A 56373-nucleotide genomic window follows, 5' to 3' on the forward strand; every position below is an offset into this window, starting at 1 on the left:
CGAGGTCGGCATCCAGGGGCACGTCATACGGGAAGGACTCGCCCGGGATGTTGTCGCCACCGGCCGCGTACAGGCCTTGCGGATCACGCTCGGCGCAGACAGTCGGCGAAGCCTGGACGTAGACCGTCAGCAGACGATCCTTGCCGATCAGGTCTTCGGCCTGCTTGCGACCTTCTGCACTCGGCGCGACGAACGCCGCCAGAGTCAGCAGGCCCGCTTCGTTGAACTGACGCGCAACGTGCGCGGCACGCCGCCAGTTTTCGTTACGACCGGCGCGGTCCTGCGGCAGGCCCTTGTTCAGGTCATGACGCAGGTTCTGGCCATCCAGCACGAACACCGCACGGCCCATGTCGAACAGCTTGCGCTCGACCGCGTAGGCCAGCGTGCTCTTGCCCGCGCCCGACAGGCCGCTGAACAGCACGGTCGCCGGTTGCTGGCCGAAGCGCTGGGCACGCTCCTCAGTCGCTACATGGGCCAGTTTGCCGTGGTGCGAGGTGGCGCCATGGTTGAGCGGTTGCGCAACGATCATGCCGGCGCCGACGGTGCCGTTGGTCAAGCGATCGATGACAATGAAGGCGCCGGTGGTGCGGTTGCTGTCATAACCGTCGAGAGCGATCGGCGCGTCGAGAGCGATTTTCACCTTGCCGATTTCGTTCAGTTGCAACGCGCTCGCCGAACCTTCTTCGAGGGTGTTGACGTCGACCTTGTGGACGATGCTCGCAATCGAGCCCGGCACGTAGCTGGTGGCGCGCTTGATGTCGTATTTCTTGCCCGGCAGCATCGGCTCTTCAGCCATCCACACCAGCATCGCTTCGAAGCTGTCGGTGACCGGCGGCACGTTGTCGGCATGCACCAGCAGGTCGCCACGGGAGATGTCGATTTCGTCTTCCATGGTCAGCGTTACCGCTTGACCCGGACCGGCGTGCTCCAGTTCACCTTCGAAGGTGACGATGGATTTCACCCGGCTGCTCTTGCCCGACGGCAGCACCACGACTTCGTCGCCCTTGTGCACGATGCCGCTGGCCAGGGTGCCGGCGAAACCACGGAAGTTCAGGTTCGGACGGTTGACGTACTGCACCGGGAAACGCAGATCGGTGAAGTTGCGATCGCCCGCCACTTCCACGGTCTCGAGGATTTCCATCAGCGACTGGCCGGTGTACCACGGCGAACGCTCGGACTTGTTCACCACGTTGTCGCCTTTAAGGGCAGACATCGGCACGAAATGCAGGCTGGTCGGCTGCAGCTTCAGGCCTTCGGCGAACTTCAGGTAATCGGCCTTGATCGACTCGAACACATCCTGATCGAAGCCCTTGAGATCCATCTTGTTGATCGCGACGACGATGTGCTTGATGCCCAGCAACGAGGCGATGAAGCTGTGGCGACGGGTCTGGGTCTGCACGCCGTAACGGGCGTCGACCAGAATGATCGCCAGGTCACAGGTGGATGCACCGGTGGCCATGTTGCGGGTGTACTGCTCATGGCCGGGCGTGTCGGCGATGATGAATTTGCGTTTGGCGGTGGAGAAATAGCGGTAGGCGACATCGATGGTGATGCCCTGCTCACGCTCGGCCTGCAGGCCGTCGACCAGCAACGCCAGGTCGATGTCTTCACCGGTGGTGCCGACTTTCTTCGAATCGCGGGTGATGGCTTCCAGGTGATCTTCGTAGATCATCTTCGAGTCATGCAGCAGGCGCCCGATCAGGGTGCTCTTGCCGTCATCGACGTTACCGCAGGTCAAAAAGCGCAGCAGCTCTTTACGTTCGTGCTGGCCCAGGTAGGCGAGGATGTCCTCGCTGATCAAATCAGACTGGTGCGACATGACAACCCCTTAGAAATAACCCTGACGTTTTTTATCTTCCATCGAGCCTGCGCCATCGTGGTCGATGACCCGGCCCTGGCGCTCGGAAGTTCGCGTCAGGAGCATTTCCTGAATGATGTCCGTCAGGCTTTCGGCCTCGGACTCCACCGCGCCCGTCAACGGGTAGCAGCCAAGGGTACGGAAACGCACTTTCTTTTTGACGATGCGCGCCTTTTCTTCGTCGCTCAGGTGCTCGAGGATGCGCTCGTCATCGATCATGATCAGCGTGCCGTTCTTCTCGATCACGTCACGTTCGGCGGCGAAGTACAGCGGTACGATCGGGATACCTTCGAGGTAGATGTACTGCCAGATGTCCAGCTCGGTCCAGTTCGACAGCGGGAAGACGCGGATCGACTCGCCCTTGTTGACCTTGCCGTTGTAGACGTTCCACAGCTCCGGACGCTGGTTCTTCGGGTCCCAGCGGTGCTTGCTGTCGCGGAACGAGTACACGCGCTCCTTGGCGCGGGATTTCTCTTCATCGCGACGGGCACCGCCGAACGCGGCGTCGAAACCATGCTTGTCGAGTGCCTGCTTCAGGCCCTCGGTCTTCATGATGTCGGTGTGTTTGGCGCTGCCGTGGGTGAACGGGTTGATGTTCTGCGCCACGCCATCCGGGTTGATGTGGGTGATCAGGTCCAGGCCCAGATCCTCGACCATCTTGTCGCGGAACTTGTACATCTCCTGGAATTTCCACCGGGTGTCGACGTGCATCACCGGAAACGGCAGTTTGCCCGGGAAGAACGCCTTGCGTGCCAGGTGCAGCATCACGGCGGAGTCTTTACCGATGGAGTACAGCATCACCGGGTTGTCGAACTCGGCGGCCACCTCACGGATGATGTGGATGCTTTCCGCCTCCAGCTGTTTCAGATGCGTCAGTTTGTCGACCATGGCTACTCACGAAAGCTTTCTTATGAACGGCCAGCGGGCCGTGTTCGAGCGGGGAATCCTAGCACAGCGGCCTGCTTCTAATCAGGACGCAGGCTAGATCGAAAGGGTATATGAATATGCCCGCCTGTTTGGGGTGCGCGGGATCGAACCTGCGTCCTTCCGCCTCGCAATTGAAGGCGTTTTTCAGATCGGATTCGGGCAATCGATGAAGATGTGTTCGAGAGCAAAGCGCTTCGCCAGGTAGTCGCCCAGCGCCTGCACGCCATACCGCTCGGTGGCGTGGTGACCGGCGGCGATGAAGCTGATGTCGTTTTCCCGGGCGCTGTGGAAAGTCTGCTCGGAGGCCTCGCCGCTGAGGAACAAATCGACCCCCGCCGCGACCGCCTGATCGATATAGCCCTGGCCGCCGCCCGTACACCAGCCGACGCGCCGGATCATCGCGCTGCCTTCGACCAGCAACGGCTCGCGCCCCATGACCTCCTGCACACGGCGGGCAAAATCCCGGGCGGTCACCGGCTCGGCCAGGGAGCCGACCAGACCGACGATTTTCAGGTTGTCCGGATCCAGCGGGCCTTCGACAGTGATATCCAGCTGACGGGCGAGCTGCACGTTGTTGCCGACATCCCCATGCAGATCCAGCGGCAGGTGATAGGCCAGCAGGCTGATGTCGTGCTTGAGCAGGGTTTTCAACCGGCGCTGCTTCATGCCGGTGATGCACGGATTCTCGCCCTTCCAGAAATAGCCGTGATGCACCAGCACCAGATCGGCCTCGGCTTCGACGGCGGCATCGAGCAACGCCTGGCTGGCGGTGACGCCGCTGACGATGCGCATCACTTGCGGCCGGCCTTCGACCTGCAAGCCGTTGGGGCAATAATCGGCAATTTTTGCACTGCCGAGGTAACGGTCGGCTTCTTCGACCAGGGTACTGAGGGCAACGGCCATGAAAGACTCCTGAAAATCCCGTTCAGAGGCGCGCGCGGCCTCGTATAATGCGCGACATTATGGGCGGTCTGCCCCCGCCTGCAACTTTTCCAGGACGTGCTTAATGCTCAAGGCGCTGCGTTTTTTCGGCTGGCCGCTGTTGGCCGGTGTGCTTATCGCTCTGTTGATTATTCAGCGTTACCCGCAGTGGGTCGGGCTGCCAAGCCTCGACGTCAATCTGCAACAGGCCCCGCAGACCACCAGCGTGCAGCAGGGGCCGGTGTCCTATGCGGACGCGGTGACCATCGCTGCACCGTCGGTGGTCAACCTCTACACCACCAAGGTCGTCGCCAAACCGGCCCATCCGCTGTTCGAGGACCCACAGTTCCGGCGCTTCTTCGGTGACAACTCGCCGAAGCAGAAACGCATGGAATCGAGCCTCGGCTCCGGTGTGATCATGAGCCCGGAAGGCTATATCCTGACCAACAACCACGTGACCAGTGGCGCGGACCAGATCGTCGTGGCGCTCAAGGACGGTCGGGAAACCCTGGCCCGGGTGATCGGCAGCGACCCGGAAACCGACCTCGCTGTCCTGAAGATCGACCTGAAAAGCCTGCCGGCGATCACCGTCGGACGCTCCGACAACATCCGTATCGGCGACGTCGCGCTGGCCATCGGCAACCCGTTCGGCGTCGGCCAGACGGTGACCATGGGCATCATCAGTGCCACCGGGCGCAACCAGTTGGGCCTGAACAACTATGAAGACTTCATCCAGACCGATGCCGCGATCAACCCCGGTAACTCCGGCGGCGCGCTGGTCGATGCCAACGGCAACCTCACCGGGATCAACACCGCGATCTTCTCCAAGTCCGGCGGCTCCCAGGGCATCGGTTTTGCGATCCCGGTGAAACTGGCAATGGAAGTGATGAAGTCGATCATCGAACACGGCCAGGTGATTCGCGGCTGGCTCGGCATCGAAGTGCAGCCATTGACTCAGGAACTGGCGGAATCGTTCGGTCTGTCCGGACGTCCGGGGATCGTGGTGGCGGGGATTTTCCGCGACGGCCCGGCGCAAAAGGCCGGCCTGCAATTGGGTGACGTGATTCTGAGCATCGATGGCGAGCCGGCCGGTGACGGTCGTCGCTCGATGAACCAGGTGGCGCGGATCAAACCGACTGACAAAGTGACGATCCAGGTCATGCGCAACGGCAAGGAGTTGAAACTCACCGCCGAAATCGGTCTGCGCCCACCGCCGGCGCCGGTGCAGGAAAAAGAAGAGTAAGACTTCGTTTCGCGCGGGGCGCGCGAATAGAAGACATTCTCAACAGGCATGTTATATTGTTTCAATTGAAGAATTGGAACAACATAACATGTCGTCTCGGAAAAACGTCTCGCGACTCCGCTTGACCCTCGGCCTGCCTCTTGGATTGCTGGGTGATCCTGTCTTTGCCGAAGAGCCCCTGCCCCTGGAACTCGACGCCATCAGCGTCACTTCCGACTACGAATCGCCCACCGGGCCGGTCACTGGTTATCGCGCAACCCGTTCGAGCAGCGCGACCAAAACCGACGCGGCAATTCGTGATATACCGCAGGCCATCAGCGTGGTGCCGGCCGGCGTACTCAAGGATCTGGGCAGCAACAGCGTCGAGCGGGCACTGGATTTTGCCGGTGGCGTATCAAAGCAAAACAACTTCGGCGGCCTGACGCTTTACGAATACAGCGTGCGCGGCTTCACAACTTCCGAGTTCTACAAGGACGGCTTCAGCGCCAACCGTGGCTATCCGAGCACCCCGGACACGGCCAATATCGAGCGCATCGAAGTACTCAAGGGCCCGGCCGCCAGCCTGTACGGCCGTGGCGACCCGGGCGGCACGGTGAACATCGTCACCAAGAAACCGCAGCCCCACGCCTTCACCACCTTGCAGACCAGCGCCGGCAGTTGGGATCGCTATCGCACCGCGCTGGACGTCAACGCCCCGCTCGACGAACAGGGTGATGTCCTCTCGCGAATCAATCTGGCCATCGAAGACAATCACAGCTTCCGCGATCACGTCAGCAGCAAGCGGGTCTTCGCCGCCCCCTCGCTCAGTTGGCAGTTGAACCCGGACACGAGCCTGCTGGTGGAAAGCGAATTCGTCCGTCATAGCTCGACCTTCGACCGTGGCATCGTCGCGCCGGACAATAAATGGAGCGGCGTCTCGCGCTCGACGTTCCTCGGCGAACCCGATGACGGCGACATCGACAATCACAACAACATGCTCCAGGCCGCCCTCGAACATCATCTGAATGACGGCTGGAAACTGCGCCTGGCCAGCCACTACAAGGAAGGCAAACTCTGGGGCTACGCCTCGGAAAGTCGCCCGCTGAACGCCGACGGTCACAGCGTCAATCGACGCTATCGCGAGCGCGACAGCAACTGGCACGACAGCATCACTCAACTGGAATTACACGGCCTGTTCGACCTCGGCAGCTGGCAGCACGAATTGCTGGTCGGCACCGAGTACGAAAACTTCCGCAAGAACGAACGCGTCACCACCATTGCCGGTGGCCGCTATGCCATCGACATCTACAACCCGATCTACGGCCAGCCCAAACCTGACGGCGCACGCTCGGGCAGCGACTTTTTCGAACACGTCGAGAGCCACGCGCTGAACCTGCAGGACCAGATCATCTTCACCGACAAGCTGCGCGGGATGATTGGTGCGCGCTTCGAGCATTTCGACCAACGCATCGACGATCACTCCCGAGCCGCCAGCAGCCGCCAGAGTCACGACGCGCTGACTCAACGCGCCGGGCTGCTCTACCAACTGACACCGCAAACCGGGGTGTTCGCCAATGCCTCGAGCTCGTTCAAACCGAACAACGGCCTCGACGCCAGCGGTAAAGCGTTCAAGCCGGAAGAGGGCATCGGCTATGAGATCGGAATCAAGAACGAACTGTTCGACGAGCGCCTGAGCAGCACCCTCGCCTTCTTTCATATCGAAAAGGAAAACGTCCTTGCCCTCGATCCCCGTACTGATACCAGCCGGGCCATGGGCAAGGCGCGCAGCCAGGGTTTCGACCTGCAAGTCAGCGGTCAGGTGACCGACGCCGTGCGCGTCATCGGCGCCTTGGCTTACATCGACGCCGAAGTCACCAAGGGTGACGCCGTCGTTCCTGCCGGCAGCCGCATTCTCGGCGTCGCCCGGCGCAGCGGCAGTCTGTTGGGAGTCTATGAGTTTCAGGACGGCCTGCTGCGCGGCTCGGATGTCGGCGCTGCCTTCACCTATGTCGGCGACCGCTCGGGTGAGGCTGGCAGCGACTTCGAACTGCCGGCTTATCACACCGTCGACCTGCTGGCCCATTACAAGGCCAGCGACAACGTCACTGTCGGCCTGAACCTGAACAACCTGTTCGACGAAAAATATTACGAGCGCTCCTACAGCAACTACTGGGTCAATCCCGGCGAGCCGCGCACCTTCACTGTCAGCCTGACACTCAATCTGTAAAAGGACGTCACCATGCACTACAGCAAATCCCTTCTGCTCGTCGCAGCCCTGTTCGCCACTCAAGCCTCGGCCCATGGTCTATGGACTGAGCAGCGGCGCGGCAATATCGAAGTGGTCTACGGTCACGGCGCCGAGGACAACGCCTTCAAGGCGCAGAAAATCAGTGGCGCCTGGGCCTACGACGCAGCGGGAAAGATGATCCCGGTCAGCGTCGAACGTCTCGTGGATCACGCACGCCTGCAACCGCTGAAGTCACCTGCGATCATGGCCGTCGCGCTGGACAACGGCATGTGGTCGCAAACCGCTGACAAGAAATGGGTCAATGAAGGACGGAGCAAAGTCCCGGGCGCCATCGAGGCCACCCATACCTTCAAATACAGCCTGGCGATTTATCAGGCTGGAGCAAAGTTGCCCAAACTTGAGCAGATCAAACTGTTGATTCTGCCGGAAGTCGATCCGCTGACGGTCGGGCCGGGGAAATCACTGCCGGTACGCGTGCTGCTCGATGGCAAACCTGCAGCGGGAGTGAAGTTGATCGGCGATTATCGCAGCGCCCCGAACACCTTGAGTACCGAGACCGATAAGGATGGCCGCGCGCAGGTGTTGGTGCGCAACGAAGGTTTGAATGTGATTGCCGCGCAGGTGCAAGTGCCGGTCAAAGACAGCGCTGATGTCGACAGTCGGGGATTGTTCAGTTCGCTGACGTTCCTTGGCGAACCACATCACGAATGATCGACGCTGGCACCCAATAGCCAATTGACTGAAGCCCGGCGGTGCAAGCAAGCGAAACGGTATTGATACCTGTCAGTTCTGTCAGTCGTTGAAAACTTGTGCCGCCCATAACCTGATCCTGGTCGTTGAAATACCATTTCACTGATGAAGGGATCGCTAAATGAACATTTCGGAAAAAATTCAACAGACGGAACTGCCATCCGGCCCGAACCCGGAACAAGGCACTGACTTCGATTTAGGCAAGATCGAGATGGTATGGGGAAACCTGACTCTCCAATCACCCATCGTAAATTTCAATCAAGGCATGATCAGCGCGAATTACTTACGTGAGATCAGCGGCAACACAGGTGGGACCGACAACGACGTTGTCGTCATAAGCCTGCCCACGGGCGCGTCACATAACTTCCAGGAGTCTTATGTTCGCAACGACCCGAAATATCACTTCCCGTGGGCAATGAATTACGAGGGCAAGATGTATACGCCGGAAAGTGGCGCGATGACTGGAAAGTTCTCCGTCGGCTATCGCACGCTCGAGGCCACCATTCACTTCATTTTCAATGACCAGACAACAGCCAATATAAAATTCAAGGCGACCAAGAGAAACTGAGCGAAGTCGTGACCGCAGTGTTGGCTGACACAGTTCCCGCCTCGCAAGACAGGAACTGCGTTCATCACTGCGTTACAGCGAGCCCAACCCTTCGATCAACGCCTGATTCTGCTCCGGCGTGCCGATCGAGATCCGCAGGAACTGCGCAATCCGCTCCTGCTTGAAGTGCCGCACGATCACGCCCTGCTCGCGCAGTTTGGCCGCCAGCCCTGCCGCGTCATGTTGCGGGTGGCGGGCAAAGATGAAGTTCGCCGCCGACGGCAGCACCTCAAAGCCCTTGGCCTGCAACTGCGCGGTCACCCATTCGCGGCTCTCGATCACCAGACGGCAAGTCTTGTCGAAATACTCGCGATCCTCGAACGCTGCGGCCGCGCCGACATTCGCCAGACGATCCAGCGGATAGGAGTTGAAGCTGTTCTTGATCCGCTCCAGCGCTTCGATCAGATCGGGATGGCCCACCGCCAGCCCCACCCGCAGGCCGGCCAGCGAGCGCGACTTGGACAGGGTCTGGGTGACCAGCAGGTTCGGATAACGATCCACCAGGCTGATCGCCGTTTCACCGCCGAAGTCGATGTAGGCCTCATCCACCACCACAACCGATTCCGGGTTGGCCTTGAGAATTTGCTCGATCGCGTCCACCGCCAGCAGGCAACCGGTCGGCGCGTTCGGGTTGGGGAAAATGATCCCGCCGTTCGCTTTGGCGTAGTCCGCCGGATCGATCCGGAACTGTGCATCCAGCGGCACCGCATCGAACTGGATGCCGTACAGCCCGGCGTAAACCGGATAGAAGCTGTAGCTGATATCCGGGAACAGCAGCGGCTTGTCGTGTTGCAGCAGACCGTGGAAAACGTGGGCCAGCACCTCGTCGGAGCCGTTACCCAGGAACACCTGATTGCTTTGCACGCCGTAGTAGCTGGCCACCGCGTTTTTCAACAGGTCGCTGTTCGGATCCGGGTACAGGCGCAGGTTGTCGTTGAGCTCGGTCTGCATCGCCGCCAGGGCTTTTGGCGACGGACCATATGGGTTTTCGTTGGTGTTGAGCTTGACCAGTCGGGCCAGCTTCGGCTGTTCGCCCGGCACATACGGCACCAGATCCTTGACGAACGGACTCCAGAATTTACTCATCTTCACTCACCTTTCTTTTCGTCGAGGATGCGGTATTCGGCGCTGCGTGCGTGCGCGCTCAGGGATTCGCCACGGGCCAGTACCGACGCGGTCTTGCCCAGCTCCGAAGCACCGGCCTCGGAACAGAAGATGATCGACGAACGTTTCTGGAAGTCATACACACCCAGCGGCGAGGAGAAACGCGCGGTGCCGGAGGTCGGCAGTACGTGGTTCGGCCCGGCGCAGTAGTCGCCCAGTGCTTCGGAGGTGTGGCGGCCCATGAAAATCGCACCGGCGTGGCGGATCTGCGGCAGCCAGGCCTGTGGGTCGGCGACCGACAACTCAAGGTGTTCCGGGGCGATGCGGTTGGCGACTTCGATGGCCTGAGCCATGTCCCGCACCTGAATCAGCGCGCCACGGCCATTGATCGACGTTTCGATGATGGTCGCGCGGTCCATGGTCGGCAGCAGTTTGTCGATGCTCGCAGCGACCTTGTCGAGGAATCCGGCGTCCGGGCTGACCAGGATCGCTTGGGCATCTTCATCGTGCTCGGCCTGGGAGAACAGGTCCATGGCAATCCAGTCCGGATCGGTCTGGCCATCACACACCACGAGGATTTCCGACGGACCGGCAATCATGTCGATGCCGACCTGGCCGAACACATGACGCTTGGCCGTCGCCACATAGATGTTGCCCGGGCCGACCACCTTGTCCACCTGCGGCACGCTTTCGGTGCCGTAAGCCAGTGCCGCCACGGCTTGTGCGCCACCGATGGTGAAGACCCGGTCGACACCGGCGATGCAGGCGGCGGCCAGCACCAGTTCGTTGACTTCGCCTCGTGGCGTCGGCACCACCATGACCACTTCGGTCACGCCGGCCACCTTGGCCGGAATCGCGTTCATCAACACCGACGACGGGTATGACGCCTTGCCACCCGGCACATACAGGCCGGCGCGATCCAGCGGCGTGACCTTCTGACCGAGCACGGTGCCGTCAGCCTCGGTGTAGCTCCAGGAGTCCTGTTTCTGTTTTTCGTGATAGCTGCGCACCCGCGCTGCAGCCTTTTCCAGCGCTTCGCGCTGAGCCTCGGTGATGCGGGTCAGGGCCAGTTCCAGACGCTCGCGCGGCAGGATCAGATCGGCCATCGAGGCGACTTCGAGGCCGTCGAACTTCTGGGTGAACTCGACCAGCGCCGCGTCACCGCGCTCGCGCACAGCCTTGATGATGTCCAGCACCCGCTGATTGACCGAGTCGTCAGACACACTTTCCCAGCTCAGCAGATGATCCAGATGATGCGCGAAATCCGGGTCAGCAGCGTTGAGTCGGCGAATTGCAGTCGGTGCGGTCATAGCGAGAGCCTCATAGGAATGGCAAAAACTCAGGCGCCCTAACTTAGCAGTCGTTCCGCTTGGGCACCTGAGATTCTGGCTATGAGGCGGATAGACGGGCGCGACCTTGAGGTCGCGCAGGTACATCAGCCGCGGTGTCGCGATTCCACTGCCTTGCGCAGGGTATCGATCAACGCCTGGATACGGGCGTGTTGCATCTTCATCGAAGCCTTGTTGACCACCAGACGCGAGCTGATCGTGGCGATCAGTTCCTGGGGTTCCAGGCCATTGGCACGCAGGGTGTTGCCGGTGTCGACCACGTCGATGATCTTGTCGGCCAGGCCGATCAGCGGCGCCAGCTCCATCGAGCCGTAGAGCTTGATGATGTCGACCTGACGGCCCTGCTCGGCGTAGTAACGCTTGGCGACATTGACGAATTTGGTGGCGACGCGCAGGCGACCCTTGGGCTCGACAGCGCCGACCTTGCCGGCGGTCATCAGCTTGCACTGGGCAATCTGCAGGTCCAGCGGCTCATACAAGCCCTGGCCGCTGTATTCCATCAGCACGTCTTTACCGGCAACGCCGAGGTCGGCCGCGCCATGCTCGACATAGGTCGGCACGTCGGTGGCGCGCACGATCAGCAGGCGTACGTCTTCCTGGGTCGTGGGGATGATCAGCTTGCGGCTCTTGTCCGGATTCTCGGTCGGCACGATGCCCGCTTCGGCGAGAAGCGGCAGGGTGTCGTCAAGGATGCGGCCCTTGGACAGTGCAATGGTCAACATGGGTAACGTCAGTCCTTATCAAGGTACTCATGTCCGGTCGCAAATGGCGCCGGACACACATCGAGGGTTGCCCGATAAAAGACAACCCTCGACTCGAAACGAATTCAGCGGGCGCCTCCCTGCGCCCATACCGCAGCGACTAGCCCGGAACGCGACGGATCTTGGCGCCCAGCATCTGCAGTTTTTCTTCGATGCACTCGTAACCACGGTCGATGTGGTAGATGCGGTCGATCAGGGTATCGCCTTCGGCCACCAGGGCCGAGATCACCAGGCTGGCCGACGCACGCAGGTCGGTCGCCATGACTGGCGCGCCCTTGAGCACGTCGGTGCCGGTGACGATGGCGGTGTTGCCTTCGACCTGGATCTTGGCGCCCATGCGGTGCAGTTCGTAAACGTGCATGAAGCGGTTTTCGAAGATCGTCTCGATCACGGCGCCGGTGCCTTCGGCAACGGCGTTGAGCGAGATGAACTGCGCCTGCATGTCGGTCGGGAACGCCGGATACGGGGCGGTGCGGATGTTGACGGCTTTCGCGCGCTTGCCGTGCATGTTCAGCTCGATCCAGTCCTCACCGGTGGTGATTTCTGCGCCGGCTTCACGGAGTTTTTCCAGAACGGCTTCAAGGATGGTCGGATCGGTGTCCTTGACCTTGACGCGACCGCCGGTGACCGCAGCGGCCACCAGGTAGGTGCCGGTTTCGATACGGTCAGGCATGACTTTGAAGAACGTCGAATCCAGACGCTCGACGCCATCGATGGTGATGGTGTCGGTGCCGGCACCGGATACCTTCGCGCCCATGGCGTTGAGGAAGTTCGCCAGGTCGACGACTTCAGGCTCGCGGGCGGCGTTCTGCAGCACGCTGCGGCCCTTGGCCAGAGCGGCGGCCATCATGATGTTCTCGGTGCCGGTCACGCTGACGGTGTCAAAGAAGAAATGCGCACCGCGCAGGCCGCCTTCCGGCGCCTTGGCCTTGATGTAGCCGCCTTCGACGTCGATGACCGCGCCCATGGCTTCCAGGCCACGGATGTGCAGGTCCACCGGACGCGAACCGATGGCGCAACCGCCAGGCAGCGCGACTTCGGCTTCACCGAAGCGAGCGACCATCGGGCCGAGTACCAGGATCGACGCACGCATGGTTTTCACCAGTTCGTACGGAGCGACCAGGGTCTTGATGGTGCGCGGATCGATTTCGACGCTGAGCTTCTCGTCGATCACAGGCTCGATGCCCATGCGACCGAACAGCTCGATCATGGTGGTGATGTCGTGCAGGTGCGGCAGGTTGCCAACGGTCACCGGGCCATCACACAGCAGGGTGGCGGCCAGGATCGGCAGGGCGGAGTTCTTCGCCCCGGAGATGCGGATCTCGCCATCAAGACGAGCGCCACCGGTAATAATCAATTTATCCATAAGAATCTCGACGCCCTAGGGCTCAGGTGCGCTCGGCCCAGGCCGCGCTGCTGAAAAATTTCATCGTGACCGCGTGGATGCTGCCATCGGCGATCCATGGGTTCAAATGGGCATAGATGCTCTGCTGACGCTTGACCGGGCTTAACGCCGCCAGTTCATCGCTAATCACGTTCAGCTGGAAGTTGCAGCCTTCGCCTTCCACTTCCACCAGCGTTCCTGGCAGCTTCCCTTCAAGGAAGCTCTTCACTTCTACGGCCTGCATGCTCAACCTCAATCGGCGCCCTGTGCGCGCGGGTCGGACATCATACAAAAAAGCCCCGCGCCTGCGAACCCCGCTTGGCAGGACTCTGACGGGGGGCTTTCCTGTCGATGCGGGTTCAGAGTTACGTCAACAGCTCGGTCAGCTCGCTGACCTGAGCGATTTCACGCATGTCTTCGGGCATCGCCCGGATACTCACGGCCTTGCCGGCCGCCTTCGCATCACGCATGAAGCACAGCAGCAACGACAGGCCGACGCTGCTGGACTTCACCACCGCCGAACAATCGATCACGAGCGAAGCGGCCTTGCTGGACTTGATCAGCGCCTGACCTTCCTTGCGCAGATCCGGACCGGTGCGGTAATTCAGCTCTCCGCTGAGCAGCAGCTCGTCGACATCACTCATTCGTACCGCCGCCTCACTCATTGCGCTGGCTTCTGTTCCGCGTCGGCGGACTGCTTGGCCTTGGCGACTTCCCCGGCCCAACCGTTGATGGTTTTGTCCAGGTCATTGCCATTGCGCTGCATCGCGTCGGCGAACTGATCGCGGAACAGCTTGCCGATGTTGATGCCGTTGATGATCACGTTGCGCAGTTTCCACTCGCCGTTGATCTTCTCCAAGGTGTACGACACAGGATAGATCGCGCCGTTGTTGCCCTTGACGGTCATGCCGACGCTGGTGCGGTCGCCCGACTCATCCTTCGGCGCATCGACGGTGATGCCCTGGTTGTTGTACTCGAGCAAGGCGTTGCCGTAGAACTGGAACAGGCCTTTCTTGAAGTTTTCCTGGAAGGTCTGCATCTGCGCAGGCGTGGCCTTGCGCGAATACTTGACCGTCATGATGCTCTTGGAAATGCCCTCGGCATCCACCACCGGACCGACGATGCTGTTCAGCGCAGCATAGAAGTCGTTCGGGTCCTGTTTGTACTTCTCTTTATTGGCAGCCAGGTCGGCCAGCATGCGGTTGGTCGTGTCCTGGACCAGATCGTGTGCCGTAGGCGCCGCCACGGCGTTAGCCACCAGCGGCAGTGCCGCAAGCAACACCAACAGGCCACGTCGCAAGGTAGAGATCATTCAAAAGCTCCTCATTTGGCGTCTTTGCTAACGGTATTGAGCAGGAATTTACCGATCAGATCCTCCAGCACCAGCGACGACTGCGTGTCGTGGATGGTTCCACCATCCTTGAGACGGGTGTCTTCCCCGCCCACGCTGATGCCGATGTATTTTTCGCCCAGCAGGCCAGCAGTCAGGATAGATGCTGTGGAGTCGGTCGGCAGATTGTCGACGCTTTTATCCACCAGCAAAGTCACCCGACCGGTGAAGCTGTCACGGTCCAGATCGATCGCCGTGACCTTGCCGATCGTCACACCGGCCATGGTCACTTTAGCTCTGACCGTCAAACCGGCGATATTGTCGAAATACGCATAAAGTTTATAAGTGTCGGTGGTCGAAGTCGGAGACAGGCCGCTGACCCGCAACGCAAGCAGCAGCAAAGCCAGGATCCCTGCCAGCAGGAACAGGCCGACACCGATTTCCAGGGTGCGGTTTTGCATCAGAAATCTCCAAACATCAAAGCGGTCAGAATAAAGTCCAGACCGAGCACTGCCAGCGAGGCATAAACCACGGTCTTGGTGGTGGCACGACTGATCCCCTCGGAAGTGGGCTCACAGTCATAGCCTTGGAATACGGCGATCCAGGTCACGACAAAGGCGAAAACCGCGCTCTTGATGATGCCATTGAGCACATCGTCGGCGAAGTCCACGCTGTTCTGCATGTTCGACCAGTAGGAGCCGTCATAGACCCCCAGCCAGTCGACCGCCACCCACGAACCGCCCCAGATGCCCACCACGCTGAAAATCATCGCCAGCACCGGCAGGGAAATGAAGCCGGCCCACAGGCGCGGGGCAATGATGTACTTGAGCGGGTCGACCCCGATCATTTCCAGGCTGGAAAGCTGTTCGGTGGATTTCATGTTGCCGATCTCCGCCGTCAGCGCCGAACCGGCACGCCCGGCGAACAGCAGCGCAGTCACCACCGGACCGAGCTCACGCAACAGCGTCAGGGCGACCATCTGCCCGACCGCCTGCTCCGAGCCGTAGCTCGACAGGATATTGAAACCCTGCAGCGCCAGCACCATGCCGATGAAGATCCCCGAAACGACGATGATCACCAGCGACATCACGCCGACCGAATGCAATTGCTTGACCAGCAGGCCGAAACCGCCGCCGATGCCGCCACGGCCCAGCAAGGCGTGAAACAGGAACAGTGTCGAGCGCCCGAACACCGCAACGGAGTCGATCGCCGCACTGCCGAACCGGCGCACGCGCTCTATCAATGAAATTCTGCGCATCAGCGGCGCTTCCCCAGAAGATCTGCGCGGTAATCCGGCGCTGGAAAGTGGTACGGAACCGGGCCGTCAGGATCGCCGGTCATGAACTGGCGAATGCGCGGATCGTCCGAGCTCATCAGTTCATCCGGCGTGCCCTGCCCCAATACCTGGCCGTCGCCGACCACATAGATATAGTCAGCGATGCTCGCGGTCTCGGCCAGGTCGTGGGAAACCACGATGCTGGTGATCCCCAGCGCATCGTTGAGCAGACGGATCAGGCGCACCAGAACGCCCATGGCGATCGGGTCCTGGCCGACAAAGGGTTCGTCGTACATCAGGATCTGCGGATCGAGGGCAATCGCCCGGGCCAGAGCGACACGGCGTTTCATGCCACCGGACAGTTCGTCTGGCATCAGCTCGATGGCGCCGCGCAACCCGACCGCCTGCAATTTGAGCAGGACGATGTCGCGGATCATCTCTTCCGGCAATTCGGTGTGGACACGCAGGGGGAACGCCACGTTCTCGAACACATCGAGATCGGTGAACAGCGCACCGCTCTGGAACAGCACGCCCATATGCTTGCGCGCATCGAACAGATCGCTGCGCGACAGCTTCGGCAGGTTCTGGCCGTTGACCCAGACCTCGCCTTTCGACGGCCGCAACTGGGCGCCCATCAGACGCAGCAGCGTAGTCTTGCCGCACCCGGAAGGTCCCATGATGCCGGTGACCTTGCCCCGCGGGATGCGGATATCGACGTTATTGAAAATGCTCCGCGATCCGCGCTTGAAGGTGACGCCCTTCAGCTCGACCGCGTAGGCGTTATCGGCACTCATCTAAACTCCTTGCGATGCAGCCTCTCACTCGGACGCCTGGCTTTCTCAAAGGAAAGCGCTTACATCCCGGGCAGGCCGAACTGGCGGCGAACTATATCACCGCAAAGGCCAAGCGCCCAAGGCCTGTGCCCGGCCACGTTCAGGGATATGACAGGCTCGATGCATTATTTAAGGCAATTGGTAACGAGTAATGACAAAGGGTGACGAACTAGCGTGAGGCTTTTCGACAGAACCGCTATAATCGCCGCCTTTTCATCGGGCTATACGATTTCTGACATGAGCCAATCCAGCGACCTGATTCAATCGGCACAACGCACCATCCGCCTCGAAATGGAAGCCGTACAAGGCTTGCTGCCCCATATCGACGCCGATTTCGTACGCGCCTGCGAGATGATTCTGGCGAGCAAGGGCCGTGTCGTCGTGGTAGGCATGGGCAAGTCCGGGCACGTCGGCAACAAGATCGCCGCCACCCTGGCGAGCACCGGCACCCCGGCATTTTTCGTTCATCCGGCCGAAGCCAGCCACGGCGACATGGGCATGATTACCCGCGATGACGTGATCCTGGCCCTGTCGAACTCCGGCTCGACCAACGAAATCGTGACCCTGCTGCCGCTGATCAAACGCCTGGGCATCCAGCTCATCAGCGTGACCGGCAACCCGCAATCACCGCTGGCCAAGGCCGCCGAGGTCAATCTCAACGTCCATGTCGAGCACGAAGCCTGCCCGCTGAATCTGGCACCGACCTCCTCGACCACCGCAGCACTGGTGATGGGCGACGCCCTGGCCGTGGCGCTGCTGGAGGCACGCGGCTTCACCGCCGAAGATTTCGCCTTTTCCCATCCGGGTGGCGCGCTGGGCCGGCGCCTGTTGCTGAAAGTGGAAAACGTCATGCACGCCGGCGAGGAGCTGCCACAGGTACAACGCGGCACCCTGCTCAAGGACGCGCTGATGGAAATGACCCGCAAGGGCCTGGGCATGACCGTGATTCTCGAAGCCGACGGCAAACTCGCCGGGATCTTCACCGACGGCGACCTGCGCCGCACCCTGGATCGCAGCATCGACGTCCACAGCGCCACCATCGATCAGGTGATGACCGTACATGGCAAGACCGCCCGCGCCGAGATGCTCGCCGCCGAGGCCCTGAAAATCATGGAAGACCATCGAATCAACGCACTGGTCGTCGTGGATGAGGAAGACCGCCCGGTCGGCGCCTTCAACCTTTCCGATCTGCTGCGTGCAGGAGTGATGTAAATGAACACCGATCTGCTGCAACGCGGCAAAGCGATCAAACTGGCGGTTTTCGACGTCGATGGCGTCCTCACCGACGGACGCCTGTACTTCCTCGAGGACGGCAGCGAGTTCAAGGCCTTCAACACCCTCGACGGCCAGGGCATCAAGATGCTGATGAACGCCGGGGTGCAAACCGCGATCATCAGCGGCCGCAAGACCCCGGTGGTCGAACGTCGGGCGAAGAATCTCGGTATCCCGCACCTGTTTCAGGGCCGCGAGGACAAATTGGTCGTCCTGGACGGCCTTCTCGAGCAACTGGGCCTAAGCTATGAACAGGTCGCCTACCTCGGTGACGACCTGCCCGACCTGCCGGTGATTCGCCGCGTAGGCCTGGGCATGGCCGTGGCCAACGCCGCCGGATTCGTCCGCGAGCACGCCCATGGCGTCACCCTCGCCCGTGGTGGCGAAGGTGCCGCCCGGGAATTCTGCGAATTGATCCTGCGCGCCCAGGACCGCCTCGATGCGGCCAATGCCGCGTATCTGTGAGTCAAATAATGTTCAGCAAAAAAGTTCGCAATGTATTGGTGTTCGGCTGTATCGCGGCGATTTTCGCTGCGGTCGGCTATTGGAACATCAGCCCGGAGCGCTTCCTCGACAAGCCTCCCGTCTCGACCGTCGACAACCCGATCGACTGGTACGCGACCAACACGCACACCCTGCAATACCTCGAAGACGGCAGGGTGCAGTACGAAATGACCTCGGAAAAAGCCGAGCACGTCAAAGCCACCGACGTCACCCTGGTCACCAAACCTGACCTGAACATGTTCCGTGGCACCGATTTTCCGTGGCATGTGACCAGCGAACGCGGTGAAGTGAATTCTGGCGGCACCGAGGTCGAGCTGATCGACTCGGTTCGCGTCAAGCGCACCGACGAAAAGAACCGCGACACCCTGATCACCTCCACTCGCATGACGGTGTTCCCGCAGCAACAATATGCGCAGACCCAGCAACCCGTTAGAATCGACGGCGCTGGCGGTGTATCGACCGGCGTGGGAATGAAAGCGTATCTGAAGGAAAGCAGGATACACCTGCTATCGAACGTAAGAGGACAGTATGAGGCTCGTTAAAACCCTCCCTATTTTGCTCAGTCTGGGCGCAGCACTGGGAAGCGTGAGCGCCTGGGCTCTGCCGAACGATCAACAGCAGCCAATCCGCATTCAGGCCGACGATGCCCAGCTGGACGACAAGAATGGCGTTGCCACTTATAAAGGCGACGTGATCATCACTCAGGGTTCGATGATCGTCAAAGGCAACACCGTGACCATGACCCGTGCGCCAAACGGCGACATCGATGTCGTGACCTCGGTCGGCAACCTCGCCTACTTCGAACAACTGCAGACCCAGGGTGACGCCAAGCCTGTACAAGGCTGGGGCGTGACGATCCAGTACCACGCCCAGCAAAACCGCGTCGTGCTGATCGACAAGGCCAAGGTTGTCGACAAGGACAACAACGTCACCCAGGGCGAGAAAATCGTCTACGACACGGTCAAGAAGCTGGCAAGCGCCGGCCGTGCCACCGGCAGCAAGGTCACCGAAGCGCGCCCACGCATCGACATGGTGATCCAGCCGAAAAAGAAAACCGATGAGAAAACCCAGTAATGGCAACTCTGAAAGCTCAGCACCTGGCCAAGGCCTATAAAAGCCGCCAGGTCGTGCGCGACGTCAGCCTGTCGATCGACAGTGGCCAGATCGTCGGCCTGCTCGGCCCCAACGGCGCCGGCAAGACCACCTGCTTCTACATGATCGTCGGCCTGGTGCAGGCCGATCAGGGTCGCGTACTGATCGACGACCTCGACGTCAGCCACCAGCCGATGCACGGTCGCGCCAAGGCCGGCATCGGCTATCTGCCGCAAGAAGCGTCGATCTTCCGCAAACTGTCGGTAGCCGACAACATCATGGCCATCCTCGAGACCCGCAAGGAACTCGACAAGGCCGGCCGTCGCAAGGAGCTGGAAAGCCTGCTGCAGGAATTCCACATCAGCCACATCCGCGACAACCTCGGCATGAGCCTGTCCGGTGGTGAACGCCGCCGGGTGGAAATCGCCCGCGCCCTGGCAACCGCACCGAAATTCATCCTGCTCGACGAACCGTTCGCCGGCGTGGACCCGATTTCGGTGGGCGACATCAAGCAGATCATCCACCACCTCAAGGCGAAGGGCATCGGCGTCCTGATCACCGACCACAACGTGCGCGAGACGCTGGACATCTGTGAAACCGCCTACATCGTCAACGACGGCCAATTGATTGCCGAAGGCGACGCCGAGACCATCCTCGCCAACGATCTGGTGAAGGAAGTGTATCTGGGGCACGAGTTCCGCCTGTAAGCACTGAGTTACCCGATCGACCGCTCGGGCGCTGCGTCAGTAAAACGGCTTTTTATGGGTTTTTATTGTTACAGCGCTCCAGGCAAACACGCCGCTTCAAAGGTGTTCAACCGCCAGCCGGAGCGACGCGTCAACAAAGTTTTATAGGTTTTTATTGTTACAGCGCTCTAGGCAAACACTTCAGTTTCAGGCATATAATTTGCTTAAGTTTGGCGCTCCGGCGCCCTGTAGTGGATGGCGCATGTGCGCCGGCGAATAAGGTGTTAAGCCCCTGCCATGAAACCATCGCTAGTCTTGAGAATGGGCCAGCAGCTGACGATGACACCGCAGCTGCAACAGGCCATCCGCCTGCTCCAATTGTCGACCCTGGACCTGCAACAGGAAATCCAGGAGGCCCTGGAGTCCAATCCGATGCTCGAACGCCAGGAAGAAGGCGACGACTTCGACAACTCCGATCCCCTGGCCGACAACGCCGAACAGAAGCCCAACACCGAGATTCAGGAACCCTCCTACCAGGAAACCGCCCCGACGGTGGACAACCTCGAGGACGGCGAATGGAACGAACGCATCCCCAACGAACTTCCGGTCGACACCGCCTGGGAAGACGTCTACCAGACCAGCGCCAGCAGCCTGCCCAGCAGCGATGATGACGAGTGGGACTTCACCACCCGCACCTCCGCCGGCGAAAGCCTGCAAAGCCATCTGTTGTGGCAGCTGAACCTGGCGCCGATGTCGGACACCGATCGCCTGATCGCCGTGACCCTGATCGACTGCATCAATAATCAGGGCTACCTCGACGAAACCCTCGAGGAAATCCTCGACGCCTTCGACCCGGAACTGGATATCGAACTGGACGAGATCGAAGCCGTCCTGCACCGCATCCAGCAATTCGAGCCCGCCGGCATCGGTGCGCGCAATCTCGGTGAATGCCTGTTGCTGCAACTGCGCCAGCTGTCGGCCAAGACGCCTTGGCTGACCGAGGCCAAACGCCTGGTCACCGACTACATCGACCTGCTCGGCAGCCGTGATTACAGCCAACTGATGCGGCGCATGAAGCTCAAGGAAGACGAGCTGCGTCAGGTCATCGAACTGGTGCAGAGCCTCAACCCGCGCCCGGGTTCGCAGATCGAGTCCACCGAAGCCGAATACGTTGTACCTGACGTCATCGTGCGCAAGGACAACGAGCGCTGGCTGGTCGAACTCAATCAGGAGTCGGTGCCGCGCCTTCGCGTCAATGCGCAATACGCAGGTTTCGTCCGTCGCGCCGACACCAGCGCCGACAATACCTTCATGCGCAACCAGTTGCAGGAAGCGCGCTGGTTCATCAAGAGCCTGCAAAGCCGCAACGAAACCCTGATGAAAGTGGCCACCCAGATCGTCGAGCATCAGCGCGGCTTCCTGGAGTACGGCGACGAAGCCATGAAACCGCTGGTCCTGCACGATATCGCCGAGGCGGTGGGCATGCACGAATCGACGATCTCCCGGGTGACCACGCAAAAATTCATGCATACCCCCCGGGGCATTTATGAACTGAAATACTTTTTCTCCAGCCACGTCAGCACCTCCGAAGGCGGCGAATGCTCGTCCACGGCGATCCGCGCGATCATCAAGAAACTGGTCGCCGCGGAAAATCAGAAAAAGCCGTTGAGTGACAGCAAGATCGCTGGTTTACTGGAGGCACAAGGCATTCAGGTGGCTCGCCGCACCGTCGCCAAGTACCGCGAATCCCTCGGGATCGCGCCTTCGAGCGAACGCAAGCGGTTGATGTAAGCCACGTTACAGCGTTCCAGTGGTAGATCATCTGATCTACCGCTTTATGCACTGGCAACGAAGGAGAAGCTGTATGCAAGTCAACATCAGTGGACACCAACTGGAAGTGACCCAACCCCTGCGCGACTACGTTGAGCAAAAGCTCAAGAGGCTCGAGGGGCATTTCGACAAGATCACCAACGTTCAGGTCATCCTGTCCGTCGAAAAGCTGAAGCAGAAAATCGAAGCCACGCTGCATATTCCTGGTAATGAAGTCGTCGCCAACGCGGAAGATTCCAACATGTACGCGGCGATTGACGCATTGGCCGACAAGCTGGACAAACAACTCAAAAAGCATAAGGAAAAGACCCAGAGCCTGCTTCAGGGCGCTACCGGTCGATAACCCCCCAATCCATGATCCGACTTGAAAGTATCCTGACCCCCGGCCGTTCCCTGGTGAACGTGCCGGGCGGCAGCAAAAAGAAAGCCCTCGAACAAATTGCCAACCTGATCGCCCGCGAGGTGCCGGATCTGGAGATGCAGGATGTCTTCGAGGCGCTGGTGGCCCGTGAAAAACTCGGTTCGACCGGTTTTGGCAACGGCATCGCCATTCCTCACTGCCGCCTCAAGGGCTGCGAAGCACCGATCAGTGCCTTGATGCACCTTGATGCACCTATCGATTTCGATGCGATTGACGGTGCGCCAGTCGACCTGTTGTTCGTCCTGCTGGTTCCGGAAGCGGCCACGGACGCACACCTGGAACTGCTCCGTCAGATCGCCAGCATGCTTGACCGCAAGGACGTGCGCGACCGACTGCGCAGCGCGCCCAGCAACGAAGCTTTGTACCAGGTCGTACTGGAAGAGCAGAACAGGCCGTAATCATGCGCTTGATCATCGTCAGTGGCCGCTCCGGCTCGGGTAAAAGCACTGCCCTGGATGTCCTCGAGGACAACGGCTATTACTGCATCGACAACCTGCCGGCGGGCCTGCTGCCGGAACTGGCCGAGCGCGCCCTGATCCACACCGAGCTGTCCCAGCCGCTGGTGGCGGTTTCGATCGATGCACGCAACCTGCCCAGCCATCTGTCGCGTTTTCCCGAATTGCTCGAGGAAGTCCGCAGCCGCCACATCCAGTGCGATGTGCTTTATCTGGACGCTGACGAAGAAACCCTGCTCAAGCGTTTTTCGGAAACCCGTCGCCGCCACCCGCTGAGCAGCGCGAATCGCTCGCTGGCGGAAGCCATTGAAGACGAAACCGCCCTGCTCGGCCCCATCGCCGACCTGGCCGACCTCAAGGTCAACACCACCAGCCTCAATCTTTATCAGCTGCGTGACACCATCAAGTTGCGTCTGCTGAACCAGCCGGAGCCGGGCACGGCGTTTCTGGTCGAGTCGTTTGGTTTCAAACGCGGCATGCCGGTGGATGCCGATCTGGTATTCGACGTACGCTGCCTGCCCAATCCTTACTGGAAACCGGAGCTGCGCGCGCAGTCCGGCCTCGATGAGCCGGTTGCCGAGTACCTGGCGGCGCAACCGGAAGTCGAAGAGATGTACCAGGACATTTACGCTTACCTGCACAAGTGGTTGCCGCGTTTTGCCGCAAGCAACCGCGCTTATGTCACTATCGCCATCGGCTGCACCGGCGGGCATCACCGTTCCGTCTACCTGACCGAACGTCTGGGCCAGGCGCTGCACAAGACCCTGAAGAACGTCCAGGTTCGCCACCGCGACCTCAGCTAAAGGATTCACACCGCGATGCCTGCTCTGGAAATCGAAATCATCAACAAGCTGGGCCTGCATGCCCGCGCATCGGCCAAGTTCGTCGGAGTGGCGGGGCAGTTTCCCGATTGCTCGATCAGAGTCGGCCGTACCCCGGAAACCACCGTCGACGGCAAAAGCATCATGGCAATGATGATGCTTGCCGCCGGCAAGGGCACCAAGATTCACTTGAGCACCGAAGGGCATCAGGAACAGGAAGCGCTGGATGCCCTGGTCGCGCTGATCAACAACTACTTCGATGAAGGTGGTTGAACCGCAGGATCAGCCCAACGCCGTATCCATCACCATCATCAGACAAAACCCGATCAACAGGCCCAGGCTTGCCAGTTTGTCGTGACCACTGCGTCGCGATTCGGGAATGACTTCGTGAGTCACCACCAGCAACATCGCCCCCGCCGCCAGCGCCAGCCCCAGTGGCAGCAACAGTTCGGCCAGACTCACCAGCCAGGCGCATAGCAAGGCAAACACCGGCTCGACCAGACCCGACGCCGCGCCGATCAAAAACGCCTTGAACCGCGACATCCCTGCCCCGGCCAGCACCAGCGCGATCACCAGACCTTCCGGCACGTCCTGCAGGGCGATGCCCATGGCCAGACTGTCCGCGTCCGGCATGCCGCCGCCGGCCGAGACGCCGACCGCCATGCCTTCCGGGATGTTATGGGCAATGATGGCGAACACGAACAGCCAGATACGCGGCGGAATCACCGGATGCTCGGCCGTGCCGATCAGCATTTCCGGTGATGCGCCGGACACCCGGCGATCCACCAGATACAAGCCAAACGCACCGAGCAGGATGCCGAAGCAGATCAGGCCACTGGCCGCCCATGGCGTCAGGCCAAGGCTTTCAGCGGCGGCGATGCCCGGCACGATCAACGAAAACGCTGTCGCCGCGAGCATCACTCCGGCACCAAAACCCAGCAAGGTATCGCTCAACGCTTGCGGCATGCGCCGGATCACCAGCACCGGCACCGCGCCGAGCGCCGTGCCGAGGGCGCAGATCGCGCCGCCCTGCAATGCCCGTGACAGTTTCGGCTCCAGATCCAGCCATTCCAGCCCGTGGGCGACCAGCAAGGTCATGCCCGCCAACAGCAACAGCGAGCCGAATGCGTAACGAAACATACGTCCACTTCCGATCGCCAGTGTTTCAGTGCCCATAGTCAGCCTTGGATTGTTTTTATAGATGACTTAAACCAGCGCGGCCTGATAACGCGCAGCGACTTGCGGCCAATTGATCACGTTGTAGAACGCACTGATGTATTCCGGGCGACGGTTCTGATAACGCAGGTAATAGGCGTGCTCCCAGACGTCGAGCCCGAGAATCGGCGTATTGCCGTTCATCAGCGGGCTGTCCTGGTTGCCACTGCTTTCGACCAGCAGTTTTTTCTCGGGGGTCACGCTGAGCCAGGCCCAGCCGCTGCCGAAACGGGTCAACGCAGCTTTGGTGAACGCCTCCTTGAAACTATCCAGGCCGCCCAACTGCTCGTCGATCGCCCTGGCCAGCGCACCGTCCGGTTTTCCGCCACCGCCGGGCACCATGACTTCCCAGAACAGCGAATGGTTGGCGTGTCCGCCGCCCTGATTGATTACCGCCGCGCGAAGTTTTTCCGGCAGTTGCTGGACGCTGGCAACCAGTCTTTCCACCGGCCATTCGGCGTATTCAGTGCCTTCAACGGCGGCGTTCAGATTGTTGATGTAGGTCTGGTGATGCTTGGTGTAGTGGATTTCCATGGTCTGCGCATCGATATGCGGCTCGAGTGCGTCATAGGCATAAGGCAAGGCAGGCAAGGTAAAAGCCATTTCAATGGACTCCATGGTGATGAGGGGCTGGCAGGCGACGCGCATTGCCGGTGTCCGGATGCAACAGACGCTGGGTTCGCGGGTATTCGCCGTGTTCGCTGATGAAATTCAGCAGCTCGACATAGGTCTTGCTGCTCTGGCGCAGCGCCGCTTCCCGCAGGGCCGGGCGCAGACGCTCGTCCTGCATGGTCTGCAACAGGCGCTGATGGATCGCGCACAGGTACTCGGCGCTCTCCTCCGGCTGGTTCAGCCGCAGGTGCAAATCCGCCAGGTTGTGATGGGAAATGACGCAGGCCGCCACCGCTTCGTCGGCATCGGCCCAGCGCTCGAACAGCACCTGGGCCAGCGCCAGGGCTTGCAGGTAAGCCTCGCGGGCATCAATCAGCTCGCCCAGCATGAAGCAGCGATTGGCCCGTTCGATCGTGCGTTTCCAGTGCTCCATGGTGAGCCTCCAAAGCGGTTGCGGGGATTACACGCCGCCGGCGGTGAGTTTCTCGGGGTTGAGCAACTCTTCCAGCTGGTTGCGCGACAGGTCGGTGTGCTCCAGCGCGACATCGATCACCGGGCGACCTTGTTTGTAGGCCTGCTTGGCGATTTCGGCGGCTTTCTGGTAACCGATGATCGGGTTGAGCGCCGTGACCAGGATCGGGTTGCGCGACAGCGCTTCCTTGAGTCGCGACTCATTGACCTTGAAGCTGGCAATGGCTTTGTCACCGAGCAGACGGCTGGTGTTGGCCAGCAATTCGATGCTGCTCAACAGGTTCTGGGCGATGATCGGCAGCATCACGTTCAGCTCGAAATTGCCCGACTGACCGGCAATGGTGATCACCGAATCGTTGCCGATCACTTGCGCGGCAACCATGGCGGTGGCTTCCGGGATCACCGGATTGACCTTGCCCGGCATGATCGACGAGCCCGGTTGCAGGCCTTCCAGTTCGATTTCGCCGAGACCGGCGAGCGGGCCGGAGTTCATCCAGCGCAAGTCGTTGGCGATTTTCATCAGCGACACTGCGGTGGCCTTGAGCTGGCCGGAGACGGCAACAGCCGTGTCCTGGGAGCCAATCAGCGCAAACAGATCCTTGCCCGGGGTGAACTTCACGCCAGTCAACTGGCTGAGCTGACGACTGAAACGCGCGGCGAATTCCGGATGCGCATTGATCCCGGTGCCGACAGCTGTACCGCCCTGAGCCAGGGATTGCAGGCTTGGCAGCAAGTCTTGCAGGTGGCCGATGTTGGCCTTCAGCTGTTGCGCCCAGCCGTTGAGCACCTGGCTCATGCGCACTGGCATGGCGTCCATCAGGTGTGTGCGTCCGGTCTTGACGTGGTGATGCACTTGCCCGGCCTTGAGTTCGATCACTTGCACCAGATGCAGCAGCGCCGGCAGCAATTGCTCGTGCAGGGCCAAAGCGGCGCTGACATGGATGGTGGTCGGGATGATGTCGTTGCTGCTCTGGCCGCAATTGACGTGATCGTTGGCGTTGACCGGCTCTTCGAGCAGACGGCTGGCGAGGGTCGCGATCACTTCGTTGGCATTCATATTGGAACTGGTGCCGGAACCGGTCTGGAAGATATCCACCGGGAAGTGCTGCATGAAATCGCCTTCGAGCAGGCCTTGGGCGGCATCGCTGATGGCTTTGCCCTGGGCGGCGCTGATCTGGTTGAGTTCGACGTTGGCCCGAGCGGCGGCGGCTTTCGCCAGAATCAGGGCGCGGATGAATTGGCTCGGCATCGGCTTGCCGCTGATCGGGAAGTTATCCACCGCACGCTGGGTCTGCGCGCCGTAGAGAGCGTCCACCGGCACCTGCAGTTCGCCCATGCTGTCGCGCTCAATACGTGTCTTGGTCATCTGAAAATCCTTGCACCAGTTCAATAAGAGGAATCGAGGGTTGCAACTCGCAGGTCGCCAGTTGCCAGGTGTAGCGCTGCCAACGGTTGAGCCGGCATTTGCACAGCGACAGGCGCTCCATTTCACGCAACGGGCGCCAGGCTTGATCGAGACAGAGGCTGCGCCAGTGCCACGGCAACGCGATGTCGGCGGCGGTGTCGAGCAGCAGTCGGAAAGAGGTTTCGGCGACAGTCCAGGGTGAGGTCGCGGTGCAACAAGACAGATACCGGCCTTCGGCCAGGTAATGTTCGATCAGGCGCGGTTCGTCGGGATCCATCGCGCAGCGGATCTGGCGACTCATCCAGCGCCAGCTTTCGAGGTACGGCTGCTCGTGCAAGGCAGAACTCATGATCCGGGGCTCATTCGATAATGAGATTTATTATTAGATGATAATGAGAACCAAAACAAGGGTGCCCGACATGACCTGCTTTCACAGGGCCATAAAAAAAGGCGCGCTACCCATCGGGTAGCGCGCCTTTTTTGCGTGTGGCCGAGACTTAGCTGCCGGCGACCGTCATCTTCTCGATCAACACCGAGCCGGTGCGAATGTTGCTGCGCAGTTCCAGGTCGTTCCCGACCGCAACGATCTGCTTGAACATGTCGCGCATGTTGCCGGCGATGGTCACTTCCTGCACCGCGAACTGGATCTCGCCATTCTCGACCCAGAAACCCGCCGCCCCGCGCGAGTAATCGCCGGTGACCATGTTCAGGCCATGACCCATCAGTTCGGTCACCAGCAATCCACGCCCCATGCGCCGCAACAGCGCGGCCTGGTCTTCATCGCCATGGCTGACGAACAGGTTGTGTACGCCGCCCGCGTTGGCGGTGCTCGGCATGCCCAGTTTGCGCCCGGAGTAAGTGCCGAGGATGTACGACACCAGTTCGCCCTTTTCGACGAACGGTTTGGCGTAGGTCGCCAGACCGTCGCCGTCGTAGGATGCGCTGCCCATGGCGCGCATCAGGTGCGGACGCTCGTCGATGGTCATCCACTCCGGAAACAGCTTCTGCCCCAGCGAGCCTTCAAGGAACGAGGATTTGCGGTACAGGCTGCCGCCGGACACCGCCGACAGGAAGCTGCCGAACAATCCGCCCGCCAGTTCGGCGGAGAACAGCACCGGCACTTCGCAGGTCGGCACCGGACGTGCGCCCAGACGACTCGCCGCCCGTTGCGCGGCACGCTGGCCGATGCTCACCGGATCCGCCAGCAACGTGCCCTGGCGATTCACGTCGTACCAGTAATCGCGCTGCATCTGGCCGTCGGCCTCGGCGATCATCACGCAGCTCAGGCTGTGCCGGGTCGATGCGTAACCGCCGATGAAACCGTGACTGTTGCCATACACGCGGCAACCCTGGTGGGTGCTCAGGGTGGTGCCGTCGGCATTCTTGATCCGCGCATCGGCGTCAAAAGCTGCCGCTTCGCAGAGCAGGGCCTTCTCGATGGCCTGCTCCGGGGTGATGTCCCATTGGTGGAACAGATCGAAGTCCTGCACATCTTTAGCCATCAACGCAGCGTCGGCCAGGCCCGAGGCTTCGTCTTCGGACGTGTGTTTGGCGATTGCCAGTGCGGCGGCGACGGTTTCACGAATCGCATCCGGGCCAGTGGCCGAGGTGCTGGCCGAGCCTTTGCGCTGACCGACATACAGCGTGATGCCGAAACCCTGATCGCGGTTGAACTCGACAGTCTCGACCTCACGCTGGCGCACCGAGGTCGACAGGCCCTGTTCCAGCGACACCGCCACTTCACAGGCACTGGCGCCCTGGCGCCTGGCTTCGGCGATGATCTGCTCGACTTGTTCCTGCAGTGCCGGCAATGCCTGTGGGCCGACGCTTTCAACTGCACTCATGCTCATCTCCACTCAAATTCTGCTTTCGGCTGGGGCCTTCGAGCGACCGGGCCGGACAAGCGGCCCCCGACTGGTTATCATGGCGGCGTTTCTTTGCGGACTGCCACCATGGTTGATTCTTACGACGACTCCCTCGATACGGGAGAAAAAAGCAAATCCCAGGTCAAACGCGAGCTGCATGCTCTGGTTGACCTCGGCGAGCGCCTTACCACACTCAAGCCGGACCTGCTGGCCAAACTGCCGTTGACCGACGCCCTGCGCCGGGCTCTGGCCGATGCGCCCAAACACGTTGCGCACATCGCACGTAAACGGCATTTGCAGTTCATCGGCAAACTCATGCGCGATCAGGACACTGACGCGATTCTTGAGCTGCTCGATCAACTCGATGCCTCCACCCGTCAGTACAACGAGCGTTTCCACAACCTCGAACGCTGGCGCGACCGCCTGATCGGCGGTGACGATGCCGTGCTGGAGAAGTTCGTCGTCGAATACCCGGACGTCGATCGCCAGCAACTGCGTTCCCTGATCCGCCAGGCCCAGCACGAGGTTGCGCACAACAAACCTCCTGCCTCGAGCCGCAAGATCTTCAAGTACATCCGTGAGCTGGACGAGACTCAACGCGGTCTGCGCTGATATTCGCCAACGGGTGGCCGCACTGCGCGCCACCCGCAGCTCCATTCCTGCTTATGCGCCCGTGCCGCCCACGGTGATCGCATCGATCTTCAGCGTCGGTTGTCCCACGCCCACCGGCACCGATTGCCCGTCCTTGCCGCAAGTGCCCACACCGCTGTCCAGCGCCAGATCGTTACCGACCATCGACACCCGGCTCATTGCCTCGGGGCCGTTGCCGATCAAAGTCGCACCCTTGACCGGCGCGGTGATCTTGCCGTCTTCGATCAGGTACGCCTCGCTGGTGGAGAACACGAATTTGCCGCTGGTGATGTCGACCTGACCGCCGCCAAGGTTGGCGCAATAGATGCCCTTCTTCACCGAGGCGATGATTTCCGCCGGATCGCTTTCGCCGCCGAGCATGTAGGTGTTGGTCATTCGAGGCATCGGCAAGTGCGCGTAGGACTCGCGGCGACCGTTGCCGGTGCGGGCCACGCCCATCAGTCGGGCGTTGAGCTTGTCCTGCATGTAGCCCTTGAGCACGCCGTTTTCGATCAGCGTCGTGCATTCGGTCGGGGTGCCTTCGTCGTCGACGCTCAGGGAACCGCGACGGCCGCTCAAGGTGCCGTCATCGACGATGGTGCAGAGTTTCGAGGCAACCATTTCGCCCATACGCCCGCTGTAGGCGGAACTGCCCTTGCGGTTGAAATCGCCTTCCAGGCCGTGACCGACCGCTTCGTGCAGCAGCACGCCGGACCAGCCCGAGCCGAGCACGACCGGCAACGTACCGGCAGGTGCCGGGATCGCTTCCAGATTCACCAGCGCCTGGCGCAATGCCTCGCGGGCATAGCCCATGGCGCGGTCTTCAGCGAGGAAATAACGGTAGTCGGTACGCCCGCCGCCGCCATGGCCGCCACGCTCGCGACGACCATTCTGCTCGACGATCACGCTGACGTTGAAACGCACCAGCGGGCGCACGTCCGCCGCCAGACCGCCATCGGTGGAGGCCACCAGAATTCGCTCCCAGACCCCGGCCATGCTCACGCTGACCTGCTGGATACGCGGGTCGAGGGCGCGGGTGGCGACGTCGATGCGCTTGAGCAGTTCGACTTTCTCGGCACGGCTCAGCACTTCCAGGGGATTGTCCGGCGCATAGAGTTGCGCGACGTCCTGGGTGGTGAACGCCTGCACCTTGCCGTTCTGCCCGGCCCGGGAAATCGAGCGCGCGGCACGGGCCGCCGCGCCCAGGGCTTCAAGGGTGATCGCGTTGCTGTAGGCAAAACCGGTTTTCTCACCGGACTGCGCACGCACGCCGACACCCTGGTCGAGGTTGAAACTGCCTTCCTTGACGATGCCGTCTTCCAGCGCCCACGACTCGGAAATCTGCCCCTGGAAATACAGGTCGGCCGCGTCGATGCCTGGACCGGCCAGATCACCGAGCACGCCTTGCAGGCTCTCGATCGTCACGCCACCGGGCGCCAACAGGTGATCACTGACTGAGGACAACAACTCGCTCATAGGTTTTACGCCTTAAATTCGTGTTCTGAAGCAGGTCGCTGCGCGCCCTGGGAAAAAAACCGCCGATGGTTCGTCACCGGCATTCGCGCCCGGATGGACGCCTGTTCGCTGCTGTCGCGCTCGGCCAGCAGCACCGCCTCACCTTGATCCTGTTGCGCCAGCACGCGGCCCCACGGATCGACAATCGCTGCATGGCCGAAGGTTTCCCGTGGCCCCGGATGCGTTCCGCCCTGGGCCGCCGCCAGGACATAACATTGGGTTTCGATGGCCCGCGCGCGGATCAAAACGTCCCAATGCGCCGCGCCGGTCACCGCCGTGAAGGCCGACGGCGCGGTAATCAATTCAGCTCCGGCTGCACGCAATTCGCTGTACAGCTCCGGGAATCGCAGGTCGTAACACACCGTCAGACCCAATTTTCCCACCGGAGTGTCCGCGACCACCACGCCATTGCCATAAGCATAGTCATCGGATTCACGATAACGGCCGCGATTGTCCGCCACGTCGACATCGAACAGATGCAACTTGTCATAACGCGCAGCGATTTCGCCCTGATCGTTCACCAGCAACGAGCAGGCATTGGATTTCGCCGTCGGCTGACCGACCGGCGGCAACGGCAACGTGCCGGCCACAATCCATAACCTGAGGTCGCGGGCGGTCTGTTTCAACCATGGCAGGATCGGCCCGTCGCCCAGGGCTTCGGCGCGACCGATGTCAGCGATGTCGCGGCGGCCCATCGCGGCGAAGTTTTCCGGCAGCACCGCCAGCTTCGCGCCGCCGGCGGCAGCCTGTTCGAGCAAGCGACGGGCGTCGCGCAGATTGGCCAGCACGTCGCTCTGGCTGACCATTTGAATCACCGCTAAAGACATGGCGCGCTCCGCAAGAGGTTTGCGGCCATGCTACTCCATCGGTTCAGGGGCTGGCGGGTCAAAATGGCTTGTCGAAGGTGATTTTCGGCTCTTTCCACGGTCCCTTGACGGTGTACTTGACGCTGGCGAAGCGCGACACCCGGTCACCGATCAACTTGTCGATCAGAAACAGCGCGCCACCCACCGCCGGAGCACCGACAATCAGCGCGGCGATCGGCAGGTTGTTGGTCACCGGCAAGGTCACCAGCAATTTGGCATCGATCTGATCGCCGACCATGTCCAGCGTGCCGTTCAGTTCCAGATTGCTCGACGGACCGGTCACCGTGATCGGTTCGCGGGTCACGTAGACGCCGTCGGTCGCCACCAGCAGGCCTTTCACCCGGTCGTAACTCAGGCCTTTGCCGAACAGGTCGGAGAAGTCCAGGCGCAACCGGCGGCCGATCGAGTTGAAGTTGAGCAGGCCGAACACCCGCAACGCCTGGGCGCTGCCCTCGACTTCGACGAATTGGCCCTTGTTCAACGAGGCATCGAGGGTGCCGGAGAAGCGCTTGGTCGCCAGCCATGCCGGCGAGCCCGGCCAGCGGCCGTCGACGTCCATGTGGAATTCCTCACTGGTCACGCTTGGCGCAAAACCCCAGCCCTTGAGCACATCGGCGAGGTTCTTGCCGCCGATCCGGCCCTTGTACCAACTGCTGGACGCGCCCGGCACGCCCTCCCAGCCGCCACTGCCCTGCAACTGAATGCCCTTGAGGCCGAGGTCGAGATTGTTCAGGGCGATGCCCTTGGCGGTCGGTCGCACCTTCAGCGACCAGCCGCCGACTAGATCCTGGCCCTGGAACAGTTGATTGATGGTGATATCCAGTGCCGGGATCTTCGTCGGATCGACCGAAACCAGCGGATCGGGGGAGTTCTCATCGGCCAGCTCCGTCGGGTCCGGTGCGGGCAAGCGCACATATTGCAGATTCACCGCAATCGGCGCGCCCTTGGCGTCGGGAATGCCGACCGTGCCCTTGGCTTGCTGGCTATCGAGCGCCAGCGCCCAGGCGCCCGGCTTGCGGTTGAACTGCACCGCCGCCTGATCCAGCGTGGTGCCGAACGCCGTGAGCTTGCCGACCTTGAAGTCCGCGCTGCTCAGCAGTTGCTTGGCGTTGCCGCCCGGATCCTGCCCGGCATACTTGTCCACCAGATCCTGCCAGGGTTTGACGTCCAGTTCCGACAACACCCCGCGCACCCGCAGGCCTTTGGCGCCGGGTAATACCGCGTCGCCCACCCCGAGGAACAGCTCGCCCCGACCATCGGCGAAACTGGTCGGCGGCGCGGCGAACGTGAAATTCGCCAGTTGGTCGTAATTGACCCAATACCGCCGCTCCTGCCCTTGCAGGGTCATGCGGAACACCGTGTCACGCCCGGCATCCGCCGCCAGGCCAAACGGCGCCGGCAGATCCACCGCCACGCCTTTCAGGCTGGAGCTGACCATCAGCTGGCTGTCGGCGCCATCGAGGTTCACTTGCAACTGATAGGGCAGTGTCCCGGATACCGGCAACGGCTGGGTCACGCCCAGCCAGTCGGTGAGTTTCTTGACTTCGACCTGCCCGGAGGCCGCTACACGGGTCTTGAGTTTGCCCGGGCCGCCGTCGGCGAAAATCTGCGCGCTGACCGGTTTGTCGAAAGCCCGGGCGCCGATGTTCTGCCCACTCAAGCCCTTGGCGCTGTCGAAGCGGAAATCCCCCTTGAGCTGGGTCAGTTCCAGTTTCGGTTCGGCCAGTTTCAACCGTGCATTGGCAGTCTTGAAGTCGACAAGGATCTTGGGCTGATCGCCTTTAGCCAGAGGAATATCCAGCTTGAGCTTGCCTTGCAGGTCGCCCTCGCCCTCCCAGCCGGCAAAGGTTTCGCCCGTGCCGATCGGTGCCTCCTGAAGAATCTTCAAACCATCGCCCAGGCCGCCGGCAAATGCACCGTCGAGGTACATGTGGGTGTTCTGGCCGCTCGGCACATGGGGAATGTTGACGAAAACATCGCTGACCTGGGTGTCGAGCAACTGGCCTTTGCTGGCAACGATCCGCACGCCGCTGTCTTCGATGAACACATCGCCGTTGACCTTGCTGACGTGCGGCCAGCCCGGCTGAAACGCCAGTTCGGCGTCGTGAACCTTGAAGAACAGGCTGATGCTGCGGTCCGCATCGGCGGCGCCCTTGTTCAGCGAGCCCTGATACTGGAAGAAGCCCTGATCCACCGCGCCCTTGAGAATCGCCGTGCGCAGCCATTCATCGAGGGCCGGGCTGAGGACTTCGGGCAAGTACTTGGCGGTGTAGCGGCCATCGCCGTCGACCAGACCGACGCGCAGGTCCATGTAGTCTTCCTGGCTATGGTCGAAGTGCAGGCGGATCAGGAAGTCACCGGCAATCTTGCCTTCCTCGCCAAGCACCTTCAGGTACGGCGCGATCAGGGTGAAGCCTTCCTTGTCGAGCTTCCAGGTCAGCCGGGCGTTGGCCTGAATGTACTGCCATGGCTTGGCGAAAATCGGATCGAGGTGCAGGACGAAGTCCTTGCTGTCCATGCGCAGTTCGCCGCCGCCGAGGTTGCCGCTGAGACTGCCGCTGACGTTTCGCGCCGCCGGGGCGCCGTGATAGGCATCGAAACCGACGCGATCAAGATTGGCGGCGAAGCTGAATTTGTTGTCGTCAGTGGCGTTCGGTCGCACATCCAGCAGCACGTTGCGCAAACCGCCGGTCACCTTGAGGCGCTCGACCACCGTGGCGAAGCCTTGCGGCAGCGGGCCAAGGGCATTGAGCAGCGACGTGATCGGCGTCAGATCGAGCCGGTCGGCCTGCAAGTGCCAGAGTTCGTCGACCTTGTCGGTGGCGCGGGTCTGCCGGATTTGCACATGGGATTCCCAGCGTGTCTCGCCGAAATTCATCGCCAGCGAGTCGAGGGTGACCGTCGCCCCCTCGTCGCTGCGCTGGTAATACGCATTGAGCGCTAGATTGTTGATCTGGATCGGCTTGCGCTCGGCATAAGCCCCCGTCACCTGAGGCGCATTCAGGCGAACGGCAGCGCTTTGCAGGCTGCCCTCGGCCCAGTTCACCCAAAGTTCGCCGCCGGCCTTGATCTCGGAAAAATTCCATTGCTGGGTCAGGCGTTCGGGCAGCCATTTCGACCAGTCGCTTTGCGGCAGGCTGACGTAGCCTTCCACCGAGCTGTCGGGCAACTGGCTGGCGCGAATTCGCGTGCGCAGGCTCATTGCCACGGGCTGGCCGTCAGGCAACGTCAGGCGCGCATCGAGGCGTTGGCGACTGGTGCCGGTCTTGAGATTGAGGCCGACGTAAGTGAGGGTCAGCGGTGCGTGATCCAGCGGCTGCAGGGTCACCTGACTGTCGAGTACCGACAGTTGCTGCAGCATCTGCATGCGCTTGAACAGTTGCTCGGGATCGGTAGGCTGGTCCTGCTGCATCGGCAGGCCTTCCAGCGCCCATTGACCGTCCTCGCCTTCCTTGAGGCTGATCTTCAGGCCGTTGAGCTCCAGATGGGCGATGCGCACTTCGCGGGCCAACAGACTGGCCCACAGATCCGGCACAACACGCACTCGATCCAGACGCAACGCGTTGGCACCGTCGCCGACCATCACGTCATGGGCCAGCAGGATCGGAGCGAACCCACTCCAGTTGCCTTCCAGTTCGCCGATCTGCAGCGGCATGCCCAGCGCCGCGCTGGCCTTGGCCTCGACATCGGCACGATATTCGGCCACCAGCGGCGTGAGTTCCCGGCCGAGACTGACGTACAACGCCATCAACACCAGAACCAACGCGCACAGGCCCAGACCCCAGCGGGTCAGTGCGGCCAAAATGCGTGTCAGACGATCCATGTCAGATGGCTCCCATGGCAAAAATACTGCGAAAAGCTGAGGCCAGCAGTTTCAGGAAAAATGTGATGCAGCGTTTCAGAGCAGCACCACGTCATATTGTTCCTGGGAATACATGGTTTCTACCTGAAAGCGTATGGTCCGCCCGATAAAACCCTCAAGCTCGGCCACGTTACCGGACTCTTCATCGAGCAGGCGGTCGACGACTTTCTGGTTCGCCAGCACGCGATAACCCTCGGCCTGATAGGCCCGGGCCTCACGCAGGATCTCGCGGAAAATCTCGTAACAGATGGTTTCCGGAGTTTTCAGCTTGCCCCGGCCCTGGCAACTGCTGCACGGCTCGCACAGCACCTGTTCAAGACTTTCGCGGGTGCGTTTGCGGGTCATCTGCACCAGGCCCAGCTCGGTGATGCCGATGATGTTGGTCTTGGCGTGATCGCGCTCCAGCTGTTTCTCCAGAGTGCGCAGTACCTGGCGCTGGTGTTCTTCATCTTCCATGTCGATGAAGTCGATGATGATGATCCCGCCCAGGTTGCGCAGGCGCAGTTGACGGGCAATCGCGGTGGCCGCTTCGAGGTTGGTCTTGAAGATGGTTTCTTCGAGATTGCGATGGCCGACGAACGCGCCGGTGTTCACATCGATGGTGGTCATGGCTTCGGCCGGGTCCACCACCAGATAACCGCCGGACTTCAGCGGAACCTTGCGCTCCAGGGCTTTCTGGATTTCGTCCTCGACGCCGTACAAGTCGAAGATCGGCCGTTCGCCCGGATAGTGTTCCAGACGATCGGCGATTTCCGGCATCAGTTCGGCGACGAACTGCGTGGTTTTCTGGAAGGTTTCCCGGGAGTCGATACGGATTTTCTCGATCTTCGGGCTGACCAGGTCGCGCAACGTGCGCAGCGCCAGGCCAAGGTCTTCGTAGATCACACTCGGCGCGCCGATGGTCTTGATCTGTTCGTTGATCTGATCCCACAGGCGCCGCAGGTAGCGGATGTCCATGAGGATCTCGTCGGCACCGGCACCTTCGGCGGCGGTGCGCAGAATGAAACCGCCGGCCTCCTTGATGCCCTCTTTCGCCACGCAATCGCTGACCACCTGCTTGAGGCGCTCGCGCTCGGCTTCGTCTTCGATCTTCAGGGAAATGCCGACATGAGCGGTGCGCGGCATGTACACCAGATAACGCGAAGGGATCGACAGTTGCGTGGTCAGCCGCGCGCCTTTGGAGCCGATCGGGTCTTTGGTGACCTGCACCACCAGGCTCTGGCCTTCATGCACCAAAGCGCTGATGCTCTCCACCGCCGGGCCTTCACGCAGGGAAATCTCCGAGGCGTGGATGAAGGCTGCGCGATCCAGGCCGATGTCGACGAATGCCGCCTGCATGCCCGGCAGCACCCGCACCACCTTGCCTTTATAGATGTTGCCGACGATCCCGCGTTTTTGCGTGCGCTCGACGTGTACTTCTTGCAGCACACCGTTTTCGACCACCGCCACGCGCGATTCCATCGGCGTGATGTTGATCAGAATCTCTTCACTCATGGCAGGGTCTCGTTCAGGCATGTTCACGATAATGGCCGCATCTTCATCCGTACGCCGCTTACTGCGCGTTCAGGGTTTGCCAACAGGGTATGCCGAAATGGCCGAGCAGTTCTGCGGTTTCGCAGACGGGCAAGCCGACGACCGCCGAATAACTGCCGTTGAGCCCCGCCACGAACACGGCGCCAAGACCCTGAATGCCATAACCGCCGGCCTTGTCCCGTGGCTCGCCGCTGGCCCAGTAGGCGGCGGCTTCTTCGTGGCTGATCGGGCGGAAACGCACCAGACTGCGCACCACTTTCGATTCACAACGATCACCGCCCATGACGGCAATCGCGGTCAGCACTTCGTGCTCCTTGCCGGACAACATCATCAGCATGGCGCATGCGTCGGCTTCGTCCACCGGTTTGCCAAGAATTTTGCCGTCAAGCACCACGGCGGTGTCGGCGCCCAGCACGCAGAAAGCCGCGTCGGACACTACCGTGCGCCGGCCGGCCTCGGCCTTGCCGCGCGCCAGGCGCTCGACATAAGCCGATGGGGATTCTGCAGGAAAAGGGGTTTCATCGATGTCCGCGCTGATGGCGGTGAACGGTACGCCGATCTGCGTGAGCAGCTCACGTCGACGCGGCGACCCGGAGGCGAGGTAAAGCGGCTTCATCAAAAACATCTCCCTGTTTGGCGCCCTGCCTTACCGAGTCAGTTGATTTTGTAGCGTCGGCGCAACCCACGCAAAGCGAAGCTGACCCACGGCCAGAGCAAGGCACTGGTGAGTGCCGGCAGCACCAGCGCCAGGGTCGGCTGGCGGTTGCCGGTCAGGGCGCTGAGCCACAATTGAACAAGTTGGGCGAGGCCGAAAATGACCAGGATGACCAGACTCTGCTGCCACATCGGGAACATGCGCAGGCGTTGCTGCAGCGACAGCACGAGAAAGGTAATCAGCGTCAGAATCAGCGCGTTCTGACCCAGCAACGTGCCATACAGCACGTCCTCGGCCAGGCCGAGGCAGAACGCGGTCACCATGCCGACGGTCTGCGGCATCGCCAGCGCCCAGAAGGCCAGCAGCAAGGCGAGCCACAGCGGACGCAGGATTTCCATGAATTGCGGCAACGGCGACACGCTGAGCAGCATGCCGATGGCAAATGTCACCCAGACAATCCAGCCGTTTCGCGAAGCTTTGACGCCGGCCATTATTCTCGTCCCCCAGTGGTGGCAGGTGCAGCGACCGGCGGCTTGGCAGCAGGTCGTGCGGTGTGAGTTGCCGCAGGAGCGGCGGCAGCCGGTGCGCTTGCTGCGGGTCTGGCGGCAGGCTTGGTCACCGGTTTGGCCGGAGTAGCCGGGGTGGCGCTGGCCGGGGCCGCAGGCGTTGCAGGTGGTGTGACCGGCGCAGCCGCCGCTGCCGGGCTGTTGATGGTTTTCGGCACCGTGGCCGGAATCACCGGACCGCCACCGAGGGCATCAAGGTTTTCCTGCGCCTGGGCGGCATCGTTCGCACGCTCTTCGGCAGTGCGGTTGTCGCTGAACACCAGCAGCAGGTAGCGGCTGCGATTCAATGCGGCGGTCGGCACGGCGCGGACAATGGCGAATGGCTGGCCGGAGTCGTGGATCACTTCCTTGACCGTCGCGACCGGATAACCCGCCGGGAAACGCTGACCGAGGCCGGAGCTGACCAGCAGATCGCCCTCCTTGATATCCGCCGTATCGGCGACGTGACGCAGTTCCAGACGCTCCGGGTTGCCGGTGCCGCTGGCAATGGCACGCAGACCGTTGCGGTTCACCTGCACCGGAATGCTGTGCGTACTGTCGGTCAGCAGCAAGACGCGGGAGGTGTACGGCATCAGCTCGACCACCTGGCCCATCAGGCCCCGGGCATCGAGCACCGGTTGACCCAGCACCACGCCATCGCGTTCACCCTTGTTGATGATGATGCGATGGGTGAACGGGTTGGGGTCCATGCCGATCAACTCGGCCACTTCGACCTTTTCGTTGACCAGCGCGGAGGAATTGAGCAACTCGCGCAGCCGAACGTTCTGCTCGGTGAGGGCGGCAAGCTTCTGCATGCGGCCCTGCAACAGCAGGTTTTCGGTCTTGAGTTTTTCGTTTTCAGCGACGAGCTCGGTGCGACTGCCGAACTGACTGGCGACACCTTCCCACAGCCGTCCGGGCAGGTCGGTGATCCAGTAAGCGTCCATCAGCACCAGCGACGCCTGGCTGCGTGCGGGCTTGAGCAGACTGAAGCGGGCATCGACCACCATCAGTGCGACCGACAACACGGCCAGCACCAACAGGCGCACACCCAATGAGGGGCCTTTGGCGAAAAGCGGTTTAATAAGCCGCTCCTCCCAGGCAAATGTTCTGTTTATTCATACGGCATCAAACCGGCCTGGATGAAGACTGACAGAAGATAAACGCCAACGGGCAGCACTGCAAAGTGCTGCCCGTGCGTTCACCCACGTATTGCGCCCGGCGACGTCAAATGGTGTGAAAGCGTCGCGACCGAGTCGCAGCAGCTTTCACGCCATTTGATCATTCGCTGGAGAGCAGATCCATGGTGTGCTTGTCCATCATTTCCAAAGCACGGCCACCGCCGCGAGCCACGCAGGTCAGCGGGTCTTCGGCAACGATCACCGGCAGACCGGTTTCCTGGGCCAGCAGCTTGTCGAGGTCACGCAGCAATGCGCCACCACCGGTCAGCACCAGGCCACGCTCGGCGATGTCGGAAGCCAGTTCCGGCGGCGATTGCTCCAGAGCGCTTTTCACGGCCTGAACGATGGTTGCCAGGGACTCTTGCAGAGCTTCCAGCACTTCATTGGAGTTCAGGGTGAATGCGCGTGGAACGCCTTCGGCCAGGTTACGGCCACGAACGTCGACTTCGCGAACTTCGCCGCCCGGGTAGGCAGTACCGATTTCCTGTTTGATGCGCTCGGCGGTGGATTCGCCGATCAGGCTGCCGTAGTTGCGACGCACGTAGGTGATGATCGCTTCGTCGAAACGGTCGCCGCCAACGCGGACGGATTCGGCATAGACCACGCCGTTCAGGGAGATCAGCGCGATTTCAGTAGTACCACCACCGATATCCACGACCATCGAACCGCGAGCTTCTTCTACCGGCAGACCGGCACCGATCGCCGCAGCCATCGGCTCTTCGATCAGGAATACTTCACGGGCACCGGCACCCAGGGCCGATTCACGGATGGCGCGACGCTCAACCTGGGTGGACTTGCATGGAACGCAGATCAGCACACGAGGGCTAGGCTGCAGGAAGCTGTTTTCGTGAACCTTGTTGATGAAGTACTGCAGCATCTTTTCGCAGACGCTGAAGTCGGCGATCACGCCGTCCTTCATCGGACGAATGGCGGCAATGTTGCCCGGCGTACGGCCGAGCATGCGCTTGGCTTCGGTGCCGACAGCGACGACACTTTTCTGGTTACCGTGTGTCCGAATGGCCACAACCGATGGTTCATTCAGGACGATACCGCGCTCGCGCACGTAAATAAGGGTGTTGGCAGTGCCCAGGTCAATGGAGAGATCGCTGGAAAACATGCCACGCAGTTTCTTGAACATGGGAAAGGGACCCTAGGCAACGCGTGGGTAAAAAAGTGCGGCAAACTCTAACAACGACAGGGATTTTGGGCAAGGCGCCAATATGTTAAATTGGCCGCTTTTCTGCGCACCAAGCCCCACAATCGCGGCCTTATGACCGTAGAAGTGCGGTAGTGTTCCGACAAATCAACACACGGACGCCGTCCGTCCTGTTTTCCACTGGAGAATCCCGATGGCGCTAGAACGCTCCGACGTGGAAAAAATCGCTCATCTGGCCAGCCTTGGTCTCAATGACGCCGATCTTCCACATATCACTTCGGCCCTAAACAGCATTCTCGGGCTGGTCGACGAAATGCAGGCTGTCGACACCGACGGCATCGAGCCCCTCGCCCACCCGCTGGAAGCCAGTCAGCGCCTGCGCGCCGACGTCGTGACCGAGAGCAATCATCGCGAGGCCTATCAGTCCATCGCACCAGCGGTCGAAAACGGCCTGTATCTGGTTCCGAAAGTCATCGACTAAAGGGAAAGAGCCTGCAATGCATCAAATGACTCTGGCCGAGATCGCCCGCGGTCTTGCCGACAAGAAGTTTTCCTCCGAAGAGCTGACCAAAGTCCTGCTGGCGCGTATTACCCAGCTCGATCCGCAGCTCAACAGTTTCATCACCCTCACCCAGGAGCTGGCCCTCGAGCAGGCGAAAGCCGCCGACGTGCGCCGCGCCAACGGTGAGAGCGGCGCCCTGCTCGGTGCGCCGATCGCCCACAAGGATCTGTTCTGCACCCAGGGCATCCGCACCAGCTGCGGCTCGAAGATGCTCGACAACTTCAAGGCCCCGTACGACGCCACCGTGGTCTCGAAGCTGGCGGCCGCCGGCACCGTGACCCTGGGCAAGACCAACATGGACGAGTTCGCCATGGGCTCGGCCAACGAGTCGAGCTGGTACGGCGCGGTGAAAAACCCGTGGAACCTGGAACACGTGCCGGGCGGTTCGTCCGGTGGTTCGGCCGCCGCCGTGGCCGCGCGCCTGCTGCCGGCCGCCACCGCCACCGACACCGGCGGCTCGATCCGCCAGCCTGCCGCCTTCACCAACCTGACCGGCCTGAAACCGACCTACGGTCGCGTTTCGCGCTGGGGCATGATCGCCTACGCGTCGAGCCTCGATCAGGGTGGTCCGCTGGCCCGCACCGCCGAAGACTGTGCAATTTTGTTGCAAGGTATGGCCGGGTTCGATCCGAACGACTCCACCAGCATCGATGAACCGGTGCCGGACTACGCCGCCGGCCTCAACGGCTCGCTGCAAGGGCTGCGCATCGGCGTGCCGAAGGAATACTTCGGCGCCGGTCTCGACCCGCGCATCGCCGACCTGATCCAGAACAGCATCAAAGAGCTGCAGAAGCTCGGTGCGGTGATCAAGGAAATCAGCCTGCCGAACATGCAGCACGCGATTCCCGCCTATTACGTGATCGCCCCGGCGGAAGCCTCCTCCAACCTGTCGCGTTTCGACGGCGTGCGCTTCGGTCACCGCTGCGCAGACCCGAAAAACCTCGAAGACCTGTACAAGCGCTCCCGTGGCGAAGGCTTCGGTGCCGAAGTGCAGCGCCGGATCATGGTCGGTGCCTATGCGCTGTCCGCCGGTTACTACGACGCCTACTACCTCAAAGCGCAGAAGATCCGTCGCCTGGTGAAGAACGACTTCATGGCGGCCTTCAATGAAGTCGACATCATCCTCGGCCCGACCACGCCCAACCCGGCCTGGAAACTCGGCGCCAAGAACAGCGACCCGGTCGCTGCGTACCTGGAAGACGTCTACACCATCACCGCCAACCTCGCGGGCCTGCCGGGCCTGTCGATGCCGGCCGGTTTCGTCGACGGCCTGCCGGTCGGCGTGCAATTGCTCGCTCCGTACTTCCAGGAAGGTCGCCTGTTGAACGTTGCGCACCAGTATCAGTTGAACACTGACTGGCACACCCGCACCCCAACCGGCTTCTGAGGAGACATATATGCAATGGGAAGTCGTGATCGGGCTGGAGATTCACACCCAGCTCACCACCCGGTCGAAAATCTTTTCCGGTAGTTCCACCACGTTCGGTTCCGAGCCCAACACCCAGGCCAGCCTGATCGACCTGGGCATGCCCGGCGTGCTGCCGGTGCTCAACCAGGAAGCCGTGCGCATGGCGGTGATGTTCGGTCAGGCGATCGACGCCGAGATCGGCCAGCACAACGTGTTCGCCCGGAAAAACTATTTCTACCCGGATCTGCCGAAGGGCTACCAGATCAGCCAGATGGAATTGCCGATCGTCGGCAAGGGCCACCTGGACATCGCCCTGGAAGACGGCACGGTCAAACGCGTCGGCATCACCCGCGCGCACCTTGAAGAGGACGCCGGCAAGAGCCTGCACGAAGAGTTCAACGGCGCCACCGGCATCGACCTGAACCGTGCCGGCACACCGCTGCTGGAAATCGTCTCCGAACCGGACATGCGCAGCGCCAAGGAAGCCGTGGCCTACGTCAAGGCGATCCATGCGCTGGTGCGCTACCTGGGTATCTGCGACGGCAACATGGCCGAAGGCTCGCTGCGTTGCGACTGCAACGTGTCGATCCGTCCGAAAGGCCAGGCCGAATTCGGCACACGCTGCGAGATCAAGAACGTCAACTCGTTCCGCTTCATCGAGAAGGCGATCAACTCCGAGATCCAGCGTCAGATCGACCTGATCGAAGACGGCGGCAAAGTGAAACAGCAGACCCGCCTGTACGATCCGAACAAGGACGAAACCCGTCCGATGCGCAGTAAAGAGGAAGCCAACGACTACCGTTACTTCCCCGATCCGGACCTGCTGCCGGTAGTCATCGAACAATCGTTCCTCGACGAGGTGCGTGCCACCCTGCCGGAACTGCCACCGCAGAAACGCGAGCGCTTCCAGAGCCAGTTCGGTCTGTCGGCCTATGACGCCAACGTGCTGGCCACCAGCCGTGAGCAAGCGGACTACTTCGAGAAGGTCGCGGACATCAGCGGCGACGCCAAACTGGCGGCGAACTGGGTGATGGTCGAACTGGGCAGCCTGCTCAACAAGCAAGGCCTGGACATCGAGCAATCGCCGGTTTCCGCCGAGCTGCTGGGCGGCATGCTGCAGCGCATCAAGGACAACACCATCTCCGGCAAGATCGCCAAGGTGGTGTTCGAAGCGATGGCCAACGGCGAAGGCAGCGCGGACGAGATCATCGACAAGCGCGGCCTGAAGCAAGTGACCGACAGCGGCGCGATCTCGGCGGTGCTGGACGAAATGCTCGCGGCCAACGCCGAGCAGGTCGAGCAATACCGCGCGGCGGATGAAGCCAAGCGCGGCAAGATGTTCGGCTTCTTCGTCGGCCAGGCCATGAAAGCCTCCAAAGGCAAGGCCAACCCGCAGCAAGTGAACGAACTGCTCAAAAGCAAGCTCGAAGGCTGACCAGGATGGAGCCAGCATTCAAATCTGGCTCGAATCCCTGTGGGAGCGGGCTTGCTCGTGAAGAGCGCAGGTCAGTCGAACGGGTTTTGGCTGACACTGCGCTCTCGCGAGCAGGCTCGCTCCCGCATTCGCTTTCGGGAGCCTTTAAATGAAACGCCTGCTCGTTGGCTGCGCCCTGCTCTCGCTGTTGGCCGGTTGCGCCAGCACCGATGTCATCGACCCGCACGGTTATGACCAGACCGGCGTCGCCTCCTATTACGGTGCCAAGCACCACGGTAAACGCACCGCCAGCGGCGAAGCGTTCAACCAGAATTCCCTGACCGCCGCCCACCGCCAATTGCCATTCGGCACCCGGGTGAGGGTCACCAACCTGAAAAACGATGAATCCGTCGTGGTCCGCATCAACGACCGTGGCCCACATACCCGTGGGCGACTGATCGACGTTTCCCGGGCGGCGGCCGAGCGGCTCGGCATGCTGCGCAGCGGCACCGCCCGGGTTCGCGTGCAGGCCCTCGACGACTGACGGAGTCCGACCATTTTCGGCCTTAAAGATTTACCCCTGATCAATGTGATCGAACTGTTCAGCGGGCTGATCCTGCTGATCGCCGGCGCCGAGCTGATGGTGCGCGCCGCCGTGCGCCTGGCCGCGCGCCTGCATGTGCGTCCGTTGATCATCGGCCTGACCGTGGTCGCCTTCGGCAGCAGCGCCCCGCAAATGGCGGTCAGCCTGCAAGCGGTGCAGGCACACACGCCGGACATCGCCATCAGCAGCGTGATCGGCAGCAGCATCTTCAACATCCTTGTCACCCTCGGCCTGTCGGCGCTGATCATTCCGCTGCGAGTCTCACGGCAATTGGTGCGCCTCGATATTCCGCTGATGATCGGCGCCAGCCTGCTGGTGTTCGTGCTGGCGTGGAATGAAGAAATCGGGCGTCTGGACGGCATGCTTCTGCTCGGTGCCCTGGCGCTGTATCTCGGCCTGTTGTTGCGTCAGTCGCGGCACTCGGCGCGGCCGCACTCCGAACACTCGCAGGACCCACAGGCGCCGTGGTTCACCAGCCTGCTGATGATTATCGCCGGACTCGGATTGCTGGTGTTCGCCGGGCATCTGCTGCTCGGCGCGGCGGTGGTGGTGGCCACGGATCTGGGGTTCTCCGAGCGGGTGATCGGTCTGACGGTGGTCGCGGTCGGCACGTCGCTGCCGGAGCTCGCCACTTCGCTGATCGCCGCCTTGCGCGGGCAACGGGACATTGCCGTGGCCAACGTGATCGGCGCCAACCTGTTCAACCTGCTAGGGGTTCTCGGCGTCACCGCATTGATCGCGCCGACGCCGTTGTCGGTGTCGCCCAACGCCCTGGATTTCGACCTGCCGGTGATGCTCGGTGTCGCGGCCCTGTGCCTGCCGGTGTTCTACTCCGGTTATCGCGTGACCCGCGCCGAGGGCTTGCTATTGCTCGGTCTGTACCTGGCGTACGGGCTGCATGTGGTGTCGTTCACCACCGGCATGCCGCTGGCCGGCAAGCTCGAACGCCTGATGCTGTTTTATATCCTGCCGACGCTGCTGGCGTTTCTGCTGTTCACGTCCGTACGCGCCTGGCGCCGCCAACACCACAAGAGGGATGTGCCGTGACCGATGCGAAGAAAACCGGGGTAGAAATCCGCCGCCAAGTGATGGGCGATGCGTTCGTTGATCGAGCGCTGGGCAATGCCACCGAATTCACTCAACCGCTGCAGGATTTCGTCAACGAACACGCCTGGGGCGGCGTGTGGAATCGCCAGGGTCTGCCGCTGAAAACCCGCAGCCTGATTACCCTGGCGGCGCTGACCGCGTTGAAGTGTCCGCAGGAATTGAAGGGCCACGTGCGCGGCGCATTGAACAATGGCTGCACCGTGGAAGAAATCCGTGAAGCGCTGCTGCATTGCGCGGTGTATGCCGGCGTGCCAGCGGCGATCGATGCGTTTCGAGCGGCGCAGGAAGTGATCGAGACGTACCAGAAACCTGAGTGATGCATGGAAAGTCGCGCCATCTGATCTGACGCCTTCGCGGGCAAGCCCGCGAAGAGGCCCGAGAAAACACCTCAAGTCACTGGCTAGATCCACCCGCCCCACTGCAAGAAGAAGATCCCGATATTGGTGGTAATCGCCGCCATCAGCGTGGTCATGACAATGATCGCCGCCGCCAGCTCATGATTGCCCTGCGCCGCCCGGGCCATGACGAAACTCGCCGCCGCCGTCGGGCTGCCGAAGTACAGAAACAGAATCCCCAGCTCCGCCCCTCGGAAGCCCCACAACCATGCGCCCAGCGTCGCCAGCACCGGCAGGCCGACCATCTTCACCAGGCTGGAACTGAGCGCCATCTTGCCGCTCTTGCGCAGCGCCGCCAGCGACAGCGTGCCACCGATGCAGATCAGCGCCAGCGGCAGCGTGGTCTGCGCCAGGTACTGCCCGGAGGTTTCCAGCCATCCCGGCAAACCGATCTTGAAGCAGGCAAACGGCGCCGCCGCGATCACGCTGATAATCAGCGGATTGCTCACCACGCTTTTGCAGATGCTCCATGGATCGGACTTGATCACCGGGCTGTACACCGCCAGGACGATGGTCGACAGAGTGTTGTAGAACAGGATCACCAGCGCCGCGAGAATCGCCCCGAGGGAAATCCCGTAGTCGCCATACATGCTCGCCGCCAGCGCCAGACCGATCACCCCGTTGTTGCCGCGAAATGCGCCCTGGGCATAGATCCCGCGATCCTCGCGCGGGCAACGCAAAATCGCCCAGCCCCATGCGACGGCGAAACTCACCAGCGTGGCGACGGCAAAGTAAATCAACAGCGCCGGTTGCAGGGCGGCGTGCAGGTCGGCATGCAGAATGCCGAGGAACAGCAGCGCCGGCATGGTGACGTTGAACACCAGCGACGAGGCCGTGTGGATGAAGTTGTCGTTGATCCAGTCGATGCGCTTGAGCAGCACACCGAGAAACAGCATGGCGAATACCGGCGCGGTGATGTTCAGGGTTTCGAGGAAAATAGCCAGCATGCCGGGGGAACCTTGGGTGAGCGTCGTTAGGGGGCTAATGATAAGCGAAAAGCGTCAAAAGCCCCTCCCCTAACCCTCTCCCCCCAAGAGAGCTGGAGGGTGGGAAGGCCTTTGACCTTCCCCACAACCTCAGGTAATCGGCGCCGGATTGAACAACGTAATGTCGTTATGCAGCTTGTGCTTCTCCGCCCACGTCTGCGCCTTGCCGCTGGCCACGTCCAGGTAGTAGTGGAACAACTCCCAGCCCAGTTCTTCGATGGTCGCCCGCCCGGTGGCGATCCGCCCGGCGTCGATGTCGATCAGATCCGGCCAGCGCTGCGCCAGTTCGGTACGGGTCGACACCTTCACCACCGGCGCCATCGCCAGCCCATAAGGCGTGCCGCGACCGGTGGTGAACACATGCAGGTTCATGCCCGCCGCCAGTTGCAACGTGCCGCAGACAAAATCACTGGCCGGCGTCGCACAGAAGATCAAACCCTTCTGCTTGAACCGCTCCCCCGGGCCCAGCACGCCACTGATCGCGCTGCTGCCAGACTTGACGATCGAGCCCAGCGACTTCTCGACAATGTTCGACAACCCGCCCTTCTTGTTGCCCGGCGTGGTGTTCGCACTGCGATCCGCTTCGCCCTTGGCCAGGTAACGGTCGTACCAGTCCATCTCGCGCACCAGTTCCTCGGCAACGGTCTGGGTCTGTGCCCGGGAGGTCAGCAGGTAAATCGCGTCACGCACTTCGGTGACTTCGGAAAACATCACCGTCGCCCCCGCCCGCAGGAGCAGGTCCGAGGCGTAACCCAGCGCCGGGTTGGCGGTGATACCGGAGAACGCATCGCTGCCGCCGCACTGCATGCCAAGGATCAGCTCCGATGCCGATACGGTTTCCCGGCGGCGCTGGTCGAGTTTCTTCAGGCGGGTCTCGGCCAGTTCCATGATCTGCTCGATCATTTCGGTGAAACCGTGACTGGAATCCTGCAAGCGATACAGCCAGGGCTCGCTCAGGTCCACCGACGCGTCGTCCTCGTGCATCACCTGCCCGGCCTGCAATTTCTCGCAGCCGAGGCTGATCACCAGCGCCTCGCCGCCCAGGTTCGGGTTGCGCGCCAGATTGCGCACGGTGCGGATCGGGATGTAGGCGTCGGTGGCGGTGATCGCCACGCCACAACCGTAACTGTGGGTCAGCGCCACCACGTCGTCGACGTACGGGTACTTGGGCAGCAACTCTTCCTTGATCTTCTTCACCGCATGATCAAGCACCCCGGTGACGCATTGCACGGTGGTGGTGATGCCGAGGATGTTGCGCGTGCCGACGGTGCCGTCGGCGTTGCGGTAACCCTCGAAGGTGAAGCCTTCCAGCGGCGCCTGGGCATCCGGCACATCAGTGGACAGCGGCAGGCTGTCCAGCGGCGGCGCGGTCGGCATGCGCAGTTGATCTTCCTTGACCCAACTGCCACGGGGAATCGGCTGCAACGCGTAGCCGATGGTCTGGCCGTAGCGAATCACCTGGCCGCCCTCGGGAATGTCCTCGAGGGTGACCTTGTGGCTCTGCGGTACGAAATCCACCGTGACCAGGCCGTCGGCGAACGCGGTGCCCGCCGGAACGCCCTGGTCGTTGACCACAATCACTACGTTGTCCCGCTCGTGCAGGCGGATGTAGCGCGGCGAGTCGGAATGTTCAATCAACTGCATGACGCCGCTCCTCAGGAATGCGCTTGAGACAATTTACCGGTGGCTTCGGAACCGCCATTGGTTGGCGGCTCTTTGAGTACCACACGCTTGATCGGGCCGACGATCACCAGATAGCTGAACACTGCCACCAGCGCGTTGGCGCCGACGAACACCAGCGCCCATTTGAACGAACCGGTGGAGCTGATGATGTAGCCGATGACGATCGGGGTGGTGATCGACGCGATGTTACCGAAGGTGTTGAACAGGCCACCGCTCAGACCGGCGATCTGTTTCGGCGAGGTGTCGGAAACCACCGCCCAGCCCAGCGCGCCCACGCCTTTGCCGAAGAACGCCAGGGCCATGAAGCCGACCACCATCCATTCCACTTCAACATAGTTGCAGGCCACGATGCTGCTGGAAACCAGCAGGCCGGCAATGATCGGTGCCTTGCGGGCGAAGGTCAGCGAATGGCCCTTGCGCAGCAGGTAGTCGGAAATCACCCCGCCCAGCACACCACCGATAAAGCCGCAGATTGCCGGCAGCGAAGCAATGAAACCGGCCTTGAGAATGGTCATGCCGCGCTCCTGCACCAGGTACACCGGGAACCAGGTCAGGAAGAAGTAAGTGATGCCGTTGATGCAGTACTGGCCCAGATAAACGCCGAGCATCATGCGGTTGGTCAGCAACTGGCGGATGTAGTCCCACTTCGGACCGTCAGCCTTCTTGCCCTTCTTCTGGTCCATGTCGACCATGCCGCCGTTGTCGGCGATGAAGTTCACTTCGGCTTCGTTGGCCATCGGGTGCTGGCGCGGGCTGTGGATAATTTTCAGCCAGACCAGCGAGAACACGATGCCGAGAATACCCATGACGATGAACACGTGTTCCCAACCGAAGCTGAACACGATCCAGCCCATCAGCGGCGCGAACAGCACGGTGGCAAAGTATTGCGCCGAGTTGAAGATCGCCGACGCAGTGCCGCGTTCAGCGGTCGGGAACCAGGCTGCGACGATCCGCGCGTTGCCGGGGAACGACGGCGCTTCGGCCAGGCCCACCAGGAAGCGCAGCATGAACAGCGCAACCACCGCGGTGGACATGCCGAACTCACCGACAAAGCCTTGCAGCACGGTGAACAGCGACCAGGTGAAAATGCTCAGGGCATAGACTTTTTTCGAGCCGAACCGATCGAGCAGCCAGCCACCGGGAATTTGCCCGGCCACGTAGGCCCAACCGAAAGCGGAGAAGATGTAACCGAGGGTGACCGCGTCGATACCGAGGTCTTTTTGCAGGCTGGAACCGGCGATCGCGATGGTGGCGCGGTCGGCGTAGTTGATCGTGGTCACCAGAAACAGCATGAGCAAAATCAAATAGCGGACGTGAGTCGGCTTGGACGATTGCATGTAGATGTACTCCCACTGATTATTTTTATGCGGGTAAAACATTCTTTGGTCTTGTGCCGCGCAGGGCCTCAGGCGAATGCCCTGCGCGGGTGCAGCGGGTTACGAGCCGATGTAGCTGGTTTTCACCACGGTGTAGAACTCTTGCGCATAGCGGCCTTGCTCACGTGAGCCATAGGATGAACCTTTACGGCCACCGAACGGAACGTGGTAATCGACGCCGGCGGTCGGCAGGTTGACCATCACCATCCCGGCCTGGGAATGACGCTTGAAGTGGTTGGCGTACTTCAGCGAGGTGGTGGCGATGCCGGCCGACAGGCCGAATTCGGTGTCGTTGGCCATGGCCAGCGCGGCTTCGTAATCGGCCACGCGGACGATGTTCGCCACCGGGCCGAAAATCTCTTCGCGGCTGACGCGCATCGACGCTTCACTGTCGGCAAACAGCGTCGGCGCGAGGAAGTAGCCCTCGGTGTCGCAGGTCACCAGACCACCGCCGCTGACCAGACGCGCCCCTTCGGACTGGCCGATGTCGATGTACTTCAGGTCCTGTTCCAACTGGGCTTGCGAGACCACCGGACCGATGTCGGTGCCAGCCTTCAGCGCGTGGCCGACCTTGATCGACTTCATGCGTTCGGCCATGGCTTCGACGAACTTGTCGTGAATCCCGGCGGTAACGATCAGACGACTCGATGCAGTGCAACGCTGGCCGGTGGAGTAGAACGCGCTCTGTACCGACAGCTCGACCGCTTGCTTGAGGTCGGCGTCGTCGAGAATGATCTGCGGGTTCTTGCCGCCCATCTCCAGTTGCACCTTGGCCTGGCGCGAAACGCAGCTGACCGCGATCTGCCGGCCCACGCCCACGGAACCGGTGAAGCTGATGCCGTCGACTTTCGGGCTGTTGACCAGGGCCTCGCCAACTACGCGACCGCTGCCCATCACCAGGTTGAACACACCGGCCGGGAAGCCTGCACGGGAAATGATTTCCGCCAGCGCCCAGGCGCAGCCCGGCACCAGATCCGCAGGCTTGAGCACCACGCAGTTGCCGTAAGCCAGGGCCGGGGCGATTTTCCACGACGGGATGGCAATCGGGAAGTTCCACGGCGTAATCAGACCGACCACGCCGAGGGCTTCGCGGGTCACTTCGACGTTGACACCCGGACGCACCGACGGCACGTAATCGCCGGACAGACGCAGGCACTCACCGGCGAAGAACTTGAAGATGTTGCCGGCGCGGGTCACTTCGCCGATGGCTTCGGGCAGAGTCTTGCCCTCTTCCCGGGCCAGCAGCGTGCCGAGTTCTTCGCGACGGGCGAGGATTTCGCTGCCGACTTTATCCAGCGCATCGTGACGGGCCTGAATACCCGAGGTCGACCAGGCCGGGAACGCGGCGCGGGCAGCATCGATGGCCGCATTGACCTGCGCCAGGTCAGCCTTGGCGTAGTCGCCGATGGTGTCGCTCAGTTCGGACGGGTTGATGTTGGCCGAGTAGTCGGCGCCGGCAACCCATTCGCCGTTGATGTAGTTGTCGTAACGTTGTGCATGTGCCACGGGACTGCCCTCGAATCTAAAAGCCTTCACGCAAAAAGCCGCTGATTGCTCAGCGGCCTCTGTTTTATCGGGTGTTACTGCGCACCTTGCTTGTCGATCAGCGCGGCGAGCATTTCATACTCTTCGCCGGTCAGGTCGGTCAGCGGTGCCCGCACCGGGCCTGCGTCATAGCCGGCAATTTTTGCCCCGGCCTTGACGATGCTCACGGCATAGCCGGCCTTGCGGTTGCGGATGTCCAGGTACGGCAGGAAGAAGTCGTCGATGATCTTGCCGACAGTGGCGTGATCTTCACGGGCGATCGCGTGGTAGAAGTCCATCGCGGTTTTCGGGATGAAGTTGAACACCGCCGAGGAGTAGACCGGTACGCCCAGGGCCTTGTAGGCCGCAGCGTAGACTTCAGCGGTCGGCAGGCCGCCGAGGTAGCTGAAGCGGTCACCGAGGCGGCGACGGATCGACACCATCAGTTCGATGTCGCCCAGGCCATCCTTGTAACCGATCAGGTTCGGGCAACGCTCGGCCAGACGCTCCAGCAGCGTTGCGTTCAGACGGCAGACGTTACGGTTGTAGACCACCACACCGATGTTCACCGATTTGCACACGGCTTCAACGTGGGCGGCAACGCCGTCCTGGCTGGCTTCGGTCAGGTAGTGCGGCAGCAGCAACAGGCCCTTGGCGCCCAGACGCTCGGCTTCCTGAGCGTATTCGATGGCCTGGCGGGTCGAACCACCGACACCGGCGAGGATCGGCACACTGCTGGCGCAGGTGTCGACGGCGGTCTTGATGATTTCCGAGTATTCGCTGGCGGCCAGGGAGAAGAACTCACCGGTGCCACCGGCGGCGAACAGAGCCGAAGCACCGTACGGGGCCAGCCATTCCAGGCGCTTGATGTAGCCAGCGCGGTTGAAATCGCCCTGGGCATTGAAATCGGTCACCGGGAACGACAGCAGGCCGGCGGAGAGGATGGACTTCAGTTCTTGTGGATTCATTATTCGAACACCCTGAGCAACGTATTTTTGTGAGTGGACCGTTCAGCCTTCGCCGAAGTTGTAGGTCATCGTACAACTTAAATAACAACCGTCAACTGCATTTCATCGCCGCCAGGCATTTTTTGTCGGACAAGATCTTTTCTTGACGTAGGAATATTCTCGGCTAGGCTCGATTTGACTGTATGTATATACAGTCAAATAAAACCTGCCGACGACATATCAAGGAGAAAGAAATGTCCGGTCTACAAACAAAAACAACGGAAAAACCTGCACCGGTCATCGCTCGGTTCGATGATCTGTTCAGCGCGAACGGCATCACGATCAGTGCTGACCATCCGCATTTGCTGCTGCACATTGCCGACGCCCACAGCGACGTTTCACCCGCCACCGCCCTCCCCGGCAAAGCCCTGAAAGGCAAGCCACCCCTGAGGTTCGAGGGCGCGGAACATACGGCCATCGGCGATAACACGCGCCTGCGCTTCGTCGAAAAAGCCGAGCCCGTGCTTGCGCAAAACGTCCCCTTGCACCTGCCCAACGGCCTGGCCCTGACCTACGGCCAGGTGCTGGCGCTGGGCGGTGATTTCTACGGCGTCGTCGATCGGCCGATCAACGAAGGCGCCACGCCGGCCGAACGCCTGCAACGTTTCAACGCCGCATTCGACTCCCTCGCGGTGCTGCCGGCCGCGCGGGCCGAAGCGACGCAGATTCTCGCGGTGATGCAAAAGGAGATCGATGCGGTCAGGCAGGCGATCAAGGACGGCAAGCCGCCGCACGAAGCCTACGATGCACTGGGAGATACGTTGTCCGAAGAGTGGAACAAGATCACCGGCGGCGGCAGTTTTGTCTCGGCGCTGTTCCCGCTCGGGCGTTATCTGAAACTGGCGGCGAACAACGCTGACCATTTCGGCGAATGGGCCAGACTGGCCTACATCGCCGGGCACACCGCCGCCCTGCAAACCGCCGTCGCCGCCCGTGCCAGTCACGACCCGCAGCAACTGGAGCGGGCCTACGCGATGAATGCCTTCGCCGATCACTACCTGACCGACCTGTTCTCCTCCGGCCACCTGCGGGTGCCACGCAAGGACATGGCCGCCGCGGTCACCCCAAGCGATCTGGGTTCACTGCTCACCCGTTTCATGCACGACGAAGACAGCAAGTTCGGCCTCAAGGTGCGCAATGCCCACGGCGATCAATGGCGCGCGTTCGGCGACAAGCGTTACTTCGAAGCGAGCGACACCGACAACCGCAACCAGGTCAATCAAGCGGTGCAGGCCTCGGCGGACGAAGTGTTCGCCGCCTACCTCAGCGGCAACGTGCCCGCGCCTTCCGGCTTCGCCGCGTTGCAACGACTGCCGGATCTGGCAGCGGTGCTCGACCTGGCGAACAACTTCTCGCCGCTGTTCCGCTCCGAGGGCGGCAAGGTGCTGCGGCGCAAGGACGTCAACAACCTCAACGACACCGCCACGGTCGACGACTGGTGGGGCTGGAGCACTTACCTGCTGCTCAAGGACTACCACCCCACCGGCAACACCCACTGAGGAGAATGACCATGACAATCAAATTGAAACTGGAACTGGCCTCGGGCCAATCCCTCAAAGGTGCGCCGCTGGAGTTGCTGGCCGATGGCGTGGCGATTGCCCGCGCGACGGTGGATAAACAGGGTTACGCGACGTTCGATGCCAAACCCGGCAGCGCCCGACTGGCCGTCCGGGTCGACCGCACGATCCTTCCTGCCTGACAGGAAACCCTGATCACGGAAATGCCCGGAAATGAACATTTCCGGGCATTTCAGGCAAAACGCTTTTACCGTGCAGAGCCGCCGTGAATGGATCACGGCTCACCTCGCATGGAGCGAACCGATCATGGATTTCATCCCGCCAACCCTTCCGCAATTTCCCCATCACTCGGCCGAAACCGTCGTGGTGAAACTGTCGGCCCTGAGCGACGACTTGCGCCTTCAGGTTCCCGACGCCCAAGACACGCCCGCGAACTGGGAGGTCTATCCGATTCTCGGCCCGGATCCGGAACAGCCTGAGTGGCAAGGCGTCTGGGAGCCGACGGGGGTCTGGAGTGAAGCGCTGGACGACATGGTCAGCCTGACCGGCGTCGAGCTGAGCGTGCCCCGCTCAGCGCTGGAAAATTACCTGAACGGCAGCGTTGAACTGCGCTACAAATTCGCCGACGAGTCGAGCCTGGAACTGTGCTCGGAGCCGCTCAGACTGACCATCGAAGCCTGACGTTCAACCCTGCGCCTGAGCCTCTTCATGGGCCTGGCGCAGGCGTTCGCGGCTGTTGGTCAGGTGCAGACGCATGGCCGCGCGGGCCGCATCGGAATCCTGACGGGCAATGGCATCGTAGATTTCTTCGTGCTCGCGACTCAGGCGATTCATGTAGTGCTGCTGGTCATCATGGGCCAGCCGCGCGGAGTTCAGGCGGGTGCGCGGAATGATGCTGGTGCCCAGGTGGGTCATGATGTCGGTGAAGTAGCGGTTGCCGGTGGACAGGGCGATTTGTAGATGGAACTGGAAGTCCGACGCCACGGCATCGCTGGCATGGGCGACGCTTTCATTCAGCGCATCGAGGGCGGCGCGCATGGCGGCCAGTTGCTCGCTGCTGCGGCGTTGCGCGGCAAGCCCGGCGGATTCGACTTCCAGGCTAATCCGAAACTCGAGGATCGCCAGGACATCGCGCAGGGTAACCACTGTCGCCGGATCGATGCGAAAACCGCTCGGGCTCGGCGTGTCGAGCACGAACGTGCCGATGCCGTGTCGGGTTTCCACCTGCCCGGCAGCCTGCAAACGGGAAATCGCCTCGCGCACCACGGTGCGGCTGACGCCATGGGCTTCCATGATCGCCGACTCGGTGGGCAACTTGTCGCCCCGCTTGAGCAGGCCGTCGCGGATCTGCTCGGTCAGCACTGTCACCAGTTCCTGTGCCAGGCTGCGGCGCTTGCGAGGCAGGCGCGGAGTGTCGATCGGGTTTTCCATGGTGTGCGTCTGGTCTCAAAAATTCGGCTTGGGTCGCATCATAGCGCAAGCGGGTTGTACGATCACATCGTCCGTGCGGGAGTGGGCTGGCCCCCTTCCACACGGACGAGTTGTGAAAGATCAGGCGGTGACCGTCTGCTCCACGAGGTGACCATTGTCGATCCGTACGTGCCTTGGGTGGAAGCGCTTGAGGCTGC

Annotated in this window: 58 protein-coding genes (2 of these 58 running past the window's edge); 24 read left to right on the top strand and 34 right to left on the bottom strand. The window is 61.5% G+C overall.

The annotated features are described in order from the left end of the window. The 3 genes from cysN to KVQ74_RS10185 all read right to left on the bottom strand — a co-directional run. Window positions 1–1819, bottom strand: partial view of a sulfate adenylyltransferase subunit CysN gene (cysN, locus tag KVQ74_RS10175; RefSeq protein WP_217830944.1) — the 5' portion only. Its footprint begins 80 nt before the window's first position; only the first 1819 of its 1899 coding nucleotides appear in the window; it begins with the start codon at window positions 1817–1819; its stop codon lies beyond the left edge, outside the window. A 9-nt stretch (window positions 1820–1828) separates the two neighbouring features. Next, window positions 1829–2746 (bottom strand): sulfate adenylyltransferase subunit CysD, encoded by a 918-nt coding sequence (gene cysD / locus KVQ74_RS10180; protein WP_217830945.1) that lies wholly within the window; start codon window positions 2744–2746, stop codon window positions 1829–1831. Window positions 2747–2929: 183 nt separating this feature from the next. Continuing rightward, the gene (locus KVQ74_RS10185; RefSeq protein WP_217830946.1) at window positions 2930–3688 is read right to left on the bottom strand and encodes a Nif3-like dinuclear metal center hexameric protein; all 759 of its coding nucleotides are present in this window, start codon (window positions 3686–3688) and stop codon (window positions 2930–2932) included. 103 nt (window positions 3689–3791) lie between these two features. Between KVQ74_RS10185 and algW the strand changes: the two genes are divergently transcribed. From algW to KVQ74_RS10205, 4 genes are all read left to right on the top strand, one after another. Beyond that, window positions 3792–4949 (top strand): Do family serine endopeptidase AlgW, encoded by a 1158-nt coding sequence (algW, locus tag KVQ74_RS10190; RefSeq protein WP_217830947.1) that lies wholly within the window; start codon window positions 3792–3794, stop codon window positions 4947–4949. Between the two features lie 88 nt (window positions 4950–5037). Beyond that, window positions 5038–7155 (top strand): TonB-dependent siderophore receptor, encoded by a 2118-nt coding sequence (locus KVQ74_RS10195; protein ID WP_217830948.1) that lies wholly within the window; start codon window positions 5038–5040, stop codon window positions 7153–7155. A gap of 12 nt (window positions 7156–7167) precedes the next feature. After that, on the top strand, window positions 7168–7887 hold the full coding sequence (locus tag KVQ74_RS10200) for a DUF4198 domain-containing protein (protein ID WP_217830949.1): 720 nt from the start codon (window positions 7168–7170) through the stop codon (window positions 7885–7887). 160 nt (window positions 7888–8047) lie between these two features. Next, complete coding sequence (locus KVQ74_RS10205) at window positions 8048–8494, top strand: hypothetical protein (RefSeq protein ID WP_217830950.1); 447 nt, start codon at window positions 8048–8050, stop codon at window positions 8492–8494. A gap of 72 nt (window positions 8495–8566) precedes the next feature. Here KVQ74_RS10205 and hisC read toward each other — a convergent pair whose 3' ends face one another. From hisC to KVQ74_RS10255, 10 genes are all read right to left on the bottom strand, one after another. Beyond that, complete coding sequence (gene hisC / locus KVQ74_RS10210; protein ID WP_217830951.1) at window positions 8567–9619, bottom strand: histidinol-phosphate transaminase; 1053 nt, start codon at window positions 9617–9619, stop codon at window positions 8567–8569. A gap of 2 nt (window positions 9620–9621) precedes the next feature. Beyond that, a complete protein-coding gene (hisD, locus tag KVQ74_RS10215; RefSeq protein ID WP_217830952.1) occupies window positions 9622–10947 on the bottom strand; it encodes a histidinol dehydrogenase in 1326 nt (441 codons plus the stop codon). Between the two features lie 125 nt (window positions 10948–11072). Further along, window positions 11073–11708 carry an ATP phosphoribosyltransferase gene (hisG, locus tag KVQ74_RS10220; RefSeq protein ID WP_085746934.1) on the bottom strand — a complete coding sequence of 212 codons (636 nt, stop codon included), beginning with the start codon at window positions 11706–11708 and terminating at the stop codon, window positions 11073–11075. 139 nt (window positions 11709–11847) lie between these two features. Beyond that, on the bottom strand, window positions 11848–13113 hold the full coding sequence (gene murA, locus KVQ74_RS10225) for a UDP-N-acetylglucosamine 1-carboxyvinyltransferase (protein ID WP_217830953.1): 1266 nt from the start codon (window positions 13111–13113) through the stop codon (window positions 11848–11850). A 22-nt stretch (window positions 13114–13135) separates the two neighbouring features. Next, complete coding sequence (locus KVQ74_RS10230) at window positions 13136–13375, bottom strand: BolA family protein (protein WP_039769303.1); 240 nt, start codon at window positions 13373–13375, stop codon at window positions 13136–13138. Between the two features lie 121 nt (window positions 13376–13496). Further along, window positions 13497–13796 (bottom strand): STAS domain-containing protein, encoded by a 300-nt coding sequence (locus tag KVQ74_RS10235; RefSeq protein WP_217830954.1) that lies wholly within the window; start codon window positions 13794–13796, stop codon window positions 13497–13499. Beyond that, complete coding sequence (locus tag KVQ74_RS10240) at window positions 13793–14443, bottom strand: MlaC/ttg2D family ABC transporter substrate-binding protein (protein WP_217830955.1); 651 nt, start codon at window positions 14441–14443, stop codon at window positions 13793–13795. Before KVQ74_RS10240 ends, KVQ74_RS10235 begins: the two co-directional genes overlap by 4 nt. Window positions 14444–14454: 11 nt before the next feature. Next, window positions 14455–14922 (bottom strand): outer membrane lipid asymmetry maintenance protein MlaD, encoded by a 468-nt coding sequence (gene mlaD, locus KVQ74_RS10245; RefSeq protein ID WP_217830956.1) that lies wholly within the window; start codon window positions 14920–14922, stop codon window positions 14455–14457. Further along, window positions 14922–15719, bottom strand: a complete 798-nt coding sequence (mlaE, locus tag KVQ74_RS10250) for a lipid asymmetry maintenance ABC transporter permease subunit MlaE (RefSeq protein ID WP_217830957.1) — start codon at window positions 15717–15719, stop codon at window positions 14922–14924. Before mlaE ends, mlaD begins: the two co-directional genes overlap by 1 nt. Then, window positions 15719–16531, bottom strand: coding sequence for an ATP-binding cassette domain-containing protein (locus tag KVQ74_RS10255; RefSeq protein ID WP_217830958.1), 813 nt, complete (start codon window positions 16529–16531; stop codon window positions 15719–15721). Before KVQ74_RS10255 ends, mlaE begins: the two co-directional genes overlap by 1 nt. A 276-nt stretch (window positions 16532–16807) precedes the next feature. On the opposite strand from KVQ74_RS10255, the gene KVQ74_RS10260 reads away from it, so the two are divergent. The 10 genes from KVQ74_RS10260 (at window position 16808) to KVQ74_RS10305 (ending at window position 23924) form a co-directional block, all read left to right on the top strand. Beyond that, entirely contained in the window at window positions 16808–17782 is a 975-nt protein-coding gene (locus KVQ74_RS10260) for a KpsF/GutQ family sugar-phosphate isomerase (protein ID WP_217830959.1), read from the top strand. After that, the gene (locus KVQ74_RS10265) at window positions 17783–18307 is read left to right on the top strand and encodes a KdsC family phosphatase (protein ID WP_217830960.1); all 525 of its coding nucleotides are present in this window, start codon (window positions 17783–17785) and stop codon (window positions 18305–18307) included. Window positions 18308–18315: 8 nt separating this feature from the next. Continuing rightward, entirely contained in the window at window positions 18316–18888 is a 573-nt protein-coding gene (gene lptC / locus KVQ74_RS10270; RefSeq protein WP_217830961.1) for an LPS export ABC transporter periplasmic protein LptC, read from the top strand. After that, entirely contained in the window at window positions 18875–19420 is a 546-nt protein-coding gene (lptA, locus tag KVQ74_RS10275) for a lipopolysaccharide transport periplasmic protein LptA (RefSeq protein ID WP_217830962.1), read from the top strand. Before lptC ends, lptA begins: the two co-directional genes overlap by 14 nt. Beyond that, window positions 19420–20145, top strand: a complete 726-nt coding sequence (gene lptB, locus KVQ74_RS10280; RefSeq protein WP_217830963.1) for an LPS export ABC transporter ATP-binding protein — start codon at window positions 19420–19422, stop codon at window positions 20143–20145. Before lptA ends, lptB begins: the two co-directional genes overlap by 1 nt. Before the next feature lie 276 nt (window positions 20146–20421). Next, a complete protein-coding gene (locus tag KVQ74_RS10285) occupies window positions 20422–21915 on the top strand; it encodes an RNA polymerase factor sigma-54 (RefSeq protein WP_217830964.1) in 1494 nt (497 codons plus the stop codon). A gap of 73 nt (window positions 21916–21988) precedes the next feature. Next, the gene (gene hpf, locus KVQ74_RS10290) at window positions 21989–22297 is read left to right on the top strand and encodes a ribosome hibernation-promoting factor, HPF/YfiA family (RefSeq protein ID WP_217830965.1); all 309 of its coding nucleotides are present in this window, start codon (window positions 21989–21991) and stop codon (window positions 22295–22297) included. Between the two features lie 11 nt (window positions 22298–22308). Continuing rightward, entirely contained in the window at window positions 22309–22773 is a 465-nt protein-coding gene (gene ptsN / locus KVQ74_RS10295; RefSeq protein WP_217830966.1) for a PTS IIA-like nitrogen regulatory protein PtsN, read from the top strand. A gap of 2 nt (window positions 22774–22775) precedes the next feature. Further along, on the top strand, window positions 22776–23633 hold the full coding sequence (gene rapZ, locus KVQ74_RS10300) for an RNase adapter RapZ (protein ID WP_217830967.1): 858 nt from the start codon (window positions 22776–22778) through the stop codon (window positions 23631–23633). 15 nt (window positions 23634–23648) lie between these two features. Next, entirely contained in the window at window positions 23649–23924 is a 276-nt protein-coding gene (locus KVQ74_RS10305) for an HPr family phosphocarrier protein (RefSeq protein ID WP_217830968.1), read from the top strand. A 9-nt stretch (window positions 23925–23933) separates the two neighbouring features. Here the strand turns inward: KVQ74_RS10305 and KVQ74_RS10310 are convergent, their stop codons facing one another. The 6 genes from KVQ74_RS10310 to pmbA form a co-directional block, all read right to left on the bottom strand. Next, on the bottom strand, window positions 23934–24827 hold the full coding sequence (locus KVQ74_RS10310; RefSeq protein ID WP_217830969.1) for a ZIP family metal transporter: 894 nt from the start codon (window positions 24825–24827) through the stop codon (window positions 23934–23936). 30 nt (window positions 24828–24857) lie between these two features. Continuing rightward, window positions 24858–25469 carry a superoxide dismutase gene (locus KVQ74_RS10315; protein WP_217830970.1) on the bottom strand — a complete coding sequence of 204 codons (612 nt, stop codon included), beginning with the start codon at window positions 25467–25469 and terminating at the stop codon, window positions 24858–24860. Window position 25470: 1 nt separating this feature from the next. Continuing rightward, complete coding sequence (locus KVQ74_RS10320; RefSeq protein ID WP_217830971.1) at window positions 25471–25911, bottom strand: hypothetical protein; 441 nt, start codon at window positions 25909–25911, stop codon at window positions 25471–25473. 27 nt (window positions 25912–25938) lie between these two features. Further along, the gene (locus tag KVQ74_RS10325) at window positions 25939–27315 is read right to left on the bottom strand and encodes a class II fumarate hydratase (RefSeq protein ID WP_217830972.1); all 1377 of its coding nucleotides are present in this window, start codon (window positions 27313–27315) and stop codon (window positions 25939–25941) included. Further along, complete coding sequence (locus tag KVQ74_RS10330; RefSeq protein ID WP_217830973.1) at window positions 27296–27703, bottom strand: FagA protein; 408 nt, start codon at window positions 27701–27703, stop codon at window positions 27296–27298. Before KVQ74_RS10330 ends, KVQ74_RS10325 begins: the two co-directional genes overlap by 20 nt. A gap of 148 nt (window positions 27704–27851) precedes the next feature. After that, on the bottom strand, window positions 27852–29204 hold the full coding sequence (gene pmbA, locus KVQ74_RS10335) for a metalloprotease PmbA (protein WP_217830974.1): 1353 nt from the start codon (window positions 29202–29204) through the stop codon (window positions 27852–27854). A 102-nt stretch (window positions 29205–29306) separates the two neighbouring features. Between pmbA and yjgA the strand changes: the two genes are divergently transcribed. Further along, the gene (yjgA, locus tag KVQ74_RS10340; protein WP_217830975.1) at window positions 29307–29831 is read left to right on the top strand and encodes a ribosome biogenesis factor YjgA; all 525 of its coding nucleotides are present in this window, start codon (window positions 29307–29309) and stop codon (window positions 29829–29831) included. Between the two features lie 51 nt (window positions 29832–29882). On the opposite strand, the gene tldD is transcribed toward yjgA, so the two are convergent. The 8 genes from tldD to mreB form a co-directional block, all read right to left on the bottom strand. Further along, a complete protein-coding gene (gene tldD, locus KVQ74_RS10345) occupies window positions 29883–31325 on the bottom strand; it encodes a metalloprotease TldD (protein ID WP_217830976.1) in 1443 nt (480 codons plus the stop codon). Between the two features lie 5 nt (window positions 31326–31330). Then, the gene (locus KVQ74_RS10350; protein ID WP_217830977.1) at window positions 31331–32191 is read right to left on the bottom strand and encodes a carbon-nitrogen hydrolase family protein; all 861 of its coding nucleotides are present in this window, start codon (window positions 32189–32191) and stop codon (window positions 31331–31333) included. A gap of 58 nt (window positions 32192–32249) precedes the next feature. Next, on the bottom strand, window positions 32250–36053 hold the full coding sequence (locus tag KVQ74_RS10355) for a YhdP family protein (protein ID WP_217830978.1): 3804 nt from the start codon (window positions 36051–36053) through the stop codon (window positions 32250–32252). Window positions 36054–36128: 75 nt separating this feature from the next. Then, complete coding sequence (gene rng / locus KVQ74_RS10360) at window positions 36129–37586, bottom strand: ribonuclease G (RefSeq protein ID WP_217830979.1); 1458 nt, start codon at window positions 37584–37586, stop codon at window positions 36129–36131. 58 nt (window positions 37587–37644) lie between these two features. Further along, a complete protein-coding gene (locus KVQ74_RS10365; protein WP_217830980.1) occupies window positions 37645–38241 on the bottom strand; it encodes a Maf family protein in 597 nt (198 codons plus the stop codon). A 38-nt stretch (window positions 38242–38279) separates the two neighbouring features. Next, the gene (gene mreD, locus KVQ74_RS10370; protein ID WP_217830981.1) at window positions 38280–38771 is read right to left on the bottom strand and encodes a rod shape-determining protein MreD; all 492 of its coding nucleotides are present in this window, start codon (window positions 38769–38771) and stop codon (window positions 38280–38282) included. Then, window positions 38771–39910, bottom strand: a complete 1140-nt coding sequence (gene mreC, locus KVQ74_RS10375) for a rod shape-determining protein MreC (RefSeq protein ID WP_217831115.1) — start codon at window positions 39908–39910, stop codon at window positions 38771–38773. The genes mreD and mreC overlap by 1 nt, the downstream gene beginning before the upstream one ends. A 196-nt stretch (window positions 39911–40106) precedes the next feature. Next, entirely contained in the window at window positions 40107–41144 is a 1038-nt protein-coding gene (gene mreB, locus KVQ74_RS10380; RefSeq protein ID WP_002555108.1) for a rod shape-determining protein MreB, read from the bottom strand. Window positions 41145–41355: 211 nt separating this feature from the next. Here mreB and gatC point away from each other — a divergent pair, with 211 nt between their 5' ends. The 6 genes from gatC (at window position 41356) to KVQ74_RS10410 (ending at window position 46574) form a co-directional block, all read left to right on the top strand. After that, entirely contained in the window at window positions 41356–41643 is a 288-nt protein-coding gene (gene gatC, locus KVQ74_RS10385; RefSeq protein ID WP_044461215.1) for an Asp-tRNA(Asn)/Glu-tRNA(Gln) amidotransferase subunit GatC, read from the top strand. Between the two features lie 16 nt (window positions 41644–41659). Then, window positions 41660–43111, top strand: coding sequence for an Asp-tRNA(Asn)/Glu-tRNA(Gln) amidotransferase subunit GatA (gene gatA, locus KVQ74_RS10390; RefSeq protein ID WP_217830982.1), 1452 nt, complete (start codon window positions 41660–41662; stop codon window positions 43109–43111). Window positions 43112–43121: 10 nt separating this feature from the next. After that, the gene (gene gatB / locus KVQ74_RS10395; RefSeq protein ID WP_217830983.1) at window positions 43122–44567 is read left to right on the top strand and encodes an Asp-tRNA(Asn)/Glu-tRNA(Gln) amidotransferase subunit GatB; all 1446 of its coding nucleotides are present in this window, start codon (window positions 43122–43124) and stop codon (window positions 44565–44567) included. Window positions 44568–44715: 148 nt separating this feature from the next. Further along, window positions 44716–45090, top strand: coding sequence for a septal ring lytic transglycosylase RlpA family protein (locus KVQ74_RS10400; RefSeq protein WP_217830984.1), 375 nt, complete (start codon window positions 44716–44718; stop codon window positions 45088–45090). A gap of 45 nt (window positions 45091–45135) precedes the next feature. After that, window positions 45136–46197, top strand: coding sequence for a calcium/sodium antiporter (locus KVQ74_RS10405; protein ID WP_217830985.1), 1062 nt, complete (start codon window positions 45136–45138; stop codon window positions 46195–46197). 41 nt (window positions 46198–46238) lie between these two features. Continuing rightward, window positions 46239–46574 carry a carboxymuconolactone decarboxylase family protein gene (locus KVQ74_RS10410; protein ID WP_225929951.1) on the top strand — a complete coding sequence of 112 codons (336 nt, stop codon included), beginning with the start codon at window positions 46239–46241 and terminating at the stop codon, window positions 46572–46574. 83 nt (window positions 46575–46657) lie between these two features. Here the strand turns inward: KVQ74_RS10410 and KVQ74_RS10415 are convergent, their stop codons facing one another. From KVQ74_RS10415 to kdgD, 5 genes are all read right to left on the bottom strand, one after another. Then, complete coding sequence (locus KVQ74_RS10415; RefSeq protein WP_217830987.1) at window positions 46658–47599, bottom strand: AEC family transporter; 942 nt, start codon at window positions 47597–47599, stop codon at window positions 46658–46660. Window positions 47600–47728: 129 nt separating this feature from the next. Further along, a complete protein-coding gene (gene garD, locus KVQ74_RS10420; protein ID WP_217830988.1) occupies window positions 47729–49282 on the bottom strand; it encodes a galactarate dehydratase in 1554 nt (517 codons plus the stop codon). An 11-nt stretch (window positions 49283–49293) separates the two neighbouring features. Continuing rightward, window positions 49294–50658, bottom strand: coding sequence for an MFS transporter (locus KVQ74_RS10425; protein WP_217830989.1), 1365 nt, complete (start codon window positions 50656–50658; stop codon window positions 49294–49296). A 99-nt stretch (window positions 50659–50757) separates the two neighbouring features. Next, a complete protein-coding gene (locus tag KVQ74_RS10430) occupies window positions 50758–52203 on the bottom strand; it encodes an aldehyde dehydrogenase family protein (RefSeq protein ID WP_217830990.1) in 1446 nt (481 codons plus the stop codon). Window positions 52204–52277: 74 nt separating this feature from the next. Then, complete coding sequence (gene kdgD / locus KVQ74_RS10435) at window positions 52278–53189, bottom strand: 5-dehydro-4-deoxyglucarate dehydratase (RefSeq protein WP_217830991.1); 912 nt, start codon at window positions 53187–53189, stop codon at window positions 52278–52280. Between the two features lie 233 nt (window positions 53190–53422). Here kdgD and KVQ74_RS10440 point away from each other — a divergent pair, with 233 nt between their 5' ends. The 3 genes from KVQ74_RS10440 to KVQ74_RS10450 are packed head-to-tail and all read left to right on the top strand — an operon-like array spanning window position 53423 to window position 55426. After that, on the top strand, window positions 53423–54727 hold the full coding sequence (locus KVQ74_RS10440; RefSeq protein ID WP_217830992.1) for a phospholipase: 1305 nt from the start codon (window positions 53423–53425) through the stop codon (window positions 54725–54727). Window positions 54728–54738: 11 nt separating this feature from the next. Continuing rightward, the gene (locus tag KVQ74_RS10445; RefSeq protein ID WP_217830993.1) at window positions 54739–54927 is read left to right on the top strand and encodes a hypothetical protein; all 189 of its coding nucleotides are present in this window, start codon (window positions 54739–54741) and stop codon (window positions 54925–54927) included. A 31-nt stretch (window positions 54928–54958) separates the two neighbouring features. Then, window positions 54959–55426, top strand: coding sequence for a hypothetical protein (locus KVQ74_RS10450; RefSeq protein ID WP_318837783.1), 468 nt, complete (start codon window positions 54959–54961; stop codon window positions 55424–55426). Between the two features lie 3 nt (window positions 55427–55429). Here KVQ74_RS10450 and KVQ74_RS10455 read toward each other — a convergent pair whose 3' ends face one another. Together KVQ74_RS10455 and KVQ74_RS10460 are read right to left on the bottom strand one after the other, a co-directional pair. Further along, a complete protein-coding gene (locus tag KVQ74_RS10455) occupies window positions 55430–56176 on the bottom strand; it encodes a FadR/GntR family transcriptional regulator (protein ID WP_217830994.1) in 747 nt (248 codons plus the stop codon). A gap of 120 nt (window positions 56177–56296) precedes the next feature. Next, window positions 56297–56373, bottom strand: the end of a protein-coding gene (locus KVQ74_RS10460) for an ABC transporter ATP-binding protein/permease (protein ID WP_217830995.1). It continues 1651 nt past the right edge of the window; 77 of the gene's 1728 nt are visible here — the last part of the coding sequence; its start codon lies off the right edge, out of view; its stop codon occupies window positions 56297–56299.

The organism is Pseudomonas botevensis (assembly GCF_019145475.1).
In the GTDB taxonomy this organism is placed as follows: Bacteria; Pseudomonadota; Gammaproteobacteria; order Pseudomonadales; family Pseudomonadaceae; genus Aquipseudomonas; species Aquipseudomonas botevensis.

Coding starts and splice junctions, on each gene's coding strand:
- kdgD (WP_217830991.1), bottom strand. CDS start 53,189: ATGAATCCACAAGAACTGAAGTCCATCCTCTCCGCCGGCCTGCTGTCG.
- murA (WP_217830953.1), bottom strand. CDS start 13,113: ATGGATAAATTGATTATTACCGGTGGCGCTCGTCTTGATGGCGAGATC.
- KVQ74_RS10255 (WP_217830958.1), bottom strand. CDS start 16,531: ATGAGTGCCGATAACGCCTACGCGGTCGAGCTGAAGGGCGTCACCTTC.
- rng (WP_217830979.1), bottom strand. CDS start 37,586: ATGAGTGAAGAGATTCTGATCAACATCACGCCGATGGAATCGCGCGTG.
- KVQ74_RS10325 (WP_217830972.1), bottom strand. CDS start 27,315: ATGACCAAGACACGTATTGAGCGCGACAGCATGGGCGAACTGCAGGTG.
- KVQ74_RS10195 (WP_217830948.1), top strand. CDS start 5,038: ATGTCGTCTCGGAAAAACGTCTCGCGACTCCGCTTGACCCTCGGCCTG.
- tldD (WP_217830976.1), bottom strand. CDS start 31,325: ATGAGCGAGTTGTTGTCCTCAGTCAGTGATCACCTGTTGGCGCCCGGT.
- KVQ74_RS10365 (WP_217830980.1), bottom strand. CDS start 38,241: ATGAAGCCGCTTTACCTCGCCTCCGGGTCGCCGCGTCGACGTGAGCTG.
- garD (WP_217830988.1), bottom strand. CDS start 49,282: ATGCAGTTGATTGAACATTCCGACTCGCCGCGCTACATCCGCCTGCAC.
- hisG (WP_085746934.1), bottom strand. CDS start 11,708: ATGTTGACCATTGCACTGTCCAAGGGCCGCATCCTTGACGACACCCTG.
- KVQ74_RS10205 (WP_217830950.1), top strand. CDS start 8,048: ATGAACATTTCGGAAAAAATTCAACAGACGGAACTGCCATCCGGCCCG.
- KVQ74_RS10265 (WP_217830960.1), top strand. CDS start 17,783: ATGAACACCGATCTGCTGCAACGCGGCAAAGCGATCAAACTGGCGGTT.
- mreD (WP_217830981.1), bottom strand. CDS start 38,771: ATGGCCGGCGTCAAAGCTTCGCGAAACGGCTGGATTGTCTGGGTGACA.
- gatA (WP_217830982.1), top strand. CDS start 41,660: ATGCATCAAATGACTCTGGCCGAGATCGCCCGCGGTCTTGCCGACAAG.
- KVQ74_RS10240 (WP_217830955.1), bottom strand. CDS start 14,443: ATGATCTCTACCTTGCGACGTGGCCTGTTGGTGTTGCTTGCGGCACTG.
- KVQ74_RS10230 (WP_039769303.1), bottom strand. CDS start 13,375: ATGCAGGCCGTAGAAGTGAAGAGCTTCCTTGAAGGGAAGCTGCCAGGA.
- KVQ74_RS10320 (WP_217830971.1), bottom strand. CDS start 25,911: ATGGAGCACTGGAAACGCACGATCGAACGGGCCAATCGCTGCTTCATG.
- KVQ74_RS10350 (WP_217830977.1), bottom strand. CDS start 32,191: ATGTCTTTAGCGGTGATTCAAATGGTCAGCCAGAGCGACGTGCTGGCC.
- rapZ (WP_217830967.1), top strand. CDS start 22,776: ATGCGCTTGATCATCGTCAGTGGCCGCTCCGGCTCGGGTAAAAGCACT.
- KVQ74_RS10455 (WP_217830994.1), bottom strand. CDS start 56,176: ATGGAAAACCCGATCGACACTCCGCGCCTGCCTCGCAAGCGCCGCAGC.
- KVQ74_RS10330 (WP_217830973.1), bottom strand. CDS start 27,703: ATGAGTTCTGCCTTGCACGAGCAGCCGTACCTCGAAAGCTGGCGCTGG.
- ptsN (WP_217830966.1), top strand. CDS start 22,309: ATGATCCGACTTGAAAGTATCCTGACCCCCGGCCGTTCCCTGGTGAAC.
- KVQ74_RS10315 (WP_217830970.1), bottom strand. CDS start 25,469: ATGGCTTTTACCTTGCCTGCCTTGCCTTATGCCTATGACGCACTCGAG.
- KVQ74_RS10310 (WP_217830969.1), bottom strand. CDS start 24,827: ATGGGCACTGAAACACTGGCGATCGGAAGTGGACGTATGTTTCGTTAC.
- KVQ74_RS10400 (WP_217830984.1), top strand. CDS start 44,716: ATGAAACGCCTGCTCGTTGGCTGCGCCCTGCTCTCGCTGTTGGCCGGT.
- KVQ74_RS10425 (WP_217830989.1), bottom strand. CDS start 50,658: ATGCAATCGTCCAAGCCGACTCACGTCCGCTATTTGATTTTGCTCATG.
- KVQ74_RS10235 (WP_217830954.1), bottom strand. CDS start 13,796: ATGAGTGAGGCGGCGGTACGAATGAGTGATGTCGACGAGCTGCTGCTC.
- KVQ74_RS10440 (WP_217830992.1), top strand. CDS start 53,423: ATGTCCGGTCTACAAACAAAAACAACGGAAAAACCTGCACCGGTCATC.
- KVQ74_RS10355 (WP_217830978.1), bottom strand. CDS start 36,053: ATGGATCGTCTGACACGCATTTTGGCCGCACTGACCCGCTGGGGTCTG.
- yjgA (WP_217830975.1), top strand. CDS start 29,307: ATGGTTGATTCTTACGACGACTCCCTCGATACGGGAGAAAAAAGCAAA.
- hisD (WP_217830952.1), bottom strand. CDS start 10,947: ATGACCGCACCGACTGCAATTCGCCGACTCAACGCTGCTGACCCGGAT.
- KVQ74_RS10200 (WP_217830949.1), top strand. CDS start 7,168: ATGCACTACAGCAAATCCCTTCTGCTCGTCGCAGCCCTGTTCGCCACT.
- mlaD (WP_217830956.1), bottom strand. CDS start 14,922: ATGCAAAACCGCACCCTGGAAATCGGTGTCGGCCTGTTCCTGCTGGCA.
- cysD (WP_217830945.1), bottom strand. CDS start 2,746: ATGGTCGACAAACTGACGCATCTGAAACAGCTGGAGGCGGAAAGCATC.
- lptB (WP_217830963.1), top strand. CDS start 19,420: ATGGCAACTCTGAAAGCTCAGCACCTGGCCAAGGCCTATAAAAGCCGC.
- KVQ74_RS10285 (WP_217830964.1), top strand. CDS start 20,422: ATGAAACCATCGCTAGTCTTGAGAATGGGCCAGCAGCTGACGATGACA.
- algW (WP_217830947.1), top strand. CDS start 3,792: ATGCTCAAGGCGCTGCGTTTTTTCGGCTGGCCGCTGTTGGCCGGTGTG.
- KVQ74_RS10305 (WP_217830968.1), top strand. CDS start 23,649: ATGCCTGCTCTGGAAATCGAAATCATCAACAAGCTGGGCCTGCATGCC.
- hpf (WP_217830965.1), top strand. CDS start 21,989: ATGCAAGTCAACATCAGTGGACACCAACTGGAAGTGACCCAACCCCTG.
- KVQ74_RS10410 (WP_225929951.1), top strand. CDS start 46,239: ATGGGCGATGCGTTCGTTGATCGAGCGCTGGGCAATGCCACCGAATTC.
- KVQ74_RS10450 (WP_318837783.1), top strand. CDS start 54,959: ATGAACATTTCCGGGCATTTCAGGCAAAACGCTTTTACCGTGCAGAGC.
- gatB (WP_217830983.1), top strand. CDS start 43,122: ATGCAATGGGAAGTCGTGATCGGGCTGGAGATTCACACCCAGCTCACC.
- lptC (WP_217830961.1), top strand. CDS start 18,316: ATGTTCAGCAAAAAAGTTCGCAATGTATTGGTGTTCGGCTGTATCGCG.
- pmbA (WP_217830974.1), bottom strand. CDS start 29,204: ATGAGCATGAGTGCAGTTGAAAGCGTCGGCCCACAGGCATTGCCGGCA.
- mlaE (WP_217830957.1), bottom strand. CDS start 15,719: ATGCGCAGAATTTCATTGATAGAGCGCGTGCGCCGGTTCGGCAGTGCG.
- mreB (WP_002555108.1), bottom strand. CDS start 41,144: ATGTTCAAGAAACTGCGTGGCATGTTTTCCAGCGATCTCTCCATTGAC.
- KVQ74_RS10445 (WP_217830993.1), top strand. CDS start 54,739: ATGACAATCAAATTGAAACTGGAACTGGCCTCGGGCCAATCCCTCAAA.
- hisC (WP_217830951.1), bottom strand. CDS start 9,619: ATGAGTAAATTCTGGAGTCCGTTCGTCAAGGATCTGGTGCCGTATGTG.
- KVQ74_RS10260 (WP_217830959.1), top strand. CDS start 16,808: ATGAGCCAATCCAGCGACCTGATTCAATCGGCACAACGCACCATCCGC.
- lptA (WP_217830962.1), top strand. CDS start 18,875: ATGAGGCTCGTTAAAACCCTCCCTATTTTGCTCAGTCTGGGCGCAGCA.
- KVQ74_RS10415 (WP_217830987.1), bottom strand. CDS start 47,599: ATGCTGGCTATTTTCCTCGAAACCCTGAACATCACCGCGCCGGTATTC.
- KVQ74_RS10185 (WP_217830946.1), bottom strand. CDS start 3,688: ATGGCCGTTGCCCTCAGTACCCTGGTCGAAGAAGCCGACCGTTACCTC.
- gatC (WP_044461215.1), top strand. CDS start 41,356: ATGGCGCTAGAACGCTCCGACGTGGAAAAAATCGCTCATCTGGCCAGC.